A 53,761-nucleotide genomic window follows, 5' to 3' on the forward strand; every position below is an offset into this window, starting at 1 on the left:
ACACCACCCGCCCTTCCCAAAACGCCAGCACCCCCGCGTAATCAGTCACCCGCCACCTCCCCCTCAGCCGCCGCAGAATCGGTGGGCCGCGCCGTCCCGGCAGGATCGACAGGCGAAGCCGGGCCAGTGGGATCGATCGGCTCAGCCGGGCCGACCGGATCGACGGGTGGAGCCGGCGCTGCGGCGTCGGGGAGGGTGAGGGCGAACTCGGCTTCGTCGAACTCGTTGGTGCCGAGGTCGGTGAAGGCGGCTGAGCGGAGGGTGGCGAGGCCGGGCTCGTTGGCCGGGTCGACGGACGCGTGGATCTGGCGAGCACCCACGTCCGCGGCCAGCTGGACGACTTGGTCCAGCGTCTGGCGGCCGAGCCCTCGACCACGGTGCGCTGGACTCACGTAGTACGTGATCTCTGCTTCGGCATCGAGGACCTCCAGGTCGATGAACCCGATCGGGCCGCTCTCGTCGAACGTGATCCAGCCGTGCCGGCTCGGTGCCTGCAGCAACGGCGTCCAGCGCTCGACTGCATGACCGTAGAACCCGCCGAAGATCGCGCCGCCGACAGGATCCGCCGCCAGCCAGCGCTCGACCTGCCGCAGCCCGTCCTCGTCGATCGCCCGCACCCGCATCCAGCCACCTCCTCCGCGTGCCAGCACTCTGCCTGGGCCCACCGACAATTCGCAATCCCGTTCCACCGACGGACCCGGGTTTCGTGTTCGAGCGGTACTGAGCAATGCTGTTGGTATGAGCTGGGCTATCTACGCGATGCGAGGACCAGGCGGCGTCCGCCGTCTCGACGACATTCCGGACGGCTACGCACCACCATCGGTCGGTACCACGGAGTCGGTACTCGACCAGGTCCGCGAACTGGCGCCCGGCGTCGACGCGAGCAACCGCTCCTGGCTGGTGCTGAAGAGCGACGACTACGACGTCGAGATGTCGATCGGCAAGAGCGTCGAGGTCCGCGACATCACCTTCTACCTCAACGACGGCCCCCGCTCGATCCCGCTGGTGATGGAGATCGCCGCCAAGCTCGGCGTCACCGCCTACGACACCGAATCCGGCGACTTCCTCACCGAAGAATCCCGCCCACCCGTCCCACCGCCGCTGACCGAAGAAGAAATCAAAGCCAACAAGCCCAAATGGTGGAAATTCGGCCGCAGCTGACCGCACATCTGGCGTCTTTGAACACCAAACGGTGACCTCGGACATGAAATAACGTGTTCAAGGTCGCCGGGTGGTGTTCAAGGTCGCCGGGTGGTGGTGGGGGTGGCGATTTTGTTTATTCGGTGTTCTGGGTTGTTGAGGGCGTCGTGCCAGTAGTTGCCGGCGGCGTGGTCTTCGGGGGTGGCGCAGGTGGAGAGGGTGAGCATGGGGTGCGTGGGGGTGGCGCCTGGGTGGCCTGGGACGGGGGCGTTTTGCTGGGCTTTTTCGGCTGGTTTGCGGAAAGAGATGGTCATCGTCCGGGTGACCACGTAGTCGTAGGTGGTGCCGTCGGCGGTGACCAGGATGTGGGCGCCGGTTTTTAGTTCTGGTAGGCGCGCTAGAGGTTTGCCGTGGGCGGTTCGGTGGCCGGTGATGATGAAGTTGCCGATTTCGCCGGGGCCTACGCCGCCGGCCGGGCCGCGGGGCGAGGCGAAGAGGCCTCGGTCTTGGATGACGGTCCCGGGCTTGTCGTCGGCGGTACCGGTGTAGGGGATCACTCGCAAGGCCCGTACCCCGATGGATGGGATCGCGAGGGTCACGTTCGCGGCCGGCTTCACAGGAGGCGCCACGGGGGTAGTAGCAGTGGGCGAGGGCGTCGACGGCTTGGCTGAGGGCGTGGTCGGGCCCTCAGGGATCGAGCTTGATGGAGTGATGGTCGGCGGCGAGTTCGTAGTACGGGGTGGTGTGTCGGCGCAGCTGACGAGGGCGGCCGCGAGCAATGCTGCAGCCGCCCATCGCCCGATCATCGTCGGAACGTAACCCGCCGTACCGAAAGTCAGCCGAAAAGCCGGACGGCCTAGACCGGCGCCTTCTCCTTCAGCACCGCCATGAACGCGCGCATCCAACCAGGATGATCCGGCCACGCGCGACCGCTCACCACAGTGCCGTCGACGACCGCGTCACCATCGACCCACTCGCCACCCCCAGCCAATATGTCCGGTGCCAGCGCCGGGTACGCCGACGTCTTGCGTCCCTTCAACACCCCAGCCGCCGCGGCAACAAGCGGTCCATGACACAACTGCGCAACCGGCTTCGCCTCACCGTAGAAGTGCTGCACGATCCGCAGGCAGTCCTCGTTGTTGCGGATGTACTCCGGCGCCCGCCCACCCGGAATCACCAACGCCACATAGTCCGACGGATCGACATCCGCGAACGCCACGTCGGCCTGCCACGTATGCCCCAACTTCTCGGTATAGGTATCGAAGCCATCCACGAAGTCGTGCACCACGAACTGCAGCTTCTTCGCCTCCGGCGCCGCCAGATGGACCTCGTAGCCCTCCTCCTGCAACCGCTGATAAGGGTAGAAGACCTCCAGCGTCTCCGCCGCGTCTCCAGTGATGATCAGTACCTTGGCCATCGCCACACCACCTCCCCAGCCAGCCTCCGCCGGGCACCCGCGCTGGTCAAGACCCGACGATCAGGACCCGACGGTCAACGTCGCCGGCCCGAGCCGGAGCGTCCCCGATCCCAGCGGCTCACACCGCACCCCGCCATGCCCGCGCAATCCCTTGAAGGCCCCCGGCGCGACCGTCACATCCATCCACGCGCACGGATTGGCCGGCCGATGCGCCTGAAACTCCACCGCCCCCAGCCCACTGTCCAAGCTGAACGCCCGCCCAGGCACCCGCTCCCCGGCCTCCGTACGCCGAACCGCCAGCTGATCGATCGGGTACCCCCGGATGGCGATGTTCCGCCGAGTCAGCACCGGATCCGGCACCTCATCCAGCCCCAACTCGACCGCCAACGCGTCCAGCGCGGACGCATCGAAGACCGTCACCGCCGCGCGCCGATGCGCCGACTGGTTGAAGTACCGGTCCCCCACGATCCCCAGCCCGGCCCGCACCTCGATCTCACCCCGCGAAACCGGCTCCGGATCCACCCGCGCCCCATCCTCCGGCCGCCCCACATAGGCATGCACCGAAGACACCACCAGCCCGACAATCTCCACCGCGAAGGCATCAGCCACGCACCCAAGCTACTCAAAGGACGTACCGACCGACAGGACGTAGTCCCCCGCGAGCCCGCTCGCCACGCTCAGAGAGGCGGCGGGCAAGCGCTCCGAGGCGACTACGTCCTGTCGCTCCGTACGCCGACTCAGCCGAACTTGCAGCCGCTCTGCCACTGGTGCGAGTCGTGGTCGTTGTCGTCGAGTTGCGCGTCGTACCACTCGCCGGGCTCGACGCACATGTTGTAGCGCCCGTAGTTGACGTCGTAATACAGCCAGACGTGATCGAACCCGCCCGGAGTCCCGTTGTTGTACACGGTCTCGTCGTTGTCATGCATCCCGTCGTCGCCCCAGTTGCTGTCATTGCCGAACCACTGCGCGCGATGCCCCTGCGCGTTGTCGTCAGCCCAGGCGCAGAAATACCCCGACGGGCAGTCCCCCAGCGCCGCAGACGCCGGCACAACAGGCGCCGCGGTAGCAACCAGCGCCACCCCAACGAACGCAGCGGTCTTCCAGGTGAAAAGCATATGCCATTCCATTCTCTCAAAGGACAAATCAACGGTTGCCAAGAGCAACGTTCGCCCGCGGCACAGCATCCTGCTCGAGGCCGTTAAGCCCCACCAACTCACTCCAGCGCTCAGCAATCAGCGCAGCCCGATACCCCGGCTCGACCTCCCGCAGAGTCCGCACCAGCGATGTCGACTGAGCACACATCGCCTCGGCGACTGTCGCCGAGACCTCAGCAGCTCGTACTACGGGAGCCGCCAACCCTTCATTGCGCGCAGCAACGACTTCCCGCAACTCACCCGGATCGTCAGCGTCATACCCACGCCCCTTGACGCATCCCGCCCACTCAGCCATCGCGGCCAGGTACCGAGGATCCCGGCGAACCCTGTCCTGCACCAGCAACCCAAGATTGTCGGTCAGCCGCCGAGCCTTGAACCACCGTGCCAAGTCCCCATAAAGCGTCCGCCGCGCCGAAGCGATACACCCCGTGGAGCTGGCCGACAGCCGCCGCCCCGGCCCCAACTCAACCGACAACTGACGCCCCGAACCGACCAGCGCCAGCCGCCAAGCGTCCTGCTGTTCCCGAGACAGCCCGGCGAAGTACCGCCCGGCCGGATCCACCGCAGGCGCAACCGGCCCAGCGCCATAACCGTTGGCCCGCGCCCAGGCAACGTCATCCACAACGTACGGAAAGTCAGGTTGCCCGGATTCCGCAACCACCGGCTTCTCGAAGTACTTGAACCCCGCCGCAGCCATACAGTCGTGGATCAACCGCTCTTCAGCACTACGCAGCAAGACCCTCTCGGCAGCACTCACCGGCGGAGCAGCCGAGACGGTAGATGCCGAACCCGACGACCCGACCACCATCGACAACCCACAAGCCACCAACACCGCACCCCGCAGCATGACCTTCATCCCGCAGAACGTAGGCCACCCTCAACCCCACAAACGAACGCTTAGATGAGAACCGCCAATGACCCCGCACAACGGATCCGCCCCAGGAGGCGTTTCACAGGTATGACCTTCGATCTCTGGGTGCGGGACGAGCGCGGGCGGCTGCTCGCCTTCGCCACCGTGCTCTGCGGCGGCCGGCATCTGGCCGAAGACGTCGTCCAGGAGGTGCTGGTCCGCGTACACCGCAAGTGGGAATCGATCAGCGCCCTGGACCACCCGGACAGCTACATCCGCAAGATGGTCGTCAACGAGTTCCTGTCCTGGCGCCGCAAATGGGCCCGGATCGAGCCGAGCGGACTGATCGACGTGGTCGGTTCGGTCCCCGATCCGGCCGGTCTGATCGCCGAGCGGATGGAGCTGCTGACCGAGCTGTGCGCCCTGCCCAAGCGGCAGCGCGCGGTCGTCGTACTGCGTTATCTGGTGGGCCAGAGCGACGCCCAGATCGCCGAAACCCTCGGCTGCACCGAAGGCACCGTGCGCGGCTACTCGTCCCGCGCGCTGGCCACCCTCAAAATCCAGCTCACCGCGGAGGTGGCCGACCATGCGCACTGAAGATTCCCTTCGCGAAGCCCTCGAGTTCTTCGAAGCCCAGGCCGCCCAACTAGAACCAGAACCACCCCGTACGCCGGTACGCCGAGTCCGCCGCGCAGTCGTCCTGGCCGCCGTCGCAGCAACAGCCGCCGCCGCGGTCCTCGTCCCAGCCGCACTCCATCGCGACGCCCCACACCCACCGGTGACGGAGACCCCCAAGCCGCCAGTCACATGGACTCACCAGCAGACGAACGTGGAGCCGGCGAGCGGGATTACCCGGGTCTACTTCGGATCGGATCGGTCGACCTGCTGGGTGTCCGAGCGCCCCGGCAACTACGACCCGGTCGCGATCGGCGCGCTCCGGAAGAAGACCATGATCGACGGCCACCCGGCCGACCTGATCCAGGTCACCACCACCACCGGTTCAGGACAGAAGCCGCACCTCATGATGGTGTTGAGCTATCGACCCGGCAGGTGGACGCGGCTGGATTGTTCGCAGCCTCCCGATGACCTTGACCAGGCCGAACGGCAGATCCTGAGCTTCGCCGACAGCGTCGATACCGGGCCGCAGCAACTCCGGGCGCCGATCGACTTCGTGGAGCTGCCACCCGGTACCCGAGTCCGTTCGATCAGCGCCGGCGTCGGCTACATCCAGCTCGAAATCGCCAGAAATCCGAACGACATGATCACCGCCACGCTCAACTGGCCGCCGCAGGCACGTGTCTTCCCCGGCGACCAGCCGGTCCAGGTCAACGGACGTACCGGCTGGGTACGCGCTAGTGGAGTGTTGCGGATCCCGTTCGGAACCTACGATCTCGAAGTGCACGCCTCGATCCCCAGAGCCGACCAGACCGCCATCGCGCTGGCGATCGCCAAGGAGATCCGCACTGCCGACCCGAATGATCGATCGAGTTGGTTCCCGGCGGAGGTTGGGCTCAGCCCCAGGTGAGGGGGTCGAGTAGGAGGTAGAAGGCGAGGCGCTGGGCGTCGGGCTCAGGCAGGCCGTACGCCGCGAAGAATGCCGAAGCGTCGACCGACCACTCGTCGTGGAGCTGGGCGGGGACCAGGGACAGGTCGGTGTAGCGGTCGGCGACTCCGAGGCGGCCGACGTCGATCACCCCGGTCAGTTCCAGGGTCGAAGGGTCGAAGAGGAAGTTCGGGAGGCAGGCGTCGCCGTGGCAGACGACGAGGTCGCCGGCTGCCTTCGCGGCGATCTCGGGGGCTTCGGCCTGGATGCGGGCCAGCAACTCGGCGGGTGGGACCGCCTGGACGTCCTCCCGTAAGAAGTCCGGGTTCACCGCGCCGCGGCGTACGACGTCCTCCGCCTGCGCGATCACGTCCGGAAGCGGCCGCAGAAATGGACAGGACTCCACCGGCAGCGAGTGCACAGCCCGCAGAGCATCCGCGAAGCCAGCCACCAACTTCTCCGACCACGGCAGTTCAACCGCAGCAACCCCTGGCACAGCCGAGGTCAGCAACGCAGCACCCCGAGAACCGTCAGCACCCCGAGCGCCCCCGGAGCCGTCGGCACCGCCAGCGCCTTCGGACCACTCGATCCAGTCGAGCACTCGAGCGCCAGGCACCGACGTACCGGCGAGCCATTCCACTCGATCTCGCTCGGCGATCAGCTCATCGACCCCGGCAACTCCGCAGCACTTGGCGAAGACGTCGCCTCGGCGGAAGACCTCGGTTGCCGACTCTCCACCAGAGACCGGCTCCCATCCGTCCCCGGGCAACAAGGATGCGAACAGGCTCATCCGGCCATCCTCACACGCGCCGCAACCGGTTTCTGGTACTCCTGAACCCATGAGCTTCGAGCAGCTGTTCGCCGACGTCGCCCGGGTGATCGAGGGCGTCGGGGTGGTGATCATGACCGTCGGTCTGGTCTCCGTCCTGCTGCGCTACGCCTACGCGGCCGCCTCCGACCGCACCCGCACCGGCAGCTACGAACGCCTTCGGGTCAACATCGGCCGGGTGATTCTGCTTGGCCTGGAGATCCTGATCGTCGGCGACATCGTCCGGACGATCATCGTCGAAGCCTCGGTCCAGAGCGTGCTCGTGCTCGGCCTGATCGTGGTGATCCGTACCGTCCTCAGCTTCGCCCTGGAGGTCGAGATCAGCGGCCGCTGGCCCTGGCAACAGACCCCTCACACAACTCCTCCCCAGGCCGTTCAATCACCGGAGACCTTGGAGGAGAAATGAACAACCGGCACGCCATCGTCAGCACCCAGCTCGGCGACCTGACCCTCGTAGCCTCGGACGACGCAGTCACCGGCGTCTACTTCCCGCACCACTGGGTGAAGCCCGAGCGCGCCACCCTCGGCGACGAGGTCGACGCGACGACGGATCCCGTGCTCAACGAAGCAGCAACCCAACTGACCCAGTACCTGGCCGGCGACCGCGACGACTTCGACCTCAAGACAGAGCTCCGGGGCGGCGACGCCTTCCAGCAGAAGGTCTGGGCCCTGCTCGACGACATCCCGCGCGGCACGACCACGACGTACGGCGAACTGGCCGGGCGACTCGGCGACAAACAACTCGCCCAACTCGTCGGCAAGGCCGTCGGCAGCAACCCGCTCTCGATCATCGTCCCGTGCCACCGCGTCGTCGGGAAGGACGGCAAGCTGACCGGGTACGCCGGCGGCCTCAAGCGCAAGCAGTTCCTGCTCGACCTCGAAGAGCCCGCCCTCATCAAGGAGACGAGGCTGTTCTAGGCGGTCGATTCCCGCGGGATCAACTGCCACGGGAAGTCGTACACCTTGCCGTCCGCGCCCTCGCGGTCGGTGAGGCGGGCGACCATTATCCGGCACAGCGCGGCGTTGAACCCGACCGGCCCGACCGTCGACAGCGACGGATCGAGATGCTCGCCCTCCGGCGTGTTCCCGACCCCGATCACGGCCAGGTCCCCCGGTACGTCGATGCGCAACCGGTGCGCCGCCCGGATCGCCGCGATCGCCGCGAAGTCCGTCGTACAGTAGAGCGCCGTCGGCCGGTCGGGCCGGTTCAGCACCGACATCGCCGCCCGATAAGCCCCCTCCGGATGCGGCTCGTACGTCGCCACCAACTCGTCCAGCACCGGTACGCCGGCCGCCGCCATCGTCCGCAGATACGCGTCGTACCGAGGCCACCCGGCCAGCTTCGACGTCAGCGCCCCGATCCGCGTATGGCGCTCCAGCAGGTGCTCGACAGCCAGATGACACCGCGGCTCCGCCCCCGACCGGATGACGTCGAACCCCTGCGGCTCGAGCACCTCGCTGAAGACGACCATCTGCACGCCCTGCGCCGCGAACGCCTCGAGATCGGCCACCAGCGACGGGTCGTCCCGGACGTGATCGATGAAGATGACATCCGGCGTCCGATTCGCCAGTACCGTCCGCCAGTCGCCGTCCGCCACGATCAGCGCGGTCTTCCCGAGCGGCTGCACGGCGGCGCTGACATCCGCCGCCACCGCCTGCGCCCACGGATCGGCCAGCACGCTCAGCGAGAGCAGCACCAGATCCGACTTCCCGGTCCGGATCGCCCGGGCAGCGTCGTTGCGCCGGTACCCGAGCCGCGCGGCCGCCTCGCGCACCCGGTCCGCGGTGTTCTCCGAGATCGTCTGGCTGCGCGGGTGTCCCGAAAGCACGTACGACACCGTGGCGATCGAGACTCCCGCCGCGGCGGCAACGGTGCGCAGCGTCGGTTTGTCGGTCATCCCCGTGGCCATGAGAGCGATTCTCTCAGCCTTTGACCGCTCCGGTGATGACGCCCTTGTTGAAGTGCCGCTGCAGGAACGGGTAGACCATCGCGATCGGCACCAGCGCGACCACGACGACCGCCATCTGCAAGGACTGCGGCTGCGGCAACGGCGTCACCCCGAGCTGGTCGGCCGACAGCGACTTGCCCTGCAGAACGTAGGTCCGCAGGATCACCTGGACCGGCCATTTGGAGGTGTCGTTGATGTAGAGCAGCGCGTTGAAGAAGGCGTTCCAGAAGCCGACCGCGTAGAACAGCCCGACCACCGCGATCACCGCCTTCGACAGCGGCATCACGATCCGGCGCAGGATGGTGAAGTCGCTCGCGCCGTCGATCCGCGCGCTCTCCAGGATCTCGGCCGGCACGTTCATGAAGAACGTCCGCATCACCACGAAGTTGAACGCGCCCAGCGCGCCCGGCAGGATCAGCGACCAGAGGCTGTCGATCAGCCCGAGCTGCTTGACGATCAGGAACATCGGGATGATGCCCGGCGCGAACAGCAGCGTGAACAGCACCAGCAGCAACACCGGGCGGCCGAACAGTACCGGCCGCGACGTCGCGTAGGCGAGCGCGATCGTGGTGAACAGCGCGATCGCCGTACCGATCACCGTGACGAACACGCTGACCCCGATCGCCCGCGCCATCAGCCCGCCACTGAACAACGTGTCGTACGCCTTGAAGGTCGGATGCGACGGCCACAGCACGTAGCCGCCGGCCTCGATGATGTCCTGGTCGCTGGCCAGCGAGGTCGAGATCACCACCATGATCGGCACGATGATCGCGAGCGCGAAGCCGCCGAGCACGACCGCCTTGATGGTCTGGTACGCCGGACTCGGGCGCTCCTTCCAGATCGGCCGTCTCATCCGTCACTCCGCTTCTGGAAGATGCCCGGCTCGCCGAGCCGGTGCGCGATCGTGTTCGCACCCCACAGCAGCAGCGCGCCGATCACGCCCTTGGCCAGTCCGGCCGCCGCCCCGCTACTCCAGTCGCCGCCGACCACGCCGGCATAGTACGTGAAGGTGTCCAGCACTTCGGCAGCGCCCGGCCCGACGGAGTCGCGTTGCAGGATGAACTGCTCGAACCCGACGCTGAGGATGTCGCCGATGCGCAGGATCAGCAGCAGGACGATGACGGTGCGCATCGACGGCAGGGTGATGTGCCAGAGCCGGCGCCAGCGACCGGCTCCGTCCGCTGCGGCAGCCTCGTACAGGGAAACGTCGACCGCTGACAGTGCCGCGAGGAAGATGATCATCGCCCAGCCGGCGTCCTTCCAGATCAGCTGGCCGACGACGAGCAGCGGGAAAGTGTCCGGGTTCGTCATGAACGGGATCGGGTCGAACCCGGCCTGCCGGAGCAGGTTGTTGACGAACCCGGCGCCGCCGAGCGACTGCTGGAAGAGCGTGATGACGAGGACCCAGGACAGGAAGTGCGGGAGGTACGCGATCGTCTGGAACGCGCGCCGGATCCTGTTGCTGACCAGGGAATCCACGATCAGCGCCATCGCCAGCGGGACGGGGAAGAACAGCACCAGCTGTACGGCCGCCAGGATGAGCGTGTTGCGCAGCGCGTCCCAGAAGTCGGGGTTGTCGTACAGGTTGAGGAAGTTCTGGATGCCGTTCCACTCGCTGTGCATGATGCCGAGGTAGGGCTGGAAGTCCTGGAACGCGACCACGTTGCCGAGCACCGGCACGTAGAAGAACACCAGGAGGAACAGCACGCCCGGCACCATCAGCACCAGCATCTGCCAGTCCCGCCTCAGCCGGACCGCGAACGGTAGCTCCGGCTCTTTGCGCCGGAGCTGTCTGGACCGGCTCAAGACTGTGTCACCGGTACGCCGGCGGGCAGCACGGCTTCGAACTCACCACGCATCTTGTCGCCGCCGCCGCTCTTCCAGCGCTTCAGCGCCCCGTCGTACGCGTCCATCTTCTGCCGGCCGGTGACGATGTCGACGATGGTGTCGCGGAACGCCGCCGTCAGCTTGGTGCCGACCTTACTGCTGGTGTCGGAGTAGGTGCCGGCGGTCGGGTTGCGCATCGCGTACTTGAGCAGCTCCTGCTCGGTGCCGTGGATCTTCTTGGTGTCCTCGGGGAACGCCGGGTTGAAGATGACCGACTCCGGCGCGGTCATGATCTGCAGCGCGCTGACCAGGCCGGGGGCCTGCTGGTTGCCCGCCGCGTTGAGGACCGGGTTCTTCTTGGCGTCGAGGGTGTACTGCTGGCCCGCGGTACCGAAGTTCTTCTGCAGGTACTCCTTGGTGCCGAACGGCGCCGAGAGATAGTTGACCAGGGCAAGGAGTTCGCGGATGCGGCCCTCGTCGGCCTTCTTGAACGGGGTGAAGCCGACCGTGCCGTAGCCCATGTCGTAGATCGGCTTGGCCTTGCCGTCATGGCCGAACGGGATCATCGTGTCGACGAACAGCGTCGGGTCGGCCGCGCGGAAGTCGGCGGTCGCGCGCGGGCCGACGACGACCTGGGCGGCGATCTGGCCGTTGACCGTCTTCGGGGTCGCGTCGGCGAGGTTGAGGTCGGGGTAGAAGACCTTGGCTGCCCAGAGCTTCGCGGCGTACTCGACGGCGGCTTTGTAGTTGTCCGTCTCGTAGAGGTGGGTCAGCGAGCGGTCCTGGTTGACCCGCCAGCCGTTCGGGGCGCCGAACCATTCGCCGAACATGTGCAGCATGTTGACGATCGCCGGCTCCAGCGCGTAGTTCGTCCCCTTGGTGAGCTCCTTGCACTTGGCGAAGAACTCGTCGGCCGTCTTGCACTGCAGGCCGCCGACCTTCGCCCAGGTCTTCGGGTTGCCCATCATCACCTGGCCGAACGGGGTGGACGGGATCGGGGCGCCCCAGATCTTGCCGTTCACGACCGCGGTCCGCCAGGAGGCGGGCTTGAGCGCGGCGAGGTTCGGATACTCCAGTACGGCGTCGCCGGCGAGGTACTTCGTGAGGTCCTGGAACTTCGCCTCGAGCATCGGGCCGACGTTGGGGATGCCTTGGTTCGGGGGCAGCCACATGAGGTCGGGCAGGTCGTCGCCGGCCAGCAAGGTGGCGAACTTCTCCGGGTAGCCCGGGTCGGTACCGATGGTCAGCTTGAGGTCGCCGCCGAGCGCCTGGTTGAGGCCCTGCCAGAACGGGTTGCTGCCCATCGGAGGCGGCGGCGTCGCGAACGTCTCGGTCAGCGCCGTCACCGCCGACTTGAGCGGCTTCTGCTGGACGCTGGCGATCGCGTTCTCGGGGAACTGCAGGAACCCCGGCTCAAGCCCCGACTCCGCCCCCGGCAACTCCGGCCGCAGCCCATCGAACGCCTTGTACGTCGGCAGCGTCAGCTCACCGGACGCCTTCGCTCCGCCACCCGTCGACCCACCATCACCACACCCGGCAAGCGTCGGCCCGAGCACCACGACACCGACCGCCGCACTACCCAGCCCGAGAAACCGCCGCCGCCCGAAGTTGCTCTCCATGTCGCCGCCTCACCTCTGCCCGTTTATGATCTGTCTCTGCGCAAACCACTCACTAACGCTCACTTAAACGTTAACCGGGACCGTAAACCCGAGGCGCACCTCGCCGCAACCCCCAACTCACCAACAGCGCCAGTCACCCGCACTTTGTGCTCCGCCTGAGCAGCTCCTCAGCAGGAGAACGCTCGAGCGGAGCACAAAGTGGGCGGTTTTACGGGGTGGCAATCGGACGGCAACGCGGGAGGTGGGTGGGGGCGGGAGAGTGAGGGTATGGAGCAGCTTCGGGCGAAGGTCAGTGCTGGGACTGCGTGTGAAGTTTGTGGGCGGATGCCTCATCCGGCCCGGTTGCGGCTGACCTTGGCCAAGTTGGCGGCGATCTTTCCGCTCGAGTTGGCCCTTCACGCGGTGATCGTGGCGGTTCATCCGCCGTATCTGGTGGCGGTCAGCTTGTTGGCGATCACGACGACCGCGTTGGCTATCTGGGTGATCGAGCCGTCGACCATGCGGTTGTTGCGGACGTGGTTGCATGCGCCTGGGCATCGGGTGCGGAGGCGGACCGAGGCTGGGTTGGAGCAGGCGCCGTCGCTGTGGCGGATCAGGGTGACGGTTGATGATCGGGCTGGGGCGTTGGAGCAGCTGACCTTTGGGCTGGCTGAGTTGGGGGCCAACATTCTTGGGCTGCACGTTCACCCGGTGCTGGACGGCGTACGGGATGAGTTGGTGGTGTCCACACCCGATGGGGTCGGGCCGGATGAGCTGCTGGAGATCGTCCGGGCGGCGGGTGGGCGCGAGGTGCATGTGTGGCCGACGACGACGCTCGCGCTGGTCGACGGGCAGACGACGGCGTTGAGTTTGTCGGCGCAGGTTGTGGCGGATCCGGCTGAGCTGCCGCACGCGGTCGCCGAGCTGCTCGGCGCACAGCTGGTCACCGACCCGAAGGCATTCCAGGGCAAACCGCTGCCGGCCGACGGCACGATCCTCAAGATCCCGTCGCCCTGGAGCGGCCTGTACGTGTTCACCCGCCCGGGTGAGCCGTTCACCCCAGCGGAGTCCGCCCGGGCGCATCGGCTTGCTGAGGTTGCCGAGACGGCCAGGACGCTCAGTCGCGGTTGGTGACCTCGAAGGCGACCACCGCGGCGGCGACGGCGACGTTCAGGGACTCGACGCCGGCATGCAGGGGGATCTGGAGGTCCTCGTCGGTGGTGACCGTGATGCCGTTGGTTTCGCCGCCCAGGACGAAGACGGCTCGGTCAGCCAGCTCTGCCTTGAAGAGCGACTGCTTCGAGCGGGCCGACAGGCCGTAGATCCGGTAGCCGGCCTCAACAAGCAGGTTGACGGCGGCCTTGGCGGTGGCGACGTTGACGATCGGCGCCTGGAAGGCGATCCCGGCCGAGGCTTTGATGACGAGCGGCCCGACATGCGGCGTACCAGCCCGCGGCAGAATCACGCCATCGAACCCCGCGCCGGTCGCAGTCCGCAGGATCATCCCGACATTGCCAGGGTTGGTGACCCCGTCCAGCAAGAACACCTTCGTCGGCCGCTTGCCCCGAGCGCGCACGAAGTCGGCCAGCGGCGTCATCCGGGGCGCGTCGACATCCGCCACCACGCCCTGATCGTGCTTGCCGTTCCCCGCCAGCCACTTCACCCGGGACGCGGTCGCCCGCTCCACCGGCGTACCGGTCCGGGACGCGGCGCGCAGGATCTCGTCCAGCGATCCGCCACCGGCGTTGTCCGCGACCACCACCTTCGCCACCGACAACGCGGGATCGTTCAGCGCCTCGAGCACCGGCTTACGCCCGAAGATGGTGATCCACTTGTCCCGGGGAGAGAGCTTCTCCCGCGCCTCCTGATCCACCGTTGTACCGTACCGCCGCCTCACTACCCGTGCGGCGGCCGGTCGCCGCGGAGCAGCGCCAGGCCGGTCACGCTGACGATCAGGAACCAGCCGCCGACCACCCAGGTGAGCCCGGTCAGCCAGGCTGGGATGTCCTCGCCACCACCGGCGATGAAGCCCAGCAGCACGATCGAGGTCAGTAGGCCGAGCGCGGGTCCGGCATCTCGCCGCGCTCGGCTGAACCCGTACGCCGCCAGGCTCAGGCCGGTCAGCACGACGCCGACCCCGATGTAGAAGATCGTCGCGTACCCGTTCGGATCGCAGACCCCCGCACCGCAGTACGCCGCTCCCGAACGGTCAGCGACGATCGGCATCAGCACGGAGAACACCGCGACCACCACCGAGCTGATCCAGCTCAACCGCCAGACGAAGGTCCGCATGGCCGTCAGCCGAGGACCGGGCGCATGAAGCTGCGGTCGTACCGGATCACGCAGCCGGTCTCGTCGCGGAACTTGTCGGCCGCGATGAAGTCCGGATGGACGCCGAACAGGGTCCGGTACTGCTCGTAGGCGGCCAGGCTCGGAAAGCTGAACAACGCCATCGCCTTGTCACTCGCCCCCTCCGACGGCAGGAAGTACCCGTGATGCGTGCCGCCGTGCTCGTTCACCAGCGCGATCCATCGCCGGCCGAACTCCTCGAACGCCTCGAGCTTGGCCGGGTCGACGACATACTCCACGACACAGGTGATCATGGTGAGAAGCCTGCCACGGGTGGGGTCAGGCGTGTTTTGGCGCGCGCCAGATCAGCGTGTTGCGCAGGTCGGTGGACGGGCGTTCGACGCTGTTGTTGTGCTTCGGCCGGTCGGACCGGCCCCACGCGTCGTCACCGAGCCACGGCGGTACGCCGAACGGCAGATCGCGCGCCGGGATGCTCGCGTAGTCGGTCTCCAGGAACTTCGGCCCGTAGTTCGGTACGCCGGGATCGCCGTCCGGGTCAGGCGTGACGATCCCACGCAACTCGGTGACGGCCGCCCGCCAGCTGTCCAGCAGCACCTTCGGGCTCCGGCTGGACGGATGCGGCACCTCGAACACCGGCACGTCGGGCCTGTTCTCCCACAGCCGCACCGCCGTCTTCGCCTGTACTCCGAACGCCACGATCGCCTGGAGCTTCGGCCCGGTGATCAGCTCGAGCAGCTTGTTGCGCCACTGCAACTGATCGGGCTCGGACAGCAACGGGATCGCGTCCTGCGCATGCGACGGCAGCAGCGCGAACGCATACGCGTTGACGAGCGTGTAGCTCGACGTCAGCCCGACCTTGCTCAGGAAGCCCTGCACCCGCTGGCCCGCGTCGCCGACCAGCGTGCGACCCGCGATCCGCTCGGTCGGCCCGGGATCGGACGCAATACCGAGCAGCCGCCCCGTACGATTCAGCCGGCCGCGATAGAAAACCGGCCCCCAGTCGTACCAGAACAACTTCCGGTACTCCGCGTAGCTCGGTAACTGCGCGAAATGCCGGGCCACCGCCATCGGCGGACCACCATCGAATTCGACCATCATCGCCACCCCCATGGACGCCCAATAGCCTACGCTCATGAAGAGCATCTGAACGGGTGCGGACCGGGGGAGGTCGAGCCGATGTTTGTCCTCAAAGGCAAGGTCGCGACATTGCGGCCGGATGGTGCAGTGTTCAACCGTGGCGCTGTGTATGTCGGCGACGACGGACTGATTGCGGCGGTGACGCCTGGGGACGCGATTCCGGCGGGGTTCGAGAATGCGCCGCGGATTACGTCGGGCGGGGTGATCTATCCCGGGCTGATCGATCTCCACAATCACCTGATGTACAACAGCCTGCCGCTGTGGACCGAGCCGAAGCGCAAAATCCCGTGGACCTCGCACAACCAGTGGGGCGGCGCGGCGTCGTACAGCGGGACCATCAGCCAGCCGGCGCGGTTGCTCGGGGCGGCGGCCGGCCGGGCGCTTCTCCGGTACGCCGAAACGCGGGCGATCGTCGGTGGTACGACGTCCATCCAGGGCAACCCGCGGGGCGCCGTACCGCCGGACAACGACCTGATCCGCAACATCGACTCCGAGAAGCTCGGGACGCACGAGGACTTCATCCGGGTCAGCACACTCGTTGCCGACAGCCCCGAAGCACTCGAGTCCTATGTGGCGGCGGTCAAACTCGGCCGTGGCTTCATCGCGCATACTGCCGAGGGGACGGACCCCAAGCTCCGCAAGGAATTCCAGCTGCTCGACCAGGTCGGCGTCGTCAAACCGCAATTGGTCGCGATCCACGGCGCCGCGCTGACAGCCGACGATCTCGCGCAACTCCACGCCGGCAACTCAAGCCTGGTCTGGTCCCCGTTCTCCAACTACTGGCTGTACGGCGCAACCGCCGACGTCAAAACCGCCAAAGCCAAGGGTGTACGTCTTTGCCTAGGCTCCGACTGGGGCCCGTCCGGCACTCGCAACATCCTCTGGGAACTCAAAGTCGCCGACCTCTGGAACAAATCCCAGCCCACCCCCGTCTTCACCGACGAGGACCTGGTCCGCCTGGCGACCTCGAATCCCGGTGAAGCCCTCTCCGGCATCTGGCCGCACCCCCTGGGCCGCCTCGAGAAAGGCGCGCTGGCCGACCTGATCGTCACCACCCCCGGCACCGACGTCTACCGCAACCTGATCAACGCCACCGAAGCCAACCTCCGCCTGGTAGTAGTCGGCGGCCGCCCCCGCTACGGCGTACGCCCGCTGATGTCGGCCCTCACTTCTACTGCAACTCCTATAACCGTCGGCCGGCTAGCCCGCGCGATCGACTACGGCGACCAAGCAATAACTTGGAAGGGTGTCCTGGCCGACCTCGAGAAGGTCCGTAAGAACCCTGCTGTCGCAGCCCAACGCGCAGCCGACGCCTTCCACGCCCTAGCCACCGCAGGCATCTTCACCGCAGGCGAAACTGGGGCGTACACCCCAGGCGCGGGAGCGGGCGCGCTGGCAGGCGGCGTTGATGCGTTCGGGGTGGATGCATTTGGGGGCGTGGGTGGTGCTGGTGGTGCATTCGTGTTGTTGCCGGACATGCCGGCGCCTGAGCTTGACGTGGCGGACCGCATGCGGCGCGGCCCCGCCGCCGAGGCGCCGCAGGCGGTCGTCGTACCGCCGCCGGAGCCGTTGACCACCGGCCCCAGCTGGTTCGACGCCGTCGACGCCAACCCGTTCCACGGAGGCCTGCTGTCAGGCCTCCGCGACTACGCCTGAAAGCCGCCCCTCAGCGAACGGGCTTGGTCGCCTTGCCGTCCAGCCACAAGGTGTTCGACTCATCGCGGTGCACCCCGGTCGAGCCGACGTGTTTGTCGCCGATCGTCGCGCCGTTCTTGATCACGTACACCAGCGCCATCGCATGCCCCCGCCCCAACCCGTACTCCTCCTTCAACCAGTCACAAACTTCCCCCGCCTTGGTCGACGGCCCCTCGAACCCCCGCCCCCGAGCCAACTCCACCAACTCCCGCGGCGTCAGCCCGGTCTTCTCCTCGATCTTGTCCAAGTACGCCTGAAACGACATCCCATTCACCTCTCACCAGGGCAACCCCACCGGCCACCACACCCCAGCGTCGAACTACCTCCCCACAAATCGACACCGCTCCACAAACATTTCGCAGTGGAGGAAGGTCAGCTCCTGCGAGCCAACCGGATCACCTGGCTTGCGTAGTCGCCGGTGAGGGTGAGCAGTAGCCCGTGCGACATCAGCGCCGCGCCCGACAGTTCGACGCCGCCGTCGACCCGGTAGACGGCGTCAGACTCCAGACCGCGCAGCGACAACGGTCGCGGGAGGCTGTCGAACTGTTGGGCCTCTTGGTAGGCCAGTACGACGGCCTCACCGCGATCCGCCGACACGTACTGCACAGCTGACAACGAACGACCCGGCACCCCCAACCGGTACTGCGTCCCATGCTGTACCAGCGGCCGGATGGCCTTGTACTGCGCGACAAGCTCCCGCGCCAGCGTCAACTCATCCGAACTCCAGGCAGCCAGGTCGCCGCCGATCCCCAGCACGCCGGCCATCGCCACATGGAAGCGATACTCCAGCGGCACCGAAATGCGCTTGTTGATGAAGGACGGCTGATCCGTCACCCAGCAAGCCATCGTCCGCGCCGGATACACCTGGCTGAACCCGTGCTGAATAGACCGCCGGTCCAAAGCATCCGTGTTGTCCGACACCCAGAACTGATCCGACCGCGCCATCATCCCGAAGTCGACCCGCCCACCCCCACCCGAGCAAGCCTCGAAAGCGACCTCCGGATGCTTCTCCCGCAACACATCGAGAATCGCATAAACAGCGGTCACATGATCGAACCAAAGCCGCCCCACCGACTCGGGCGACGACGGCCAGCCGGCATCGGCGAACGGCCGGTTCATATCCCACTTCACGAACTGCAGATCATGCGCCGACAGCAACGAATCCAGCTCCTGCAGCACCCATTGCGCCACCTCCGGCCGCGCCAGGTTCAGCACCAACTGATTCCGCATCAACGCCGGCTCTCGCCCGTCGAACCGATACACCCACTCGGGATGCGCCCGATAAAGCTCCGAGTCCGGATTCACCATCTCCGGCTCCACCCACAACCCGAACCCCATCCCCAGCTCGTGCACCTCAGCGATCAACGGCTCCAAACCCCGAGGAAACCGCTCCCGCGAAACCCACCAATCCCCCAGCCCAGCCGCATCCGAGGACCGCCCCCCGAACCATCCGTCATCCAGCACGAACAACTCGCACCCCAGCGAGGCCGCCTGCCGAGCCAACCGAAGCTGCCCAGCCTCCTCCACCGCAAACCCGGTCGCTTCCCAAGAGTTGAACAACACCGGCCGATCCTCACCAGCCCGCGGCAACACCTGCCCCAACGCATACGCATGCCACATCCGGCTCACCCCGCCAAAGCCGGCCAAGCTGAACAACCCCGAACTAACCGGCGTCTCCAGTACCTCCCCCGCCGCCAACCGCCGCGGCCCAAACCCCTCATGCCCCCACCCGAACAAGACCTGCGCCGGCTCATCCAACTCACGCTGCGCCAGCAACCGCCAAGACCCACTCCAATGCAGCGCGGCGCTGTAAACCCCACCAAAGTCCTCAGTCGCCGACCCGTCATCAACAGCGAACCAAGGATTCGCGTGATGCGAAGTAGTCCCCCGCCGGCTCTCCAGCACGAACCGCCCATCGGCCAACTCGACCCGCCGGAGCAGGGTCTCCGCAGCCCACCGCCCGGTCAAATGCGAGAGCCGATGCCGCTCCCATTCCGGCATCACCCAAGCCGCCGAGTCGAACCGATGGACGTCCACCACCCCGGGCCCGTTGCGCAACGAGGCCCACCGATCAATCACGTCCGTGTCCTCATACACCCGGTAGTGCAAGCTCACTCTCACCTCGTACCGCCGTACGTCGAACAACAACTCCAGGTGGTGCTCGTCATGCACCACATGCCCCGCCAACCTCCACTCCGTACTCCGGACAGCCCCCGCAAACTCCAACGACAAGGCAGCCCGCCCGAACTGCAGCCGCCCCTCCAGCGGGTACTCCTCATGCCCGTTGGCCGCCGACCGAAAGCTCGGCCACTCACCGGCCAGCCGCGATGCCATCCCGCGAGCCAGCACGTCGACATCAGCCGACGAGATCCGAGGACCCCAATAGCAGTGCAGCGGAATGTCGTCGGCCCCGCAGTACGCCGCGTACGTAGTACCCGGCGTCTGCAGCACCAGCACCCCGTCGGTGAAGCTGACGCTCACTTGACCGCCCCCGCCGTGAGCCCTGCGACGAACTGCTTCTGCAGCGCCACGAAGAACAGCAGCACCGGCAACGAGGCCAGGAACGAGAACGCGTAGAGCGTGCCGAAGTTCGTCGAGTACTCCCCGACGGACCGGTAGACGCCGACTGTCACGGTGGTACCTGCTTCCGGGCCGAGGATGATCAGTGGACTGAGGAAGTCGTTCCAGACCCAGACGCCGAGGAAGATCAACACGCTGGCCGCGGCCGGCCGCAGCGTCGGGAAGACGACCTGCCAGAACAGCCGGAACCGGCTCGCGCCATCGATGCTCGCCGCCTCCTCCATCTCCACCGGTACGGTCCGGATGAAGCCGGCGAAGACGAACACGCCGAACGGCAGGTAGTACCCGACGTTGCTGCACACCACGCCCGCGACCGAATTCATCAGCCCGGCAAAACCGAGCACCTGCGTGATCGGCTGCAGGATCACGGCCGGCGGAATCATCAACCCTGACAGCAACATCAGCATCGCCGGCTTCGTCCACCGCGCCTTCGACCGGACGAGATAGTGCGCCAGCATCGCCGAGAGCAGCGTCAGCAACAGCACCGAGAACACGGTGATCTGGATGCTGTTGAGCAGCGCAGACCAGTACAGCCCGTCCTCACGCCCGAGTACCGCGCCCAGGTTCGCGCCCGTCGGCGGCAAGGGCAGGCCGAGCGGCGACGACTGGATCTCGCCGGCGGGCTTGAGCATCCCGGTGATGAGCCGGTAGACCGGGAAGAAGAACACGGCGGCCAGGACGATCGCGCCGACTGGCCGCAACACCTCGAGGCGATCCCTCACAGCTGCACCTCACGACGCTGCAGCAACCGCAGCACGATCCCGCTCAGCAGCACGATGATCGCCAGCATCACCGTCGCCTCGGCCGCGGCGAACCCGATCCGGTCGCCGCGGACGCCCTTCTCGATCACGTCGAAGGCGATCGACGCCGTCGTGTTGCGACCCGGGCCGCCGTTGGTCAGTACCAGGATGTGCTCGTAGACCTTGAAGCCGCTGATCAGCAGCATCACCGTGTTGATCGTCACCGCCGGCGCGATCATCGGCCACGTCACCGACCGGAACCGCCGCCACCAGCCGGCGCCGTCCACGGTCGCTGCTTCGTACAACTCCTTCGGTACTGCGTTCAGCCCGGCTAGGTAGACGACCACACAGAAGCCGAGCAACTGCCAGCACAGGATCCCGCCGATCGAGAACAGCGCCATCCCCGGATCCGCCAGCCACGGCCGGAGCAGGTTCTGCCACATGACGCTGACCACGATGCCGCTGAGGATGACCGGGGTGAAGAACACCGAGCGCAGCAGCCGGTAGAGCAGCGTGTCGCGGTTGAGCAGCAGCGCGAGCGCCAGACCGAGTACGTTCGGCACGATCACGACGATCGCGGTGACGACGAAGGTGTTCTTCAGCACCAGCCAGAACTGGTCGTCCTGCGCCAGCCGGTGGAACTGGTCGAGCCCGACGAAGTGAGTCGCCGGAGCGAACCGGTTCCGGTCGGTGAAGCCGAGGACGACGGTCCAGACGATCGGTACCAGCACCAGGCCGGCGTACAGGAGCAGCCCGGGCAGGGCGAAGCCGGAGAACTCGCGAGCACGCCGCAGCATGGTCAGCCTCTCACTTGAGTGCGGCGTATTCCTTGTCGAGCTTGGTGATCACCGTGTGGGCGTCCGACTTCCCGGTCAGCAGCTCGACGGCGAGTTGCTGGACCGGCACGGTCAGATCGGCCGGCAGCCCGTTGTCGCCCTGCTCGATCGAGAGCGCCGGAGTGACCGTCTGGTCCTTGACCGCCTGGTTGTAGATCGCCAGCGTCTGCTGGAACAGCGGTCCCATGTCGGCCGGCGGCTGGTACCCGGCGACCGTGTTGAAGGTGCCGTCGGCCTTGGTGAAGGCGTCCGACGTCTCCTTGTCCTTGGTCCACTCGAGCGCGAACTTCTTCGCCAGCTCGACGTTGTCCGCCTTCGCGCTGACACTCAGCCCGCCACCGGTCAGCGTCGGCACCACCGCCTTGCCGTCGTCGGACGGCCACGCGAACACCCCGACGGCGAACTTCGGCTTGTCGTTGTCGGCCGACGTCGCGAACCACGACCCCATCGGGTACATCGCCGCCGACCCGGCCCGGAAGGCCTTCTCGTGATCGGCGTACGACCGGCTGGTGCCCTTCGGATCCAGGTAGCCGAGCTCGGCCAGCTGCGCGACCTTGCCGGTCGCCTTCACGAACAGCGGATCGTCGAACGTCTTCGACCCGTCGGTGATCTCCTTCGAGAACCCCGGATCGCTCAGGTAGACATCGGTACCGACCGTACCGACCCAGGTGTACATGCTGGCGAAGGTGTCCTGCCCGCCACCGCCGACGGCGATCGGGGTGATACCGGCCGCCTTCAGCTTGGCGCAGGCCGTGAGGAGTTCGGTCCACGTCTTCGGCGGTGCGGTGATACCGGCCTTCGTGAAGTCGGCCTTGTTGTAGTAGAGCAGCGACTGCGGCTGCGCGTTCGTCGGCAGCTGGTAGACCTTGCCCTTGATCGCTCCCGACTCGGGGCTGGCGAAGTCCTTCAGCTCATCCTTGCTGAAGTCCGCCAGCTGGCCGCCCTCGGCGAAGCCCTGCGGGTTGACCGCGAGCATGATGTCCGGCAGCTGGCCCGAGCTGGCGAGCTGTTTGGCGTACGTCGTCCGGTCGATGTTCGGCGTGACGAGCTTCTTGATCTTGACGCCCGGGACCTTCTGGGAGACCCGGGCGATCGCGGAGTCCCACAGCGCGGCCGGCAGGTTCGGCGTCTCGAAGGTGAGCATGGTCAGCTCGACGTCGCCGCCCGCCGCGCTCTCCTTCGCCTTGCCGCCACTCGTACAACCGGCGAGCGCTACTGTCAGAAGGGTCGCCACGGCGACCGCCTTGTTCCACCGTGCTGCCATGAGCGGACCTCCGGGCCAGCAGATACAATAAGCAAGTCAGTTAGCAATATCGACGCCGTGAGCATAAGGACGAGATCTCGGATGAGTCAAGACACCAGAGCGGGCGGACGGCTGGGCGACTCGTCGTTGCTGCGCAGACTCAACCTCTCCGCGGCCCTGAGCGCCTTCGTGAACGCGCCCAGCCTGACCCTGCGCGAGCTCCGGGTGGTGGTCGGCGTCTCCCGCCCGACCGCCGAGGACCTGCTCGCCGAGTTGCTCACCGAGGGACGCGTCGAGGAGACGGCACCACCTCGGACGGCGACCGGCCGCAGCGCCGGCCGTCCTGCTCGGCACTTCAGGTTCCGGGCGGAGTCCGGCTATGTCAGCGGCATCGACATCGGGGCACACAAGGCGATGGCCGTCGTCACCGATCTACGCGGCAACACGTTGGCCAGCCGGCGGGTAGAGCTGGATCCCAACCTGCCCGCGACCGAGCGGCTGCAGGCTGCGATCGACACCACGAAGGCCTGCTGGGCCGATGCCGAGCTGGAGCCCACCGCGATCACCGGCATCGGCTGCGGCATCACCGGAACACTGAGGGCAGCCGAGGGCGTGTCCGACGTACGGGTCGGGCCGGTCGGATCGGGGCTGGCGCCGTACTCACTGCCTGGATTCACCGAGGTCGATGTCGCGAAGGCCTTGTCCGACGGGCTCGGCAAGCCCGTCGCGGTGGCCAACGACGTGAAGCTCGCCGCGCTGGCCGAGCACTGGAAGGGTGCGGCGCAGGAGCACCGGGACATCGTCTACATGTTCGCCGGACATCGCGCGGGCGCCGGCGTACTGATCGATGGGCAGGTCCATCAGGGCCGGCACGGCGCCGCCGGTGAAATAGGAGCCCTGCCGATGCTCGGCTGGGAGGCTGCGGTCGACCGGCTGCATGCCCGCGGAGCCGCGCTCGCTGCCGAAGCCGGAGCTTCCGCGGGCCGCGAAGGTGAGTTCGTGATCGCGTCAGCCGCCCTGCAGGATCCCGAGAGTCTGGCCGTGCTGATCGAGTTCGCCGAGGTACTGGCGCGCGGCGCGGCCGTCCTCGCACTGGCCGTCGACCCCGAGGTCGTCGTCCTGGGCGGCGGTATGTCCCGCGGCGGCGCGATCATCGCCGAGCCGTTCCGGCGCGAACTGGCCAAGCTGACCCTGGTCCCGCTCGAGGTGGTCACCTCGACGATGGGCGCCGACTCGGTCGCCCTCGGCGCGGCCCGGATGGCCCTCGACTCGGTCTTCACCGACCTGCTCACCGTCCCCGGCAGCTGACCGCAGAAATAGGCAGTCTATTTGTCATTATCAAGCCGACGAGGGCTGTGCGAGGCTTGGTCCTGCGAGTCACCGACGGAAGGATATTCAGGATGACGAACGACGCCGGGATCCGGCCCGAGGTCGCGCCCTCGGGGCCGGGCTGTGTCGAGTGCACCGACCGCGGCGGCTGGTGGTTCCACCTGCGCCGCTGCGCCGAGTGCGGGCACATCGGCTGCTGCGACAGCTCGCCCGAACAGCACGCCAGCGCGCATGCCGCGGAGACGGGCCACCCGATCATCCAGTCCTTCGAGCCGGGCGAGGACTGGTTCTGGAACTACACCACCGAGGAGATCGTCGAGGGCCCCGAGCTCGCGCCGCCGGTGAACCACCCGGTTGACCAACCGGCGCCCGGCCCGCAGGGCGCAGTACCGGCCGACTGGGTGCAGCACATCCACCAGTAGGGAATGTCCACCCCCTGATCCCTGTTGCGAAGATCATGAAGGTTCGAAGGTCTCTACGTTCACTCAAGTCGAAACCCGGCGCCCAGGTGGTCAAACGCGGCAAGAGGGTCTACGTCATCAACCGCAAGAGCCCGCATCTCAAGGCTCGCCAAGGCTGATCCACTCTTTGATCCCCGGCATCTGCCGGGGATCAATGGTGTGCCCACCCGCGAACCCCCGCACCTCGACGTCAGCGTCTTTCAGCCTGAGATTGCCGGCGAGAGTCTGGGTCTGTCCGGCCGTCGCCATCGGGTCGCGGTCGCCGTTGACGATCAGCACCCGCTTGCCCTTCAGACTGTGGTCCGACGGCCCGGTATCCGCGAAGGGCACCATCGCGCCCATCAGTACCGCACCAGCGAGCGACTCCGGATGGCGAAGGAGCAGGGCAGAGGCCATGTTGGCGCCGTTGGAGAAGCCGACAGCAAGCCAGGACCCCGCCGGTACGCCGTACTTCCCCTCCGACTCGGTCAGAAACTCGGCCAGCTCATCGGCCCGCGCCCGCAGGTCGTCCTCGTCGAAGACGCCCTCCTCGAAGCGCCGGAAGAAGCGCGGCATCCCGTGCTCCAGCACGGTCCCTCGCGGCGACAGCACCGGCGACGACGGCGACAGCTGAGCCCGCAACGGCAACAGTTGCTCCTCGTTGCCCCCGGTGGAGTGCAGGAGCAGTAACGGCGGCGTACCGGTGCCCGGCAGCCAGACGTGCGGCCGGTCACTCATCGATCGGAGGGGCCGGCAGCCGGAGCGCCGGCAGCGAGTTCTGGATCTGCTCGCGATTCGGCTCGAGCCAGGGCGGCAGCTTGAGGTGCTGCCCCAGCTCCAGCAGCGGCTCGTCCACGGTGAAGCCGGGCTGATCGGTGGCGATCTCCAGCAACACCCCGCCCGGCTCGCGGAAGTAGATCGACGTGAAGTACTGCCGATCGAGGATCTCCGTCACGTGGATCCCGGCCTCCAGCAGCTGCAGCCGCCACTGCGCCTGCGTCTCCTGATCCGGCGCCCGGAACGCGATGTGATGCACAGTCCCAGCCGCCTGGAACCCGCGAGACTCCTTGCTGGGCAGGACATCCACGGCAGTCCCCTGCTGGCCGCCACCCATCACCAGCCGCGTGCGGTCCGACGTGTTGTGCCCGTACTCCATCCCGAGCATCCCGGCCAGCATCTGCTCGGTCGGCTCCAGCTCGGCCTCGGTCATCGTCACCGAGTACAACCCTCGAACAGCACTGTCAGCCGGTACGGCGGCAGCCCCGTCCCACCCCGACCGCGTATCGCCGTCCGACGCGACCAGCTCGATCACCAACCCATCGGGGTCGCGGAACCGGAGTACCTCCTCGTCGGACCGCGTGACCGGGTCGTCCGCATCGACGCCGAGTTCCTTGAGCCGCTTCTGCCACCAGCCGAGCGCCTCCGGCGGAATGCTGAACGCCGTCGCGGTCGTCATCCCGGTGCCCTGCTGACCGGACTCGGCGCCGGGCCACGCGAAGAACGTGAGCAGCGTGGAGGGGTTGCCGGACTCGTCCCCGTAGTACAGGTGGTACCGGTCGGGGGCGTCGAAGTTGACGGTCTGCTTCACCAGCCGCAGGCCGAGCACCGACGTGTAGAAATCGACGTTGCGTTGCGGATCCTCCGCGATGGCGGTTACGTGGTGCAAACCATGCGGTGCGAGTGCGGCAGACATCAGCTCATTCCTCTCCGTCCCGGGTTAGCTTGACCATATGCCTGACTATCCCGCGTCGATCGCCGAAACGGACCACATCGAGCCGGTACCACGCCGGATCCGGGCAATGCTCGGCTCCCAGGTCGTACTGGACACCACCCGAGCCGTTTACCTCTGGGAATGGCCCAACTACCCGCAGTACTACATCCCGCTCGCCGACGTCGCTCCCGATGTCCTCGTCGACGAGGACCACCCACAGAAACTGAAGCGCGGTACTGCGAGACGCCACGCCCTCCAGGTCGGCGACATCCACCGCCCCGCCGCCGCCCGCGTCTACGGCGACGACGCGATGAGCGGGCTGACCGGCATGGTCCGCTTCGAGTGGGCATCCCTGGACGCGTGGTTCGAGGAGGACGAGCAGGTCTTCGTCCACCCCCGCAACCCGTACACCCGGGTCGACTCCCTGCGCTCGACCCGCCACGTACAGGTCTCGCTCGACGGCCTGGTGCTGGCCGACTCGTCGTCGACCGTGATGGTCTTCGAGACCGGCCTTCCGACCCGGTACTACTTCAATCGCACCGAGGTCGACTTCACCCACCTGGAATGGTCCGACACCGAAACCGCCTGCCCGTACAAAGGCAGGACCACCGGCTACTGGTCCGTCCGCTCCGGCGACACCCTCCACCCAGACCTCGCCTGGACCTACGACTTCCCCACCCTTGCCCTGCAACCCATCGCCGGCCTGATCGCCTTCTACAACGAGAAGGTCGACCTCGCGATCGACGGCGTCCCGATCGAGCGCGTCGTCACGCACTTCTCCTAGTTCACGGCGGCGAAGAAGTCCGCGGCCGGGATGGTGAAGTTGAGCAGAGCGCCCTCCCGGTGGGTGGCCGCGGTCGGCCAGCGGCGGCGGACCATCCTCAGCACCCTGTCGTTCACGGCGCTGACCATGACGACGAACTGAGCCGCGCCCGAGGCGATGGCATCGTGCGCGGCCGCGGTCAGCATCCGTACGCCGAGGCCGCGCCGCTGCTCCGGTTCCGCGACGATCAAGGCCAGCTCGGCCGTCGGGACGGTGGCGCCGTTGACCCATGCCCACATCGCGTGGCCGACCACCTCGCGGTCGCGTTCGGCGACCCAGGCCGCGCCGTTCGGGCAGACCAGTTGCTGCACCAGCGCCGGCCGCGGCGGCTTGCCGATCGCCGTCTGGAATCGCATGTACAGGCTGAAATCGGGCATGCCGTCGAGCATTCCCGACAGCGACTCCACGTCGGCGTCACCGGCTCGCCGGAGTACGAGCTGATCCGCCTCGACCACCTGAGTCTGATTCACGGATTCAGCTTCCATCGGGTTGGCTGAGTCTGTCAAGTAGACGTAGCCTGGGTTTCATGAGCACCCAGGCGGCGGTACCGGAGGCCATGCACTGGTCGACCGAGAACTGCACGATCTCCCGCACGATGGAGATCCTCGGCGAGAAGTGGACGTTCCACGTCCTGCGGGAGGTGTTCGTCGGGGTCCGCCGGTTCGAGGACATCCGCGCCCGCGCCAACATCCCCCGCCAGGTCCTCACCGACCGGCTGACCGCCCTGATCGACCGCGGCCTGCTCCGCCGCGAGGCCTACCGCATCCCCGGCCAGCGCGAACGGTACGAGTACCGCCTCACCCAGGCAGGCCTCGACCTCTACCCGGTGATGGTCGCCCTAGTCCAGTGGGGCGACCAGTACCTCCCCATGGATGCCGGCCCACCCCTGCTCCCCGAACACCGCGGCTGCGGCGAACGGGTGGAGGTAGTCCTCCGCTGCGAGGGCGGCCACACGCCAACTCCTCGCGAGGTCGCCTTCCGCCCAGGACCGGGCGCGACCCCACGAGAGGTCAGCTAACAGGAACGCGAGCCAACTCAGCAGTTGAGTCTCGGACGATCAAACGGGTCGCCAGCTCCACATGATGGGAGTCGACCTTTTCGCCCGCCGCCAACTGCAACGCAGTACGAAGCGCGACCGCGCCCATCTCGCGCAGCGGCTGCCGGACGGTCGTGAGCTGCGGCGAAGCGAGGCGGGCGACCTGCGTGTCGTCGAACCCGATCACGCTGAGGTCCTCAGGTACCCGCAGCCCACGAGCGCGCGCCGCCTCCATCACACCCAGCGCGGTCTCGTCGCTGCCCGCGAAGATCGCCGTCGGCGGCTCCGGCAGATCGAGCAGATCGGCCCCACCCGCCAGCCCGTCCTCGTACAGGAACTCGCGAAGCCACACATAGTCCTTCGGCACCGGGACCCCCGCCGCCTCCATCGCGCCCCGGAACCCGTTCAGCCGCGCCTGATTGCACCCCGAACTGGGCGGCCCACCCAGATAGGCGATCCGCCGATGCCCCAGCGACAACAGATGCTGCGTCGCCGCCATCCCACCCGCGAAGTTCGTCGAGCCCACACTCGTCACATCAGGCTGCGCGATGCTGATCGGATCGACGACCACCAAAGGCAGCCGAGCCCGCGACAACGCCGCCAGGTCCGCGTCGGTCAGCTCGCAGGTGATCCCGATCGCCGCCCGCCGCCCGGTCGCCGTCAACTCCCGGATCCAGGGAGCCGCCCGCCCGCTACTCCGGTTCGCGTGCGGATGCGACCCCACCACGACGTCCACATCAGCCGCCTGGCCGGCCTCGACGACCCCCTGGATCACCTCGACCGAGTAGCTGTTGAGAAACCCCTGGTAGAACAACTCGACGGTGATCCGCTCGACCTGCTCCGGCCGGCGCCCGATGTACTCGTGCTCGCGGAGCAGCTCCTGCACCCGGGCACGCGTCGACTCGGACACATCGCTGCGCCCGTTGAGCACCTTGGAGACCGTCGCGACCGACACTCCAGCAGTGGCGGCGACGGTGGCCAGCGTGACCCGACCGCTCAAGCGTTCCTCCTCACCACAACAGGGGTGACCATCGTACGATCGTGGCCCACCACGCGCGTCTCACCAACGACCCGCACGGCAGCGCGGCACGGCAGATCGGCCGACGAGGTCCCCACCAGTACTTCGAGCTCGCCCGCCTCGACTATGCGGCGCAGATCTGCCCCACTGTAAGCCGTCCGGTCCGCGTCCACCTCGAACGCCACCTCCACCACCTCGCCCGGATCCAGCGACACCCGCGCGAACCCGGTCAGCAACTTCAACGGCCGAGCCACCTGCGCCACCACGTCGTGCAGGTAGAGCTGCACCACTTCATCACCCCGCCGCTCGCCTGTGTTGCGCACCTTCACCGTCGCGACAAAGGAGCCGTCCGTGGCGATCTCTTCCGCGCTGAGCTCCAGCCCGGAGACCTCGAAGGTCGTGTACGACGAGCCGTACCCGAACGGATACAGCGGCACAGCCTCCAGCCCGCTGATGCCCGCGCTCTCCACACTCCCGAGCGCCGGCTGCAAGTACGTGCCCGGCTGCCCGCCCACGTGCCGCGGAATCTGCACCGGCAACTTCCCGCCAGGCACCACCCGCCCGCTCAGCACCCCGGCGATCGCGGCCCCACCTTCCTGCCCAGGAAAGAACGCCTGCACCAACCCAGCAGCTCGCCCTGCGATCTCACCCAACGCGTAAGGCCGTCCAGACACGACCACCACGACTACCGGCGTACCGGTCTCAAGCAAGGCATCGACCAGCTCAGCCTGTACGCCGGGCAGCCGCAAATCCTCCGCATCGCACCCTTCACCAGACGATCCCTGCCCGAAGAGCCCGGACAGATCCCCCACACAAGCAATCACCACGTCCGCCTCACGCGCAGCCTCGACCGCCGCGGCGAACCCGGACCGATCGTCCCCGAGCACAGCGCTCCCCTGCTCGTAGACGCATCCGGTGATCTCGTTGCTCAAGGCATCGAAAAGCGTCGGCACCGAGATCCCCATCCCGCGCTCCGGATAGCGCGGCAACACGTGATTCGGGAACGCGTAACACCCCATGAACGTCCGCGGATCACCCGCGCACGGCCCGACCACCGCGACCCGCCGCGGCGCAAGGCGATCCAGCGGCAGCGCCGTACCGGCGTCGAGCAGAACCACCGACCGCTCGGCGATCTCCAACGCCAGCGCGCGATTCTCGGCCGAGTCGAAATCACAAGAACCAACCGAGCCCTCCGGAGTCCACGAAGGATCGAGCAGTCCCAACTGCACCTTCTGCAGCAGGACTCGACGAGCAGCCCGATCGATCAGCTCCTCCGAGAGCTCCCCCGATTCGACGCGCTCGATCAGCCCCGCGCCGAACCCGATCGTGTCCGGCAACTCGACATCGGTGCCCGCGGCAAGCGCCAGCGCCCCGGCGTCCTCAGCCGTCGCCGCCACCCGATGCATGCTGGCCAGGAACGGCACCGCCCAGTAGTCCGACACCACGGTTCCCGCGAAACCCCACTCGTCGCGCAACACCTGCGTGAACAGCCACGAGTCGGCTCCAGCCGGCAGGCCGTCCAGATCGGCGTACGAGGTCATCACCGAGCCGGCCTCGGCCGAGGCGAGCGCCATTTCGAAGGTCGGCAGGATGACGTCGAGCAGCTCCCGCCGCCCGATCGACACCGGCCCATGGTTGCGCCCGGCCCGCGAGGCGGAGTACCCGGCGAAGTGTTTCAGCGTCGCGATCACCCCGGCGCTCTGCAGCCCGCGCACATACGCAGACCCCAACATCCCTACCAGATAAGGGTCTTCACCCAACGTCTCCTCGACCCGGCCCCACCGATAGTCGCGCACGACGTCGAGCACCGGCGACAACCCTTGATGCACGCCGGCCGCGGCCATGTCCCGCCCGATCGCCGCCGCCATCCGCTCGACCAGCTCTGGATCGAATGTCGCACCCCAAGCCAGCGCCGTCGGATAAACGGTCGCCCCATAAGTCGTGAACCCGGTCAAACACTCCTCATGCACCAACGCCGGTACGCCGAGCCGCGACCGGTCGAGCACCACGCGATGCTGGCGAAGCAGCTCCGCCTTGCCCTCGTAGACCGAGAGCGGAACGCTGCCCCAGACCCGGGTGAGGTGACCGAGGCCGTGCCGGCTCGCCTCCGCCAGCGGGACGGATCCACCCGCGGTGAAGACGTCCTGCATCGGCGCGACGTTGAGCTGCTCTTCGGCCGGCTTCTCGGTCTCGGCCATGTCGTTGCCGACCCAGCGACTACCGAGCTGACCGACCTTCTCCGCCAGCGTCATCGCCTGCAGCAACAACTCGGCCCGCTTCTCAGCCGGAAGACTGAGATCGCGCCACTCTCGGTTTTCGAAATGTTTCGACACTGCAGACCCGTTCATAACGCTTAATCTCACCCACAAATGCAGCGTATTCAAGGTCTTGACAGCAATACTCCCGAAATCTACGTTACGAAACATGACGACCTCACGGCGCAACTTCCTTCGCCTGACCGCCGGCAGCGCCGCGATAGCGGCCGGACTCTCGGCGTGCGGCACCTCCGGCCCCAAGAGCTCTGGCAGCTCCTCCGAAGCGGGCGCGACCGGTTCCGGCGCGACCTACTGGTTCCTCACCGGTCAGCCCCAGCAGGCGATCCGCGAGGCGCAGGTCAAGCGGTTCAACGACGCGAACCCGGACACCAAGATCAAGACCACCGAGTTCCAGAACGACGCGTTCAAGCAGAAGATCAAGACCGCCATCGGGGCCGGCCAGGGCCCGACGCTGATCTGGGGCTGGGGCGGCGGCGGTTTGAAGGCGTACGTCGAAGCGGGCCAGGTCGAGGACCTGACCGACTGGCTCAACAAGGACCAGGCCGCGCTGAAGGAGTCGATCTTCCCGTCCGCCTTCACCGCGGCGACCGTCAACGGCAAGATCTACGCGGTACCGGGCGAGACCGTGACGCCGATCGTGCTGTTCTACGACAAGCGCGCGTTCGAGCGGATCGGCGCCGAGCCGCCGAAGTCGTGGCAGGACATCATGTCGCTGGTGCCCAAGTTCAACGAGAAGGGCATCGCGCCGTTCTCGCTCGGCGGGCAGTCGCGCTGGACCAACATGATGTGGCTGGAGTTCCTGTTCGACCGGATCGGCGGCGCCGAGGTCTTCCAGAACATCTTCGACGGCAAGGCCGACGGCTGGTCCGACCCGTCCGCGCTGAAGGCGCTGGAGGAGATGCAGAACCTGATCAAGGCGAACGGCTTCATCAAGGGCTTCTCGTCCATCACCGCCGACTCCAACGCCGACCAGGCCCTGCTCTACACCGGCAAGGCCGCGATGATGCTGCACGGCGCCTGGACCTACGGCGGTATGAAGGCCTCCGGCAAGGACTTCGTCACCGGCGGCCACCTCGGCTACATGAACTTCCCGCCGTACGAGGGTGGCAAGGGCGACCCGAGCGACACCGTCGGCAACCCGGGTCAGTACATGTCGATCTCGTCCAAGGCGAGCCAGGCCGACAAGGACATCGCGAAGAAGTTCATCGCCAACAACACCCTCGACGACGCCACCGTGGACGCCTGGGTGAAGTCCGGCAGCATCCCGGTCGTGAAGAGCGCGAAGGACAAGCTCTCCTCGATCACGGACAAGAACGACTCCGAGTGGCTCAACTTCGTCTACGACACCGCGGCGAACGCGAAGAACTTCGCCCAGTCCTGGGACCAGGCGCTCAGCCCGGCCGCGGCCGAGACGCTGCTCGACAACATCGCCAAGCTCTTCCAGCTGTCGATCTCGCCGCAGCAGTTCGCGGACAGCATGAACGGGGTGATCGGCAAGTGACGGCTGCCGCTCCGACCGTCGCAAAGGTCGCCGGGCGGACGACCTCGCAGGCCGGCCGGAGCGGTTCGGTCGCGTGGATGGCCCTCCCCGCCCTCGCGATCTTCACGGTGTTCGGGGTCGTCCCACTGGTCGGGGTGCTGCTGCTCAGCTTCGCCCAGTGGGACGGTCTCGGCGCCATCCACACCGCCGGAATCTCCAACTGGCGTTCGGTTCTCAGCGATCCGGCGCTACCGCACTCGCTGTTCGTGACGTTCGAGATCATGATCCTGTCCTGGGCGGTGCAGACGCCGATGAGCCTGCTGCTCGGCGTCTTCCTGGCCGGCCGCCAGCGATACCGGGCCCTACTCGCGGTCCTGTACTTCGTCCCGCTACTGCTCAGCTCGGCCGCGATCGCCATCACCTACAAGGCGTTGCTCGACCCGAACTTCGGCCTCGGCGCCGGCCTGCACCTCGACTTCCTCGCCCAGGACTGGCTGGGCAAGTCCAACCTCGCGATCGGCGTGGTGATCTTCGTCGTCTCCTGGCAGTTCATCCCGTTCCACTCGCTGATCTACCAAGGCGGCGTCCGGCAGATCCCGACCACCATGTACGAGGCCGCCTCGATCGACGGCGCGGGCCGGGTCCGGCAGTTCTTCTCCATCACGCTGCCGCAGCTCAAGTACACGATCATCACCTCGTCGACCTTGATGGTGGTCGGTTCGCTGACCTTCTTCGACCTGATCTTCGTGCTCACCGCGGGCGGCCCTGGTGATGCCACCCGGGTGCTCGCGCTGGACATGTACAAGCGCGGCTTTCAGGCGAACCTGATGGGTCCGGCCAGCGTGATCGCGGTGCTGCTCGTGCTGATCGGCCTCGCGCTCGCCCTGCTGCTGCGCAGACTCGGCGGCAGCACGACGGCCAGCCAGCAGGAAGGTGCCTGAGATGCGGTTGATCCGGCGGAACTGGCTCGGCGGCGCGGCCGGCTGGCTGTGGCTGGTGATCGTGCTGATCCCGCTGTACTGGATCGTCGTCACCAGCTTCAAGGACCAGGCCGGCTTCTTCACCCAGAACCCGTTCGCGCTGCCGGCCGATCCGACCACCGAGAACTACAAGCTGGTGATCGAGTCCGACTTCCCGCGGTACTTCGTGAACAGCGTGATCGTCACGGCCGGCACGATCCTGCCCGCGGTCGCGATCGCCTTCATGGCGGCGTACGCGATCGTCCGGGGCGCCGGCAGCCGTTTCCTGGCCGGTGTCAACGGGCTGTTCCTGATGGGCCTGGCGATCCCGCTGCAGGCGACGATCATCCCGGTCTACCTGCTGATCATCAAGATGCATCTGTACGACAGCCTGCTGGCGATCATCCTGCCGTCGATCGCGTTCTCGATCCCGCTGTCCGTCCTGGTGCTGACGAACTTCATCCGCGACGTGCCCAAGGAGCTGTTCGAGTCGATGCGGGTCGACGGCGCGACCGAGTGGGGCATGCTCCGCACCCTCGCGCTGCCGCTGACCCGGCCCGCGCTCGTGACGGTCAGCATCTACAACGGCCTCGGCGTCTGGAACGGCTTCCTGCTGCCGCTGATCCTGACCCAGAGCCCGGAGAAGCGCACCCTTCCACTCGCTCTGTGGACCTTCCAGGGCCAGTACTCCGTGAACGTCCCGGCCGTCCTCGCCTCGGTCGTGCTGACCACTCTGCCGATCGTCATCCTGTACGCCCTCGGCCGCCGCCAGCTGCTCAGCGGCCTGACCGCCGGCTTCAGCAGGTAATTGCATCAGGCACCGATCCAAAAGAACCGCCACCCGATCCGGGTGGCGGTTCTTTTTTGTTTCGTGACCGATCGGAGCCAACATTTTCACCCCTGCCGGACATCTATAGGGGTAGAGCCACCCGTCATCGGCTCGAAACCACAGCAGACCTTTCCGGGGCAACGCCCGCCCTCAATACCGGTCTAGACCTGAATTGTCAAGGCCCGAGAGCGCGAGAAGTGAGGACGACATGTTGCCCGGACGGCAGCTCCATCTGCGACCCCTGCTTCGGCGGCAGTGGCTGCCGTTCCTGACGGCAGGGATCGTCGTGCTGGTGATCGCGCTGATGACGGTGATCATCTCGCCGCAGCGGTCCTTCACGCCGCGCGACGACGTGAAGGTCGGCACGAAGGCGATCCCGACCGCGACCCGGATCAGCACCCCGCCGAAGCCCGGCCAGGTGGCGCGGCCGCCTGCCGACAAGTACACCTGCCCGGGATTCAGCGGAGTCGAGACTCCCAACCCGTTGTCCGGGCTCTACCAGGACAAGTTCAAGTGGAGCGTCTATCCGGCGTACCAGGTGGGCAACGGCAAGGGCGACATCAACTGGCGTTCCAACCCGTACAACCAGCCCAGTTGGTACATGTGGCTGCACTCGCTGCGCTGGCTCGGCCAGGGCATCAAGGCCGCCGGCAAGGGCGACAAGGCGGCGATGGCGCGGGTGACGACGATCATCCACGACTGGGTGAACGACAACCCGTACGACTGGAAGGTCGATGTCGGCGCGCACGAAGCGACGATGCACCGTACCAACGTGCTGATCTGCACCCGGCAGGCCATCCTGTCCGGGCTCAAGGTGAAGACCTTGCCGGCGAGCTACGCCTGGCTGGACAAGGCTCTGCTGGACCATGCCCGGTTCATGGAGATCAACTTCGGCGGACCGGGTAACCACGGCACCGACGAGAGCATCGCGATGTTCGGGATCGGCTGCACGCTCAACCGCGAACCGTTGAAGGAGCTGGCCCAGCGCCGGCTGGCCCGGGCGATCACCGAGGCGATCGACGAGCAGGGGTCGACCAACGAGCAGTCAACGGGGTACGCGCAGTTCAACTACTCGCTCTGGGGGCGAGCAGCGAAGGCCCTGAAGGAATGCGGCGCCGATCCCGGGTCCAACATCAACACCCGTCGCGCGGCGCTCGCGAAGTGGCTCGTGATGGCCACCGACTCGCTCGGCAAGCTCCACCAGCTCGGTGACTCCGAGGTGATCGACGCGCTGAAGATGCCCGGTCACCGGCCGGCCGAGCGGGTCGGGATCTACGACGCCGGCTACATCTTCGGGCACACCGGGTGGGGCGAGAAGCGGCCGCTCGCGCTCGAATCGACCTACAGCTTGAGGTTCGGGCCGGCGCCGACGTTGCACGGGCACGACGACCACATGTCGCTGACCTACACCTCGCACGGGCGGCAGATCCTGATCGACGGCGGGCACTCCGGGTACCAGCGGGACAAGTGGCGCGATTGGGTGCACAGCCAGGCCGCGCACAACGTGCTGACCAGCCCCGGCATGGAAGGCCACCGGGTCGAGACCAAGCTCGTCCGGTCGGCGATCCAGCCGACGTCGGAGTTCTACGAGCTCGCCGACGAGCCTGCGCCGGGGATGACGCGCAACCGCACGGTCCTGGTCCTCAAGGACCCCGACGTGATCGTCACGCTGGACCGCGCGACCGCCGGGAACGACCAATCCTTCAAGACCCTGTGGCACCTGGCCGAAGGGCAGCAGGTCAAGGTCACTTCGCCGACCACCGCGGTCGCCCAGAAGCCGGGCGACAAGGTCAGGACCGTCCTGCTGCAGATCCCTTATAACGTTGACCTTCCGGGCGACGCGATCACCGTCGAGCAGGGCGAGGACGACCCGGTCCAGGGCTGGCACTTCCCGAAGGCGACGCAGAAGCTGCCCGCTCCGACGGTCGCCTTCCACCGCGACGGCCGGTCGGCGACGATCCTGTCGCTGATCGTCCCGGCCGGCTCGAAGGAGCAGGTCAGCTACACGACCCGCACGACGGGGTCGACGTACCTGATCGATCTGACCGTCGGCACGCTGCACACGACGATCGCAGTACAGGCCGACGGAACGTTGAGCCGGTTGAAGTGAACTTCCGGGGCGCGAGCGGCTTCTAATGTGACGAGGGCCACACGGGAGCTCTCGTGGAACCTGGGAGGGGATCCATCATGCGCACCAAGACCATCAGCCTGGCGGGGGCCGCAGTACTGACCTTCGCGCTCTGCTCCACCGTCACACCTGCCGACGCCGCCGCCACTTGCTCACTCAACCTCGGTTCGGTCACCACGGCCGGAGCCCAGACCGCCCGCACGATCACCGCCTCGACGCCCGTCTCCGTCGGCGCGGTGACCACCACGTCCGGTGTGTATCAGCCGGGCGCTGTCCAGCACATCAGCACCTTCCGGAACATCCCGACTGGGACCGGGGCCGCTAGGTCCGGTATGACGGTGCACGGAAACGCCTTGTACTCAACGGCGTACTCCACGCTCGCCAATGGTCAGGTCGACCCGGCGCATCCGGTGGCGGAGAGCCGGATCGGGGGCGGCTGGTCCGGGTTCCGCTGGATCGACGAATCGATCCACAACCCGGTGGACCCGCTCGAGCCCAGGCGGACCACGCTCTATGCCCAGGACACGAGCGGCTTCCTCAAGCGCTGGACACTGGACGAGACCGGCTGGCACGGTACCGGCGGCATCGGCGGTCTCAGCGCGGCCAAGTCGATGACGCTGATCGCCCGCGAGTTCAGCTACGACGTCTTCCTGCTCAACAACCGGGCGGGCCGGCTGATGACGGTGATGGTCTTCGGCACCTACCCGATGTCGACGTACGGCACCACCTTGCGCACCTCGACCTGGCAGGTCTTCGAGCAGTTGATCGCCGCACCGTGCGGGACCGGCACACTGATCCTCGGCATCGACCGCGACACCCGGTCGGCCACCCTCTACTCGATGGCCCACGTCAACGGCACCGCCACGGTGATCAGGAGCCTCGGCAAGGTCCCCGGCTCCTTCACCGACCCGCACTACTTCCGCTACACCCCGAGGAACGACACCCTACGAGGACAGTAGATCCTCGTCGGGCGTCGGCTGCGGGATCGACAGCGGACTGTCGTCGCCGGGACGGATGCCGATATCCGGGTTCTCCGTCCCGGGGTCGACCAGGTCCGGATTCTCGTTCGGGTCACTCCCCGGACCGACGGGGGTGATGGGCGGGATGGGGTCCGTGCTCATCGCAGTACCTCCTGATTGCAGTTGGTTGCCCCGGTACCCGCATACCGTCGGTACATGCCACAGGTACCGGGACTGGAAGAGTTGCAGCGGCGGCGGAGTGAGAAGTGGTTCGGGCACGGGGACGGGGTGATCGCGGCGACGGTCGCGGAGATGGACTTCGAGCTGGCCGAGCCGATCACCTCCGTACTGCGGGACGCGATCGCCCGCCACGACCTCGGCTACACCTCCGGAGCGCCGTCCTCACTCGGCACTGCGTTCGCCGGGTTCGCCCAGCGGCGACTGGACTGGACGGTCGACCCCGACCGGCTGACGCTCGTACCGGACGTGATGGTCGGCATCATCGAGCTCTGCCGGCTGATCGCTCCGGGCGGGTCGATCGGATTCGCCACCGCGACCTATCCGCCGTTCTTCCAGCAGCTCCCGGCGGCCGGCTTCTCGCTGGTCTCGATCCCGCTGCTCGCGGACGGCTCGTTCGACCTCGAAGCGCTCTCCACGCGGCTGCAGGACGGGTTGGACGTGCTGATCCTGCCGAACCCGCACAACCCCACCGGCCGGGTTCTCCCACGGTCGGAGCTTGCTCAGATCGCCGAGCTCTGCGCGCGGTACGGCGCCTGGGTGCTCGCCGACGAGATCCACGCTCCGCTGGTCCTGCCGGGCGCGAAACACCAACCCTGGCTCGAGGTCTCCGACGCGGCCCGGTCCTGCGGCATCTCGTTGACCTCGGCGTCGAAGGCCTTCAATCTGGCCGGCCTCAAGACCGCGTTCCTGGTGACCGCGTCGGACCGCGCGCAGGATCTCGTGAAGCGCCTCCCGTTCACCAACGACCAGGTCGGCATCCTCGGCGTACTCGCCGCCGAGGCCGCCTTCACCGACGGCGACGAGTGGCTCGACGACGTACTGCGCCAACTCGATCGCAACCGCGCGTTGATCAGCGACCGCCTCCCGGCAGGGATCACCTGGACGCCGCCCCAAGCCACTTATGTCGCCTGGCTCGACTGCGCCGGCGCCGGCCTCGGCGACGACCCGGCCGGCTTCTTCCTCGAGCACTCCAAGGTCGCCCTCAGCCCGGGGCGCAGCTACGACCCGGCCGCGACCGGCTTCGTCCGGCTGAACTTCGGGACCGGCGAGGAGCTGCTGACCGAGATGCTCAACCGCATGTCCGGCGCCATTCACTGAGGCTGTTGGCATAATTTTCGGCATGGAGTACTCCCCGGACGACGGAGCACGCGCGGCGGCGGACACGTTCGCGCGGCTCGCCGTCGAGTTGCATGATGCGCCTGGTGTCGAGGAGACGGTCGACGCCGTCGTCGAGTTCGCCCTGCAGGCGCTGAACCTCAGCCATGCCGGGGTGGTACTGGCAGGCCGGGGCGCTCCAGAGGTCGCCGCGGTCACCGATTCGATGGTCGCGGAGGTCTACAGCCTTCAGATAGACAGTGAGACCGGCCCGCTGATCAGCACCCTGCGGAACGGCACGCCGGTCCTGATCCGCGACACCCATACCGACGACCGCTGGCCGAAATGGGCCGAGAAGGTCGCCAAGCTGGGGGTCCGCAGCGTGCTCGACGTCCCGCTGTCCACCGGCGACTCGACCCGCGCGACCGTCGGCGTACTAGGCCTGTACTCCGCTCAGCCCGACGCCTTCACCGCCGACGACGAGGCGATCGCGCACATCCTCGCCCGGCACGCCTCCGTCGCCGTCGCCTCGGCCCGCCACGAGGAAACGATGGCGCAGGCCGTCGACGCCCGGAAACTGGTCGGCCAGGCCATGGGCATCCTGATGGAACGCTTCGACGTCGACGGCGACCGCGCCTTCGCCATCCTCAAGCGCTACTCCCAAGACACCAACACCAAACTCCGCGACGTCGCCCAGCAACTCATCGACACCCGCTCGAGCCGTGCCAGCTCGGCACGGCCGTTCGCGCACTCGACCGACTCGTCGGTGATCCGCGCGACGTCTTCCCACGGCAGGTACCAGACCTCGCCCAGCCTGCTGTGCACGATCGCCCGCAGCAACGCCGGTCCGACGTGCCGCTCGTATCCGAACAGCTGCGTGACCCGCCGCTCGACGACGATCAGGCCGTCCACCCTCAGCGCGGCCTGACTACCACCCGCGGGAAGCGGCCCGTCCTGAACCAGCCGGACATCGGCCACCCCGCCGATCCGCTCGCCATGGCGGTCGACCACGCTCCGGCCGAGTAATTCATTCAGGCGCATTGCCGGCTCCAGGGATCTTGTCGATGACATGGCGCTCGACCCAGTCGTCGCCACGCGTGAGGTCCAACTCGCCGCGCACGATCCTGACCGCGGTACCGACCTCCATCACCTCGACCGCGGGAATCCGCACCCGCCCCGAGATCAACGCCGACACGACCGGCGGGCCGGCCTCGAGATCCAGCTCGACATCGTCGACCTTGCCCAGCAGCTCCCCGGTCGCCTGGTCGATCAGCTGCCGATCCAGTAGGTGCAACTGCGCATGCAACACCTTGCCCGCCATGGGTCACCGCCCCGCCTTCGTGACGATCATCAGCGGAATCGCCGCGATCGATGCCACCAGCAACAAGCCGAGATAGATCAGCCCGAGGAAGTTCCGCACCCGGCCGTTGACCTCGTCGCGCATGTAGTCGGGATCGTTGGCGATGATCAGGATCGGCAGATAGGTCAGCGGCAGCGCCATCGCCGCGAACACCACGGAGTACTCCGTGACGAGGACCGGATCCACCATCGTCATCAGGGTCAGGATCGCCAGCAGCAAGCAGATGATCATCACCAGATGGAAACGCGACGCCTGCCGCGGCCGGACGAACTTGCCCCACTGCCAGCCGAAGTACTGCGCGATCGTGTATCCACACGACAGCGACGTCTCCAGCGCTGCCCCGAAGGTCGCCGCGAACACCCCGATCAGCACGATCGCCAGCCCGAGCTTGCCGAAGGCAACGGCTACCGGCAGGGTCACCTGGCCGAGCGTCTCCACGTGGATCCCGACCGGCAGATACAGCACCGCCGCGCACCCGGCGATCGCCAGCGACAGCAGCCCGCCGAGCGGGAAGCCGATGAAGACGTTCGACCGCTCGGTGGCCAGATCGCGCTTGGTCCATTTCTCCTCCACGCCACCGGAGGAGAAGAAGAACACCTCGTACGGCGTCATCGCCGCGCCGAACAGTGCGATCGCGTAGTACGCGTAGGTCGCCCAGGTCTCGTGGCCGATCGGGTGCGGATTCGTCGCCTGGTGGACGAGCCGGCCCCAGTCCGGGCCGAGCTTCCACAGCGCGACGGCGAAGACGATCAGTAGCAGCCCCATCAGCCCGAACACCGTCTCCAGCTTGGAGAACTTCACCCGCCAGATGACCAGCCAGACCGCGAACGCGGCGAGTGGCACCCAGAGCAGGTAGTTGACCCCGCTCGCCAGCTCGAAGGCCAGCGCGACGCCGCCGATCTCCGCGATCAGGGTCAGCAGGGTGACAAGGAACGACGCGACGAGCGTGACCAGCCCGGTACGCCGGCCGAGCCGTTCCCGGATCAGGTCGAACACCGGACGGCCGGACACCGCGACGACCCGGCCGGACATGTCGGCGTACAGGCAGATGCCGATCACGCCGAGGACCACGACCCAGCTGAGCCGCATCCCGAACCGCGCCCCGACCAGCGCGTTGGTGACCAGGTCACCGATGTCGACGAAGCCGCCGATCGCGGTCAGGATGCCGAGCGTGACGGCGAAGACCTTCTTCACTTCGCCGTCTCCCCCAGCTTGCGCAACCCCTCGGTGGTGCCGGCCAGCTCCTTCACCAGCTCGGCCACGCCGTCGACATCACCGTTGTCGAGTGCGATCCGCAGATCGGTGACGTTGCCCGCGGCATCGTCCAGCGTCTTGGACACCTCGTCATAGGTCTTGCGGGAGGCCCGGGTCGTGGGCTGCTGCTGGTCGAAAGTGCTGCTGGCCTTTCCCAGCGCCTCCTCGGCCTCGCTGACCAACTGGCCGGCCGGTTGCGACCAGAGCTTGTGATCGAGGAACGACTGACCGGCCAGCTCCGCGGTACCGGCCGCCGACGCCGCCTCGCGGGCCGCCCGGGCGCCTTCCGAGCGCAGCTGCCGGTCCGGGTCGCCACAACCGACCGCGAACGCGATGACCAGGCAACCAATCCCGAACCACCCGATGACTCGCCGCATGCGCAATCAGTACCCACCGGTATGCGTGCAGATGAATGCGGCGGGGCACCGGGGAGGTACCGACGAGACCTTGGAGGCGTGACGTGAAGATCGGGTACTTCCTGTCCAGCGAGGAGTACACCCCGGCGCAGTTGATCGAACAGGCGCGGCTGGCCGAGGAGTCCGGCTTCGACGGCCTGTGGATCAGTGACCATTTCCATCCGTGGAACGACGAGCAGGGGCAGAGCGCGTTCGTGTGGTCGACGATCGGCGCGGTCTCACAGGTGTGCGAGCTGCCGGTGACGACGGCGGTCACCTGCCCGACCGTACGGATCCATCCCGCGGTCATCGCCCAGGCGGCGGCGACCAGCGCGGTACTGCTGAACGGACGCTTCCGGCTCGGCATCGGTACCGGCGAGGCGCTCAACGAGCACATCTTCGGCGACGCCTGGCCGACCGTCGACGTACGGCTGGAGATGCTCGAGGAGGCTGTCGAGATCATCCGGCGGCTGTGGACCGAGGACGGCTTCGTCAATCATCACGGGAAGCACTACACGGTCGACACCGCGCGGATCTACACCCGGCCGGACTCACCCCTGCCGATCTACATGTCCGGGTTCGGGCCCGAGGCGACCGATGTCGCGGCGCGGATCGCCGATGGGTACATCACGACCAGTCCGGACAAGGAGTTGCTGGAGCGGTACCGCGCCAACGGCGGCGGGGACAAGCCGGCCCAGGCGGGCTTCAAGGTGAGCTATGCGCCGACGGTGGACGAGGGCGTCGAGCAGGCGCATCGGATCTGGCGGAATTCCGGGGTGCCGGGTGAGCTGGCCCAGGTCCTGCCGTCGCCGCGGCATTTCGAGCAGGCCAGCGAACTCGTCACCAAGGAGCAGACGGCCAAGTCGGTGGCGGCCGGGCCGAAGGCGGACGACCACCTCGAGGCGTTCAAGCCGTATGTCGAGGCCGGCTTCGACGAGATCTACGTGGCGAACATGGGCCCGCACTCCATCGACATGATGAAGCTGTACCGCGACGAGGTCCTGCCCGAGCTGCGCCGCTCAGGAAAGTAGCCCGGCCGCCTTGCGGAGGTCGTCGACGAAGAGGGCGAAGTCGCGGCGGTACTCCTCGGAACGTACGACAGCGGACGGGTGGACCGTCGCCATCGCGGCGGTCCCGTCCGCCAACTCGACCGCCTCACCCCGCCGCTCGGTCACCTTGAATCCGCTGCCCAGCAACGCCCGGGCGGCAACCGCACCGAGCACGACCACCAGCTCCGGCTTGACGATCTGCAACTCGCGCGTCAGCCAGGGCGCGCAGGCCGTGATGTGCCCGGCGGCGGGTGTCTTGTGGATCCGCCGCTTTCCTTTGCGCTCGAACCGGAAATGCTTCACCGCATTGGTGAGATAGACGGCGTCCCGCTCGATCCCGGCCGCCGCCAGCGCCTTGTCGAGCAACCGCCCGGCCGGCCCGACGAACACCTGGCCTTCCTTGTCCTCGACGTCGCCCGGCTGCTCGCCGACGAGCATCATCCGGGCCTTCGCGGGCCCGTCGCCAGGGACGACCTGCTCCGCGTCCTCCCACAGATCGCAGCCGCGGCAGTCCTTCAGCCCAGCAGCCAGCTTGGGCAGCCCGCCGCGCGCAGGCACCCACTCCTCCGCTCCGGCGAACCTCTCCACGGGTCTGCTCCTATCGACGCTTCCTGATCAGCGTATGCGTCCCGTCGCACAGCGGCTTCAAGGCCGACTTCCCGCAGCGGCACAACGCGATGGTGCCGCGGCCGGGGTCGATCAGCTCGCCGTTCTCGTCGCGGAGCTCGAAGTTGCCCCTGACAATCAACGGTCCGTCCTCGTACGCCTGGATCTCGGCGGTATCAAAGTTATGCACGGGGTACCGGTACCCAGCGTCACACCGAAGGAGAACCCCTGATGCGCCTACCCCCACCCCGCGGACCGCTCAGCAACTGGCTGATCGTCGGTTTGCGTGACCGCTCGATCACTGCGGCCCCGCCGATCGGCGAGGACGGCCGGCCCTGGGCGGACGAGGATCTGCAACTGGCGCTGTGGTGCTGCTACGAACTCCACTACCGGGGTTTCGACGAGGTCGATCCGGAAGCGGAGTGGAACCCGCACGTACTCGGCTTCCGCGCCAAGCTCGAGCATTGCTGGTCCGGCTGGCTGCAGGCCACGTACTGGCGCCCAGTCGACGGCAAGCCTTCGCAGCTGTTGCGGGAGTTGATCGACAACGACGACGGCCCGTCGCTGGCCGGATATCTCCAGCGCCACGCCGGGCTCGAGGAGTTCCGGGAGTTCGTCCTGAACCGGTCGATCTACCAACTCAAGGAGGCCGACCCGCACAGCTTCGGCATCCCCCGCCTCGACGGCCCCGCAAAGGCCGCCCTGGTGGAGATCCAGGCCGACGAGTACGGCGGCGGCCGCCCCGACCGGATGCACGCCGAACTCTTCCGTACGACGATGCGCTGGCTGGACCTCGACGACACCTACGGCCGCTACGTCCCCGACGTACCAGCCGTCACCCTCGCCCTGTCGAACCTCATGTCCTACTTCGCCCTCCACCGTCGCTGGACCGGTGCGCTGCTCGGCCACCTGGCCGCCCTGGAGATGACCTCAACCCTCCCCAACCGCCGGTACGCCGCAGGCGCAACCCGCCTGGGCGCCGACTCTGCTGCCGCCCGTTACTTCACCGAGCACATCGAGGCCGACGCGGTCCACGAACAGATCGCCGCCCACGACCTGTGCGACAGCTACGCCTCGGACCACCCCGACGCCATCCCCGACATCCTCTTCGGCGCCACCTGCTGCCTGGCCCTCGACAACCTCTTCGCCCACCAACTCCTGGACCGCTGGCAGGCCGCTCCTTCGAAGGTGGCGAGCTGACATGTTCGACGGTTTCCAACTCGACCGGGTCACCGTCGGCGAAGTAACCCTCCGGGTCCGCCATGGTGGGTCGGGACCCGCGGTGGTCTTACTCCACGGGCATCCGCGGACGCACACCACGTGGTACCAGGTCGCTCCTGCCCTGGCCTCTGATTTCACCGTGGTCTGCCCCGATCTGCGCGGCTACGGCCAGTCGGACAAGCCGGCCGCGGACGACGCGCATACGCAGTACTCGAAGAGGGCGATGGCGGGTGACGTCGTACAGCTGATGACTTCACTCGGCCACGACCGCTTCGCCGTCGTCGGGCACGATCGCGGTTCGTACGTCGCGTACCGGACCGCGCTCGACCACCCCGACCGGGTCAGCAAGCTGGTCGTGATGGACGGCGTACCGGTGGTCGAGGCGCTGGAGCGGTGTACGGACAAGTTCGCCGCGATGTGGTGGCACTGGTGGTTCTTCGCCCAGACCGCCAAGCCGGCCGAGCGGGTCATCTGCGCCGATCCAGAGACCTGGTACAACGCCTGGACGTCGAACGGCCCCGACGTACTCGGCCCCGAGAACCACGCCGACTTCCTCGCCGCCATCCGCAACCCGGCCACCGTGCACGCGATGGTCGAGGACTATCGCGCCGGCCTCGGCATCGATCGCCAGGCCGACGAGAAGGACCGCGCGGACGGCCGCCAGATCACCTGCCCCACGATGATGCTCTGGTCAGAACGCGACGACATGGAAGAGATCTACGGCAACCCGCTCGACGTCTGGCGCCCGTGGTGTCCGCAGATCGTCGGCCACGGTATCGACTCGACCCACCACATCGCAGAAAACGCGCCCCTAGAGCTGGTCCGGAGCCTCCGAGGCTTCCTGCGCTAACGGCTTCCTGCGCCAGCGGCCTCCTGGGCTAGCGGCCTCCTACGGCCTTCTCCAGCTGGGCCTTCGTCATCTTCGAGCGGCCTTTGATGTTCTTGTGTTTGGCCTCGTTGTAGAGCTGTTCCTTGGTACGTCCCTGAGACCCGCTGTGCGACCGCAGCCCACCGCGCCGGCTCGACGAGATGTCGTCGGTCGACGTGCGGCTCTTCTGCTTCGCCTCGCCGGAGCGGGCACGCTCCTTGTTGACCGTGCGCGCGGCGATCTCCTCGGCGGTGTCCTCACTGCGACCACGCTTCTTCAGCCCGGCCTTGATGTGCTCGTACTGCCGCTCACGCTTCTTGCTCGACCCTGCTGGCATGGTGGTTCTCCTCTCATTTTGCAGCCCCGGTACCCAGCAACCGAGCCACCGAACGCTCCAGCTGTGTCCGCACCACAGCCCGGTTGAGGTTGTCCGACCCGGCCAGGCTGATCGCCCGGGCGATGGTCCGCCCTTCCTCGTACTGCGCGATCACCCGCGGATCGACGTACGACACCCGGGCCACCGCCGGGGTATTGCCCAGATGCCCCGAGACCTCGCTGAGCATCTGCTTGACCGCAGCCGTCTTGGCCTTCTTGGTGTCGGGCGGTTCGGCCTGCGCCAGCGCGACAGCCGCATGGACGGTCGCCGTCCAGGTCCGCAGATCCTTGACCGTGTAGTCGTCGCCGACCAGCTCCTGGAAGCGCCCGTTGATCTGGTCGGCATCGAGATCGTGCCAGCCGTCGCGGTCCCGATAAACCAGCAGGTGCGGGCTCTCGTGCCGGCTGCGCCTGAGCGCGGTGACCGCCGTGACCAGCTTGGCGTCCTCGAGCTCCAGCGTCCGCCGGATCCCGCCCTTGGCCGTGAAGTCGAAGACCAGCAGCCCTTTGCGGACTCGGACGTCGTCGCGCAGGAGGGTCGCCGCACCACGGCTGCCGTACTCCTCGGCGTACTGGGTGTTGCCCGTCCGGAACACCCCATGGTCGAGCATCCGCAGCGCCACCGCGAGCACGCGCTGCTGTGTGAGCCCCTGCGAACACAGATCGCGGTCGACCGCTCGGCGGAATGCGGGGAGGCGGCGCGCCAGGCGGCGTACCCGCTCGTACTTGTCCGCGTCCTGCGCCGTCCGCCACTCGTCGTGGTACAGGTACTGCCGCCGGCCGGCCTCGTCGTTGCCGACGGCCTGGATGTGCCCGTTGGGGTGCGGGCTGATCCAGACGTCCTGCCAGGCAGGCGGGATCGCGAGCGCTTTGATCCGCTCGATCGCCTCGGCATCGCGGATCACGTTGCCCTCGGCATCGAGATAACTGAACCCGGTACCACGCTTGCGCCGCGTGAATCCGGGCCGGTCGACGTTGACTCTTCTCAGCCGCACGCCGTCCTGTACCCAGGACTATTCGAGCTCCGCCGCGACGTTGGCGCCGGCCAGCAACTTCGCGACCGCCGGATTGGGCGTCGCCACCACGAGCTTGCGCCCCTTTGCGCGGAACCGCGCCTGCGCGTCCCTCAGGATCTGCGCCAGCAACTCGGCCCCGTTGACCGGAATATCGAGCCGGAGCCGCAAGGCCCCTGCCCGCCATTCGGACGCCTCGACCAGCAACCGGCGCAACGCCATCGCGACCGGAACGTCCATCATCCCGGCCACGGCAACCACCGCGCCCCCGCCATCGACCAGGGACAAGTCGATCCGGGCCGCCCGGTCTCCACTCATACGCCTCCCCCAGGGCCGTGCCATCAACCCACCCTCCCCGCTGCCCCCTTCATCGTCAACTGAAGGCGCGGCGGTACGCGCTGGGCGTAGTCCGCACCACCCTGTGGATAACTCCAGGATCCCTAGTCCCGCGAAAGGTGCGTTTCGTTCCTCTTCTATCCAGAAGGCCGACCGCCATGGCAGGGTCTCTCCATGACAAAAGTGAGCAACGCTCATGTTGTCGTCACCGGCGGCTCCAGCGGGATCGGCCTGGCGACGGCCCGGCTGCTGGCTTCCCGCGGTGCCTCGGTCTCCCTGATCGCCCGCGGCGCTGACCGCCTGGAGTCGGCTGCGGCGTCATTGCGCTCATCCGGCGCGATAGTCCGTACTGCGGCCGTCGACGTCTCGGACCAGGCCGCCCTGACCGCGGCTCTCGCCGGCTTCGTCGCTGAGGCGGGCCCGTGTGATGTGCTGATCACCGCCGCTGGGCTGGCCCGCCCCGGCCCTTTCCTCGACCTGTCCGATGAGGTGTTCCGGCAGATGATCGAGGTCGACTACTTCGGCACGCTCTACGCCATTCGCGCGGTGGCGCCGTCGATGGTCTCGCGTCGGACCGGCTCGATCGTGGCGATCAGCTCCAGTACGGCGCTACTCGGGTTCTACGGCTATTCGGCGTACGCGCCGGCGAAGTTCGCAGTACGGGGCCTGATGGAGGTCGTCCGCAGCGAACTGAAGCCCGCCGGCGTCCACGTCGCCTGCGTCTTCCCGCCCGACGTCGACACACCGCAACTGGCCGAGGAAAACCTCTACAAACCCGCCGAGACCGCCGCCATCTCCGGCACGATCAAACCCATCACCGCCGACAAGGTCGCCACCGACATCGTCCGCGCGATCGACCGCCGTCGCTTCGCCGTCTATTCCGATCCCGGCATAGCCACCCTGTCCGGCCTGGGCCCGCTCTTCGCCCCGCTCGTCCGCCGCTTCATCGACCGCCGCGTGCGCGCTACTCTGCGGTAATCATTGGGAGGGAAACACTGATGGTGGAGCTCAAACTGCGCAGCCGCTGGGGAGCAATCGTCGCCTTCGCCCTGGTAGGCGCGGCCACCCAACTCGTCTGGCTCAACTTCGCCGGCGTCACCACGGGCGCCGCCGACCGCTACAACGTCTCCGAAAACGCCATCGGCTGGCTAGCCCAAGTCTTCCCACTCTTGTACGTAGTGCTGGCAATCCCCGCCGGCCTCATCCTCGACAAATGGTTCCGCAGCGGCCTGATCGCCGGCGCCGTCCTAACCGCCCTCGGTGCCCTACTAAGACTCGGCGACACCTACAACTGGCTCCTCGCGGGCCAACTCCTAGCCTCCATCGCCCAGCCGCTGGTCCTGAACGCGGTCACCGGCATCACCGGCCGCTACCTCTCCGAAAAAGACCGCCCCACCGGCATAGCCGCGGGAACCGCCAGCATCTTCGCCGGCATGGTCATAGCCTTCGCCCTCTCAGCCATCCTGGCCGACAGCAACGACCTCCCCACCATGCTCTGGCTGACAGCAGCCTTCTCGGTCGCTGCCGCCGCCTACCTGATCCTCGCCCTCCGCAAACCCGGCGAACACAAACCAGAGCACCACCGCCCAGACCGGAACGCCCTGAAAATAGCCTGGTCCGATCCCCTGATCCGGCGCCTCTGCCTCCTCGCAATCTTCCCCTTCGGCGTCTTCGTAGCCATGACCACCTTCACCCAGGCTCTACTGGAACCCGCCGGCGTAACCGCCGGCACCGCCTCCACAATCCTCCTGATCAACGTGGTAGCCGGAGTAATCGGCAGCGCCGTAGTCCCAGTCCTGGTCGTCCGCCACCACGCCGAAGCAGCCCTCCTAGTAGCCAGCCTCTCCATAACCGCCCTAGCCTGCGCCGCCCTGGCCCTATGGCCCGGCGCCGCCCTGGCCTTCATAGCCATCACCCTGATCGGCTTCCTACTACTCCCCGCCCTACCCATCGTCCTAGAACTGGTAGAACGCCGAACCGGCGAAGCCGAAGGCACTGGCGCCGGCCTGATCTGGATGGCCGGCAACCTAGGCGGCCTGATCGTCGCCACCATCGTCGGCCTACTGGTAGACCACCCCCTAGCCGCCTTCCTGGTAATGGCCGCCGTAGCCCTAACCGCAATCCCAGGCGCCCAATCCCTCCGCCGCCCCATAGCCACCCTCAACACCCCAACCCCCATCACCCCACCCACCACCCCAATCGCCCCACCCACCTAACCAATCCCCCACCCGCACCACCCCCACCCCACCATCCACTACGATGGCCACGCACTCCCATGCACCCGCCGACGTGGCGCAACTGGCAGCGCACCGCTCTTGTAAAGCGGTGGTTAGGGGTTCGAGTCCCCTCGTCGGCTCTCTGACCAGCAGTTATTCCCTTCGGGGCATGCCCTTAGGGGTTCAGCTCATCCTTTACTCATCCTTTTGCGCTCTGACGCTCGACATCTTTCATCAGATGTCGGGACCTGCCAGCGTCTGTCGATCTTGCTCGTGGATGGAGCGCATCGCGTCATCGAGGTGCTTCGCGGCCTCCGGATTGCGGGCCTTGCGCCCGATGTAGTCATCCATCGTCGTCGACACGCGCGAGTGCCCGAGTTGGTCCGCGATCTGCCGCGGCGTCTGGCCGGCATCCTCGAGAATAGTCGCTGTGGTCTTGCGGAACTTGTGCGAAGTGACCCACGACAACTCGTCTGCCACGGTGCGTATCCCGGCCAACTCGGTCATCTCCAACAACGCCAACCGAGCGGCGCGCGGTACGCGATAGGCATCTGCAAGAGCGATCGTGTCCTCGACCTCCAAGCGCACCCGACCGGTCTCAACCAGACTTACCCGCGTCTTCGGCCACCCGAGCTTCGCTACTGCCTGAGTCTGAGTCAGATTCGCCGCTCTCCTATGTTTTCGCAGCTGAGCACCCAACTCTCGCCGCCGCTGACTACCAAGAGGCCGCCGTGCGTCGCGAAGCGCTTTGCTCACGTTGTGCGGATCGCGGAATCCTCCCTTTGAGTCAGGAAAGAGTGGCGCGTCGAGCGACGTCCCTGGCTTCCAGCGATCATTCAGCATCTCAACCGCCCACTCCGGCAACCTCAGAATCCGTTCACCGGCCGCCGACTTCACCCGCCGTCGGATGAGACCTTGTCCCTTGATCCTCTGGATCTGATGGCTGCAGTCGACCTCACCGGTCTGCCGGTCCAGATCGCGCCACGACACAGCAAGGCACTCACCGATCCGCTCGCCCGTTGCGATCATGAACTTGCTGAAGTCGATCAGATCCGCCTTCACCGCCCGTTCGTCCTGCCGCAGCAGATCAAACCAATCGTCTCGCTCGTTCTGCTCCAACGCGCGAGTCGGCTTGCGTCGCGAATTCGCCAAGGACGCGATCTCACGAACCGGATTCAACTTCAGCGCTCCATGCCTGACCGCCAGAGCGAACGTACCGGCCAGGATGCTCTTGCAGGTCTTGGCCGATGCCGCACCGACCTCGTCTTTGATCTCAACGATCACCCGATTCACTCGAGGAGTCGTCGCTTCCTCAAGCGACAGCTCGCCGATCCGCGGCAAGATGTTCTTGTTCGTTTGATACCGATAGGTATCCAGCGTGGCCGGCGAATTGATACCCCCATCCACCAAGGCCTGCTGATCCTTCATGAAGAGCTCGACAGCCTTCGAGACCCGATCAGACGACTTGAGCTCGCCAGACTGTGCCAGCCGCTCACGCTTGATCAACTTCTCACGCAGGCTGTTCGACGCCGCAGACTTGGTCTTGCCCCGCGCCGCCACAGGCCTGCTCACACCATCAAGATCCCGAAACTTCGCCCGGGCCTCGAACAAGTTGGCCACCCCAGCAGCGCTGTAGCCGACTGGAAATGTCCAGATTTCTCCCCAAGTCCCCACCGGCAACCGCTTCCTCGGCATACAACCTCCCGACTCGATCTCCCGAGTCGTTCAACGCCTGACCTAGGCCCACCTCGCGCAAGCCTTCCACGCGCAGACCGGACCGCGCCTAACCGTTGACTGGTGAGACAGGAAATGAGGAGAACGTATGGCAGAAGTCGAGGGACTCTGGGACGTTGAGCAGGTTGCCGCGTACCTAAAGGTGCCAGTAGCAACCTTGTACCAGTGGCGAACGAAGAACTACGGCCCACCCGGGCAGCGAGTAGGGCGCCACCTCCGCTACAGCCCGCAGGACGTCATCGATTGGTTCGCCAACCTAGATCAGCATTTAACCAACCGGTGAGGACCGCGTGGCGATCCTCTGATGGCGGGTCAGCCCAAACCCGGATCGAACGAGGGGCCAGGTTCTCACGCCATCCCTGACTCCCGCGAGCAGTCTGTCGAGCCTCCGGACAATGCGGCCACTGCATAACCGTTGGTCCATGACGCTTCATCTTGGCCCCTGAGCTTGGTGCAGGCCGCGCGCGAACGTAGCGCGGCCGACACCATCTTGACAGAAGACGTGACGATGGGTGGACATCGGTGTGAAGTGCCCGGTCAGCGCGGCCCGAACCCTGAATCTCGTGAGCCACGTTTCGCTTCGGTCCTAGGCGACAGGCTTCCCGAGCCGGCCTTCCTCCGCCGATTCCCACACCTCTTCGCCGCTTGCGCTGCATTCTGGGCAGACCGCTCACCAGGAGGTTAGATGGCGAGGCGACCGTTTACCGCTGGCACCTTGGTGGATGATCTGCTCCCACCATGTGCATAGCGGCACCCGTGAGCTGCCAGCCAAATTCGCGCCCAACGGTCGGGACGCCGTCCCTTCCAAGCGCCCCAGGCCAAGGCCACGTACCGAGATCTCGACGGTTGCACTCGGCGTGTAGGTGCTTGGGAAACAGCGCTCCTGAGAGGAGAAAATCTCAGAACTCAGCTCCGCGCTCGGCCAAAGTTGACATTTCGGGACTGCGGTAAAACTCCGCCGACGACGCAGGCTCCGCCTCAGCCCGGTCAGTGGCTGGCGGGATGGGGGTCTACCCAGCGTCGTCCTCGACTGAAGCGCCATGATGAGCGCGCGTTCTCCGCATGCCCGCAAAGGGCTGCCTGCAGCCGACCTGGCCCGGCCGCCAACCCACTGGCCCGCAGGCGGCCGCGGATCTCGATGTCGCAGCCTCCATATGCGCACTCTCCAATCGAGGCGGCCGTGAATGCGAGCCGAAAGGCATAACTCAGCTGCACATCAGCGGCATGGAGGATCCTTGGCACGCAAGGTTCGCGGTTAGCAGCCTTAATAACGACACGAATGATGCAGGACCTCCTGCCAGATCCGATTGGCGACGATGCACTCTCCTGACTTGACGGATCCGGATACCTATTCGGCTGGCGTTCCCCACGACGTTTTCCGCTGGCTGCGCGAGAACGATCCGGTATCCCACCGCGGGGCTGGTCATTGGGCCGTGACACGCTACGATCACGTGTCCACCGTGCTACGCGAACCTGCGATCTTCTCATCCTGGCTCGGCGGCGTTTTGCCAGATGATTTACCGGTCGAGTTCCTCGCCAAACTGCGCGAGAACATGCTGAATCGAGATCCGCCAGAACACACTGCGATGCGTCGCTTGGTAACCCACGCGTTCAGCCCCCAGAGACTAGCCAGACTCGATAGTAAAATGGCAGTTCACGCGCGAATTCTCGTCGAGCGTGTCCGCGATCGAGGGCATTGTGATTTCGCTACGGAGATCGCCGGACAAATGCCGCTCTTCGTGATCTGCGAAATCTTGGGCGTGCCGCTGTCAGACCGCGAAATGCTTTACTCACGCACCGCTCGCATGTTCGGGAGCGAATTCTCGGATCGCGCTGACGCACAGCGCGACGCCATCGCGGCGGCCGAGGAGCTGCGCGACTATGCCACTGAACTGAGGCAGGCGAAGCGAGCGAGACCCGCCGATGACCTCGTCAGTGATCTTCTGCACGCCGATCTTGACGGCCGAAGACTCGAACACAGCGAGTTCCAGGCCTTCTTCATGTTGCTGTTCAATGCCGGCGCAGACACCACACGCAGCCTGCTTTGTTTCGGACTCGACCTGCTCCTCGACCGTCCGGACGTGCTCGATCGTGCGCGTAGCAAACCGTGCATGCTCCCCAGAGTGATCGAGGAGATCCTACGCTTCGAGCCGCCGGTGATTC

General features: G+C 66.8%; 61 protein-coding genes, 1 tRNA gene and 1 pseudogene (2 of these 63 only partly in view). 27 read left to right on the top strand and 36 right to left on the bottom strand.

The genetic code is table 11. The features are described from left to right. Window positions 1–49 carry the start of an NUDIX hydrolase gene (locus ABD768_RS34510; RefSeq protein WP_344847816.1) on the bottom strand. Its footprint begins 452 nt before the window's first position, so 49 of the gene's 501 nt are visible here — the first part of the coding sequence; it begins with the start codon at window positions 47–49; the stop codon falls past the left edge of the window. Continuing rightward, window positions 42–623 carry a GNAT family N-acetyltransferase gene (locus tag ABD768_RS34515; protein ID WP_344847818.1) on the bottom strand — a complete coding sequence of 194 codons (582 nt, stop codon included), beginning with the start codon at window positions 621–623 and terminating at the stop codon, window positions 42–44. The genes ABD768_RS34510 and ABD768_RS34515 overlap by 8 nt, the downstream gene beginning before the upstream one ends. Before the next feature lie 115 nt (window positions 624–738). Here ABD768_RS34515 and ABD768_RS34520 point away from each other — a divergent pair, with 115 nt between their 5' ends. Next, complete coding sequence (locus ABD768_RS34520; protein ID WP_343969354.1) at window positions 739–1,161, top strand: hypothetical protein; 423 nt, start codon at window positions 739–741, stop codon at window positions 1,159–1,161. 77 nt (window positions 1,162–1,238) lie between these two features. Here ABD768_RS34520 and ABD768_RS34525 read toward each other — a convergent pair whose 3' ends face one another. From ABD768_RS34525 to ABD768_RS34545, 5 genes are all read right to left on the bottom strand, one after another. Beyond that, complete coding sequence (locus ABD768_RS34525) at window positions 1,239–1,946, bottom strand: class E sortase (protein ID WP_344847821.1); 708 nt, start codon at window positions 1,944–1,946, stop codon at window positions 1,239–1,241. Between the two features lie 50 nt (window positions 1,947–1,996). Then, entirely contained in the window at window positions 1,997–2,557 is a 561-nt protein-coding gene (locus tag ABD768_RS34530; protein ID WP_343969359.1) for a DJ-1/PfpI family protein, read from the bottom strand. A gap of 60 nt (window positions 2,558–2,617) precedes the next feature. Next, a complete protein-coding gene (locus tag ABD768_RS34535; RefSeq protein WP_344847823.1) occupies window positions 2,618–3,166 on the bottom strand; it encodes a molybdenum cofactor biosysynthesis protein in 549 nt (182 codons plus the stop codon). Window positions 3,167–3,294: 128 nt separating this feature from the next. Next, window positions 3,295–3,672, bottom strand: a complete 378-nt coding sequence (locus ABD768_RS34540) for a peptidase inhibitor family I36 protein (protein ID WP_344847825.1) — start codon at window positions 3,670–3,672, stop codon at window positions 3,295–3,297. Between the two features lie 28 nt (window positions 3,673–3,700). Beyond that, window positions 3,701–4,567, bottom strand: coding sequence for a hypothetical protein (locus ABD768_RS34545; RefSeq protein WP_344847827.1), 867 nt, complete (start codon window positions 4,565–4,567; stop codon window positions 3,701–3,703). A gap of 102 nt (window positions 4,568–4,669) precedes the next feature. On the opposite strand from ABD768_RS34545, the gene ABD768_RS34550 reads away from it, so the two are divergent. Together ABD768_RS34550 and ABD768_RS34555 are read left to right on the top strand one after the other, a co-directional pair. Next, complete coding sequence (locus ABD768_RS34550; RefSeq protein ID WP_343969371.1) at window positions 4,670–5,158, top strand: SigE family RNA polymerase sigma factor; 489 nt, start codon at window positions 4,670–4,672, stop codon at window positions 5,156–5,158. Then, window positions 5,148–6,086: a hypothetical protein gene (locus tag ABD768_RS34555; RefSeq protein ID WP_344847830.1), complete on the top strand. Its 939-nt coding sequence runs from the start codon at window positions 5,148–5,150 to the stop codon at window positions 6,084–6,086. The genes ABD768_RS34550 and ABD768_RS34555 overlap by 11 nt, the downstream gene beginning before the upstream one ends. On the opposite strand, the gene ABD768_RS34560 is transcribed toward ABD768_RS34555, so the two are convergent. Beyond that, the gene (locus ABD768_RS34560) at window positions 6,073–6,894 is read right to left on the bottom strand and encodes a phosphotransferase (protein ID WP_344847832.1); all 822 of its coding nucleotides are present in this window, start codon (window positions 6,892–6,894) and stop codon (window positions 6,073–6,075) included. The genes ABD768_RS34555 and ABD768_RS34560 overlap by 14 nt on opposite strands. Window positions 6,895–6,943: 49 nt before the next feature. Here ABD768_RS34560 and ABD768_RS34565 point away from each other — a divergent pair, with 49 nt between their 5' ends. Continuing rightward, window positions 6,944–7,339, top strand: coding sequence for a DUF1622 domain-containing protein (locus tag ABD768_RS34565; RefSeq protein WP_343969380.1), 396 nt, complete (start codon window positions 6,944–6,946; stop codon window positions 7,337–7,339). Further along, window positions 7,336–7,851: a methylated-DNA--[protein]-cysteine S-methyltransferase gene (locus ABD768_RS34570; protein ID WP_344847836.1), complete on the top strand. Its 516-nt coding sequence runs from the start codon at window positions 7,336–7,338 to the stop codon at window positions 7,849–7,851. The genes ABD768_RS34565 and ABD768_RS34570 overlap by 4 nt, the downstream gene beginning before the upstream one ends. Here the strand turns inward: ABD768_RS34570 and ABD768_RS34575 are convergent. From ABD768_RS34575 to ABD768_RS34590, 4 genes are read right to left on the bottom strand one after another with little or no spacing between them, the layout of a single operon-like run. Continuing rightward, entirely contained in the window at window positions 7,848–8,843 is a 996-nt protein-coding gene (locus ABD768_RS34575) for a LacI family DNA-binding transcriptional regulator (RefSeq protein WP_343969386.1), read from the bottom strand. The two genes, ABD768_RS34570 and ABD768_RS34575, sit on opposite strands and share 4 nt — an antisense overlap. A 13-nt stretch (window positions 8,844–8,856) precedes the next feature. Beyond that, window positions 8,857–9,735, bottom strand: a complete 879-nt coding sequence (locus tag ABD768_RS34580; protein ID WP_343969389.1) for a carbohydrate ABC transporter permease — start codon at window positions 9,733–9,735, stop codon at window positions 8,857–8,859. After that, entirely contained in the window at window positions 9,732–10,688 is a 957-nt protein-coding gene (locus tag ABD768_RS34585) for an ABC transporter permease (RefSeq protein WP_343969392.1), read from the bottom strand. The genes ABD768_RS34580 and ABD768_RS34585 overlap by 4 nt, the downstream gene beginning before the upstream one ends. Continuing rightward, entirely contained in the window at window positions 10,685–12,328 is a 1,644-nt protein-coding gene (locus tag ABD768_RS34590) for a type 2 periplasmic-binding domain-containing protein (RefSeq protein WP_344847840.1), read from the bottom strand. Before ABD768_RS34590 ends, ABD768_RS34585 begins: the two co-directional genes overlap by 4 nt. Window positions 12,329–12,595: 267 nt before the next feature. Between ABD768_RS34590 and ABD768_RS34595 the strand changes: the two genes are divergently transcribed. Beyond that, window positions 12,596–13,441, top strand: coding sequence for an ACT domain-containing protein (locus tag ABD768_RS34595; protein ID WP_344847842.1), 846 nt, complete (start codon window positions 12,596–12,598; stop codon window positions 13,439–13,441). On the opposite strand, the gene ABD768_RS34600 is transcribed toward ABD768_RS34595, so the two are convergent. Genes ABD768_RS34600 through ABD768_RS34615 form a run of 4 tightly spaced genes read right to left on the bottom strand, consistent with a single transcriptional unit; the run spans window position 13,425 to window position 15,751 of the window. Beyond that, entirely contained in the window at window positions 13,425–14,180 is a 756-nt protein-coding gene (locus ABD768_RS34600; RefSeq protein ID WP_344847844.1) for a TrmH family RNA methyltransferase, read from the bottom strand. The two genes, ABD768_RS34595 and ABD768_RS34600, sit on opposite strands and share 17 nt — an antisense overlap. A gap of 23 nt (window positions 14,181–14,203) precedes the next feature. Continuing rightward, on the bottom strand, window positions 14,204–14,599 hold the full coding sequence (locus ABD768_RS34605) for a hypothetical protein (RefSeq protein ID WP_343969404.1): 396 nt from the start codon (window positions 14,597–14,599) through the stop codon (window positions 14,204–14,206). Between the two features lie 5 nt (window positions 14,600–14,604). Beyond that, a complete protein-coding gene (locus ABD768_RS34610) occupies window positions 14,605–14,910 on the bottom strand; it encodes an NIPSNAP family protein (RefSeq protein WP_344847847.1) in 306 nt (101 codons plus the stop codon). A 25-nt stretch (window positions 14,911–14,935) separates the two neighbouring features. Next, a complete protein-coding gene (locus ABD768_RS34615; RefSeq protein WP_344847849.1) occupies window positions 14,936–15,751 on the bottom strand; it encodes a uracil-DNA glycosylase family protein in 816 nt (271 codons plus the stop codon). 42 nt (window positions 15,752–15,793) lie between these two features. Here ABD768_RS34615 and ABD768_RS34620 point away from each other — a divergent pair, with 42 nt between their 5' ends. Next, window positions 15,794–17,410 carry an amidohydrolase family protein gene (locus ABD768_RS34620; RefSeq protein ID WP_344847851.1) on the top strand — a complete coding sequence of 539 codons (1,617 nt, stop codon included), beginning with the start codon at window positions 15,794–15,796 and terminating at the stop codon, window positions 17,408–17,410. A 10-nt stretch (window positions 17,411–17,420) separates the two neighbouring features. Here the strand turns inward: ABD768_RS34620 and ABD768_RS34625 are convergent, their stop codons facing one another. The 5 genes from ABD768_RS34625 to ABD768_RS34645 all read right to left on the bottom strand — a co-directional run bounded on the left by ABD768_RS34625 (window position 17,421) and on the right by ABD768_RS34645 (window position 22,869). Next, window positions 17,421–17,714, bottom strand: a complete 294-nt coding sequence (locus tag ABD768_RS34625) for a DUF4287 domain-containing protein (RefSeq protein ID WP_344847853.1) — start codon at window positions 17,712–17,714, stop codon at window positions 17,421–17,423. Between the two features lie 107 nt (window positions 17,715–17,821). Continuing rightward, entirely contained in the window at window positions 17,822–19,930 is a 2,109-nt protein-coding gene (locus ABD768_RS34630; protein ID WP_344847855.1) for an alpha-galactosidase, read from the bottom strand. Beyond that, on the bottom strand, window positions 19,927–20,751 hold the full coding sequence (locus tag ABD768_RS34635; RefSeq protein WP_343969419.1) for a carbohydrate ABC transporter permease: 825 nt from the start codon (window positions 20,749–20,751) through the stop codon (window positions 19,927–19,929). Before ABD768_RS34635 ends, ABD768_RS34630 begins: the two co-directional genes overlap by 4 nt. Beyond that, on the bottom strand, window positions 20,748–21,566 hold the full coding sequence (locus ABD768_RS34640) for a carbohydrate ABC transporter permease (RefSeq protein WP_343969421.1): 819 nt from the start codon (window positions 21,564–21,566) through the stop codon (window positions 20,748–20,750). Before ABD768_RS34640 ends, ABD768_RS34635 begins: the two co-directional genes overlap by 4 nt. Window positions 21,567–21,576: 10 nt before the next feature. Further along, window positions 21,577–22,869: an ABC transporter substrate-binding protein gene (locus tag ABD768_RS34645; RefSeq protein WP_344847857.1), complete on the bottom strand. Its 1,293-nt coding sequence runs from the start codon at window positions 22,867–22,869 to the stop codon at window positions 21,577–21,579. 81 nt (window positions 22,870–22,950) lie between these two features. Between ABD768_RS34645 and ABD768_RS34650 the strand changes: the two genes are divergently transcribed. From ABD768_RS34650 to ABD768_RS34660, 3 genes are all read left to right on the top strand, one after another. Continuing rightward, complete coding sequence (locus ABD768_RS34650) at window positions 22,951–24,156, top strand: ROK family protein (protein WP_344847858.1); 1,206 nt, start codon at window positions 22,951–22,953, stop codon at window positions 24,154–24,156. 92 nt (window positions 24,157–24,248) lie between these two features. After that, the gene (locus tag ABD768_RS34655; protein WP_344847860.1) at window positions 24,249–24,599 is read left to right on the top strand and encodes a UBP-type zinc finger domain-containing protein; all 351 of its coding nucleotides are present in this window, start codon (window positions 24,249–24,251) and stop codon (window positions 24,597–24,599) included. Between the two features lie 35 nt (window positions 24,600–24,634). After that, a complete protein-coding gene (locus tag ABD768_RS34660) occupies window positions 24,635–24,757 on the top strand; it encodes a ribosomal protein bL36 (RefSeq protein WP_343969433.1) in 123 nt (40 codons plus the stop codon). On the opposite strand, the gene ABD768_RS34665 is transcribed toward ABD768_RS34660, so the two are convergent. Further along, window positions 24,738–25,355 (bottom strand): alpha/beta hydrolase, encoded by a 618-nt coding sequence (locus tag ABD768_RS34665; protein WP_344847862.1) that lies wholly within the window; start codon window positions 25,353–25,355, stop codon window positions 24,738–24,740. The two genes, ABD768_RS34660 and ABD768_RS34665, sit on opposite strands and share 20 nt — an antisense overlap. Then, window positions 25,348–26,310, bottom strand: a complete 963-nt coding sequence (locus ABD768_RS34670) for a ring-cleaving dioxygenase (protein ID WP_344847863.1) — start codon at window positions 26,308–26,310, stop codon at window positions 25,348–25,350. Before ABD768_RS34670 ends, ABD768_RS34665 begins: the two co-directional genes overlap by 8 nt. Window positions 26,311–26,347: 37 nt before the next feature. Between ABD768_RS34670 and ABD768_RS34675 the strand changes: the two genes are divergently transcribed. Continuing rightward, a complete protein-coding gene (locus ABD768_RS34675; RefSeq protein WP_344847865.1) occupies window positions 26,348–27,112 on the top strand; it encodes a DUF427 domain-containing protein in 765 nt (254 codons plus the stop codon). On the opposite strand, the gene ABD768_RS34680 is transcribed toward ABD768_RS34675, so the two are convergent. Beyond that, entirely contained in the window at window positions 27,109–27,621 is a 513-nt protein-coding gene (locus tag ABD768_RS34680) for a GNAT family N-acetyltransferase (protein ID WP_344847866.1), read from the bottom strand. The two genes, ABD768_RS34675 and ABD768_RS34680, sit on opposite strands and share 4 nt — an antisense overlap. A 56-nt stretch (window positions 27,622–27,677) precedes the next feature. On the opposite strand from ABD768_RS34680, the gene ABD768_RS34685 reads away from it, so the two are divergent. Then, on the top strand, window positions 27,678–28,169 hold the full coding sequence (locus tag ABD768_RS34685; protein ID WP_344847867.1) for a winged helix-turn-helix transcriptional regulator: 492 nt from the start codon (window positions 27,678–27,680) through the stop codon (window positions 28,167–28,169). Here ABD768_RS34685 and ABD768_RS34690 read toward each other — a convergent pair. Together ABD768_RS34690 and ABD768_RS34695 are read right to left on the bottom strand one after the other, a co-directional pair. Further along, the gene (locus ABD768_RS34690) at window positions 28,162–29,187 is read right to left on the bottom strand and encodes a LacI family DNA-binding transcriptional regulator (protein ID WP_344847869.1); all 1,026 of its coding nucleotides are present in this window, start codon (window positions 29,185–29,187) and stop codon (window positions 28,162–28,164) included. The genes ABD768_RS34685 and ABD768_RS34690 overlap by 8 nt on opposite strands. Continuing rightward, a complete protein-coding gene (locus ABD768_RS34695) occupies window positions 29,184–31,553 on the bottom strand; it encodes a glycoside hydrolase family 3 N-terminal domain-containing protein (protein ID WP_344847870.1) in 2,370 nt (789 codons plus the stop codon). The genes ABD768_RS34690 and ABD768_RS34695 overlap by 4 nt, the downstream gene beginning before the upstream one ends. A gap of 76 nt (window positions 31,554–31,629) precedes the next feature. Here ABD768_RS34695 and ABD768_RS34700 point away from each other — a divergent pair, with 76 nt between their 5' ends. The 5 genes from ABD768_RS34700 (at window position 31,630) to ABD768_RS34720 (ending at window position 37,836) form a co-directional block, all read left to right on the top strand. Beyond that, window positions 31,630–32,982: an extracellular solute-binding protein gene (locus ABD768_RS34700; protein WP_344847872.1), complete on the top strand. Its 1,353-nt coding sequence runs from the start codon at window positions 31,630–31,632 to the stop codon at window positions 32,980–32,982. Further along, on the top strand, window positions 32,979–33,902 hold the full coding sequence (locus ABD768_RS34705; RefSeq protein ID WP_344847873.1) for a carbohydrate ABC transporter permease: 924 nt from the start codon (window positions 32,979–32,981) through the stop codon (window positions 33,900–33,902). Before ABD768_RS34700 ends, ABD768_RS34705 begins: the two co-directional genes overlap by 4 nt. A 1-nt stretch (window position 33,903) precedes the next feature. Beyond that, window positions 33,904–34,728, top strand: coding sequence for a carbohydrate ABC transporter permease (locus ABD768_RS34710; protein ID WP_343969463.1), 825 nt, complete (start codon window positions 33,904–33,906; stop codon window positions 34,726–34,728). Between the two features lie 229 nt (window positions 34,729–34,957). Continuing rightward, the gene (locus ABD768_RS34715; protein ID WP_344847875.1) at window positions 34,958–36,859 is read left to right on the top strand and encodes a heparinase II/III domain-containing protein; all 1,902 of its coding nucleotides are present in this window, start codon (window positions 34,958–34,960) and stop codon (window positions 36,857–36,859) included. Between the two features lie 77 nt (window positions 36,860–36,936). Then, the gene (locus ABD768_RS34720) at window positions 36,937–37,836 is read left to right on the top strand and encodes a hypothetical protein (protein ID WP_343969469.1); all 900 of its coding nucleotides are present in this window, start codon (window positions 36,937–36,939) and stop codon (window positions 37,834–37,836) included. On the opposite strand, the gene ABD768_RS34725 is transcribed toward ABD768_RS34720, so the two are convergent. Further along, complete coding sequence (locus ABD768_RS34725) at window positions 37,822–37,998, bottom strand: hypothetical protein (RefSeq protein ID WP_343969472.1); 177 nt, start codon at window positions 37,996–37,998, stop codon at window positions 37,822–37,824. The genes ABD768_RS34720 and ABD768_RS34725 overlap by 15 nt on opposite strands. A gap of 54 nt (window positions 37,999–38,052) precedes the next feature. Here ABD768_RS34725 and ABD768_RS34730 point away from each other — a divergent pair, with 54 nt between their 5' ends. Together ABD768_RS34730 and ABD768_RS34735 are read left to right on the top strand one after the other, a co-directional pair. Beyond that, on the top strand, window positions 38,053–39,174 hold the full coding sequence (locus tag ABD768_RS34730; RefSeq protein WP_344847877.1) for a MalY/PatB family protein: 1,122 nt from the start codon (window positions 38,053–38,055) through the stop codon (window positions 39,172–39,174). A 22-nt stretch (window positions 39,175–39,196) separates the two neighbouring features. Continuing rightward, window positions 39,197–39,886: pseudogene (locus ABD768_RS34735) on the top strand (GAF and ANTAR domain-containing protein); the annotation flags it as partial. A gap of 312 nt (window positions 39,887–40,198) precedes the next feature. On the opposite strand, the gene ABD768_RS34740 reads toward ABD768_RS34735, so the two are convergent. The 3 genes from ABD768_RS34740 to ABD768_RS34750 are packed head-to-tail and all read right to left on the bottom strand — an operon-like array spanning window position 40,199 to window position 42,162. Next, complete coding sequence (locus ABD768_RS34740; RefSeq protein ID WP_344847878.1) at window positions 40,199–40,492, bottom strand: hypothetical protein; 294 nt, start codon at window positions 40,490–40,492, stop codon at window positions 40,199–40,201. A gap of 3 nt (window positions 40,493–40,495) precedes the next feature. After that, window positions 40,496–41,725 carry an NRAMP family divalent metal transporter gene (locus tag ABD768_RS34745; protein ID WP_344847880.1) on the bottom strand — a complete coding sequence of 410 codons (1,230 nt, stop codon included), beginning with the start codon at window positions 41,723–41,725 and terminating at the stop codon, window positions 40,496–40,498. Beyond that, entirely contained in the window at window positions 41,722–42,162 is a 441-nt protein-coding gene (locus tag ABD768_RS34750; protein WP_344847881.1) for a hypothetical protein, read from the bottom strand. Before ABD768_RS34750 ends, ABD768_RS34745 begins: the two co-directional genes overlap by 4 nt. Before the next feature lie 83 nt (window positions 42,163–42,245). Here ABD768_RS34750 and ABD768_RS34755 point away from each other — a divergent pair, with 83 nt between their 5' ends. Continuing rightward, window positions 42,246–43,211: a TIGR03557 family F420-dependent LLM class oxidoreductase gene (locus ABD768_RS34755; protein WP_343969493.1), complete on the top strand. Its 966-nt coding sequence runs from the start codon at window positions 42,246–42,248 to the stop codon at window positions 43,209–43,211. Here ABD768_RS34755 and ABD768_RS34760 read toward each other — a convergent pair. Together ABD768_RS34760 and ABD768_RS34765 are read right to left on the bottom strand one after the other, a co-directional pair. Further along, a complete protein-coding gene (locus ABD768_RS34760; RefSeq protein WP_344847883.1) occupies window positions 43,200–43,817 on the bottom strand; it encodes a UdgX family uracil-DNA binding protein in 618 nt (205 codons plus the stop codon). The two genes, ABD768_RS34755 and ABD768_RS34760, sit on opposite strands and share 12 nt — an antisense overlap. A gap of 10 nt (window positions 43,818–43,827) precedes the next feature. Continuing rightward, window positions 43,828–44,025 (bottom strand): CDGSH iron-sulfur domain-containing protein, encoded by a 198-nt coding sequence (locus ABD768_RS34765; RefSeq protein ID WP_343969499.1) that lies wholly within the window; start codon window positions 44,023–44,025, stop codon window positions 43,828–43,830. Window positions 44,026–44,066: 41 nt separating this feature from the next. Here ABD768_RS34765 and ABD768_RS34770 point away from each other — a divergent pair, with 41 nt between their 5' ends. Together ABD768_RS34770 and ABD768_RS34775 are read left to right on the top strand one after the other, a co-directional pair. Continuing rightward, window positions 44,067–45,035 carry an iron-containing redox enzyme family protein gene (locus ABD768_RS34770; RefSeq protein WP_344847885.1) on the top strand — a complete coding sequence of 323 codons (969 nt, stop codon included), beginning with the start codon at window positions 44,067–44,069 and terminating at the stop codon, window positions 45,033–45,035. Window position 45,036: 1 nt separating this feature from the next. Further along, window positions 45,037–45,906 carry an alpha/beta fold hydrolase gene (locus tag ABD768_RS34775; RefSeq protein WP_344847886.1) on the top strand — a complete coding sequence of 290 codons (870 nt, stop codon included), beginning with the start codon at window positions 45,037–45,039 and terminating at the stop codon, window positions 45,904–45,906. 28 nt (window positions 45,907–45,934) lie between these two features. On the opposite strand, the gene ABD768_RS34780 is transcribed toward ABD768_RS34775, so the two are convergent. From ABD768_RS34780 to ABD768_RS34790, 3 genes are read right to left on the bottom strand one after another with little or no spacing between them, the layout of a single operon-like run. Then, window positions 45,935–46,261 carry a plasmid stabilization protein gene (locus ABD768_RS34780; RefSeq protein WP_343969508.1) on the bottom strand — a complete coding sequence of 109 codons (327 nt, stop codon included), beginning with the start codon at window positions 46,259–46,261 and terminating at the stop codon, window positions 45,935–45,937. A 13-nt stretch (window positions 46,262–46,274) separates the two neighbouring features. Continuing rightward, window positions 46,275–47,294 carry a DNA topoisomerase IB gene (locus ABD768_RS34785; protein ID WP_344847888.1) on the bottom strand — a complete coding sequence of 340 codons (1,020 nt, stop codon included), beginning with the start codon at window positions 47,292–47,294 and terminating at the stop codon, window positions 46,275–46,277. Between the two features lie 18 nt (window positions 47,295–47,312). Then, window positions 47,313–47,630, bottom strand: a complete 318-nt coding sequence (locus tag ABD768_RS34790) for a hypothetical protein (RefSeq protein WP_344847889.1) — start codon at window positions 47,628–47,630, stop codon at window positions 47,313–47,315. Between the two features lie 192 nt (window positions 47,631–47,822). Here ABD768_RS34790 and ABD768_RS34795 point away from each other — a divergent pair, with 192 nt between their 5' ends. The 3 genes from ABD768_RS34795 to ABD768_RS34805 all read left to right on the top strand — a co-directional run bounded on the left by ABD768_RS34795 (window position 47,823) and on the right by ABD768_RS34805 (window position 50,004). Then, window positions 47,823–48,626, top strand: a complete 804-nt coding sequence (locus tag ABD768_RS34795; RefSeq protein ID WP_344847891.1) for an SDR family oxidoreductase — start codon at window positions 47,823–47,825, stop codon at window positions 48,624–48,626. A 20-nt stretch (window positions 48,627–48,646) separates the two neighbouring features. Continuing rightward, entirely contained in the window at window positions 48,647–49,864 is a 1,218-nt protein-coding gene (locus ABD768_RS34800) for an MFS transporter (protein ID WP_344847893.1), read from the top strand. Window positions 49,865–49,931: 67 nt separating this feature from the next. Beyond that, window positions 49,932–50,004 (top strand) — tRNA-Thr (locus ABD768_RS34805). A gap of 94 nt (window positions 50,005–50,098) precedes the next feature. On the opposite strand, the gene ABD768_RS34810 is transcribed toward ABD768_RS34805, so the two are convergent. Next, complete coding sequence (locus tag ABD768_RS34810) at window positions 50,099–51,559, bottom strand: helix-turn-helix domain-containing protein (protein WP_344847894.1); 1,461 nt, start codon at window positions 51,557–51,559, stop codon at window positions 50,099–50,101. A gap of 127 nt (window positions 51,560–51,686) precedes the next feature. Between ABD768_RS34810 and ABD768_RS34815 the strand changes: the two genes are divergently transcribed. Both ABD768_RS34815 and ABD768_RS34820 read left to right on the top strand, forming a co-directional pair. Continuing rightward, window positions 51,687–51,881: a helix-turn-helix domain-containing protein gene (locus ABD768_RS34815; protein ID WP_344847896.1), complete on the top strand. Its 195-nt coding sequence runs from the start codon at window positions 51,687–51,689 to the stop codon at window positions 51,879–51,881. A 1,048-nt stretch (window positions 51,882–52,929) separates the two neighbouring features. Beyond that, window positions 52,930–53,761: the 5' portion of a cytochrome P450 gene (locus tag ABD768_RS34820; RefSeq protein ID WP_344847898.1), read on the top strand. 347 nt of this gene lie beyond the right edge of the window; only the first 832 of its 1,179 coding nucleotides appear in the window; the start codon lies at window positions 52,930–52,932; its stop codon lies beyond the right edge, outside the window.

This window comes from Kribbella ginsengisoli, from assembly GCF_039537185.1.
Lineage (GTDB): Bacteria > Actinomycetota > Actinomycetes > Propionibacteriales > Kribbellaceae > Kribbella > Kribbella koreensis.

What these genes read in the sequence shown, in the direction of transcription:
- ABD768_RS34670 (WP_344847863.1), bottom strand. Translation starts at nt 26,310, where the DNA reads ATGTCTGCCGCACTCGCACCGCATGGTTTGCACCACGTAACCGCCATC.
- ABD768_RS34625 (WP_344847853.1), bottom strand. Translation starts at nt 17,714, where the DNA reads ATGTCGTTTCAGGCGTACTTGGACAAGATCGAGGAGAAGACCGGGCTG.
- ABD768_RS34525 (WP_344847821.1), bottom strand. Translation starts at nt 1,946, where the DNA reads ATGATCGGGCGATGGGCGGCTGCAGCATTGCTCGCGGCCGCCCTCGTC.
- ABD768_RS34715 (WP_344847875.1), top strand. Translation starts at nt 34,958, where the DNA reads ATGTTGCCCGGACGGCAGCTCCATCTGCGACCCCTGCTTCGGCGGCAG.
- ABD768_RS34540 (WP_344847825.1), bottom strand. Translation starts at nt 3,672, where the DNA reads ATGCTTTTCACCTGGAAGACCGCTGCGTTCGTTGGGGTGGCGCTGGTT.
- ABD768_RS34530 (WP_343969359.1), bottom strand. Translation starts at nt 2,557, where the DNA reads ATGGCCAAGGTACTGATCATCACTGGAGACGCGGCGGAGACGCTGGAG.
- ABD768_RS34660 (WP_343969433.1), top strand. Translation starts at nt 24,635, where the DNA reads ATGAAGGTTCGAAGGTCTCTACGTTCACTCAAGTCGAAACCCGGCGCC.
- ABD768_RS34645 (WP_344847857.1), bottom strand. Translation starts at nt 22,869, where the DNA reads ATGGCAGCACGGTGGAACAAGGCGGTCGCCGTGGCGACCCTTCTGACA.
- ABD768_RS34700 (WP_344847872.1), top strand. Translation starts at nt 31,630, where the DNA reads ATGACGACCTCACGGCGCAACTTCCTTCGCCTGACCGCCGGCAGCGCC.
- ABD768_RS34815 (WP_344847896.1), top strand. Translation starts at nt 51,687, where the DNA reads ATGGCAGAAGTCGAGGGACTCTGGGACGTTGAGCAGGTTGCCGCGTAC.
- ABD768_RS34570 (WP_344847836.1), top strand. Translation starts at nt 7,336, where the DNA reads ATGAACAACCGGCACGCCATCGTCAGCACCCAGCTCGGCGACCTGACC.
- ABD768_RS34560 (WP_344847832.1), bottom strand. Translation starts at nt 6,894, where the DNA reads ATGAGCCTGTTCGCATCCTTGTTGCCCGGGGACGGATGGGAGCCGGTC.
- ABD768_RS34750 (WP_344847881.1), bottom strand. Translation starts at nt 42,162, where the DNA reads ATGCGGCGAGTCATCGGGTGGTTCGGGATTGGTTGCCTGGTCATCGCG.
- ABD768_RS34520 (WP_343969354.1), top strand. Translation starts at nt 739, where the DNA reads ATGAGCTGGGCTATCTACGCGATGCGAGGACCAGGCGGCGTCCGCCGT.
- ABD768_RS34580 (WP_343969389.1), bottom strand. Translation starts at nt 9,735, where the DNA reads ATGAGACGGCCGATCTGGAAGGAGCGCCCGAGTCCGGCGTACCAGACC.
- ABD768_RS34730 (WP_344847877.1), top strand. Translation starts at nt 38,053, where the DNA reads ATGCCACAGGTACCGGGACTGGAAGAGTTGCAGCGGCGGCGGAGTGAG.
- ABD768_RS34590 (WP_344847840.1), bottom strand. Translation starts at nt 12,328, where the DNA reads ATGGAGAGCAACTTCGGGCGGCGGCGGTTTCTCGGGCTGGGTAGTGCG.
- ABD768_RS34800 (WP_344847893.1), top strand. Translation starts at nt 48,647, where the DNA reads ATGGTGGAGCTCAAACTGCGCAGCCGCTGGGGAGCAATCGTCGCCTTC.
- ABD768_RS34740 (WP_344847878.1), bottom strand. Translation starts at nt 40,492, where the DNA reads ATGGCGGGCAAGGTGTTGCATGCGCAGTTGCACCTACTGGATCGGCAG.
- ABD768_RS34675 (WP_344847865.1), top strand. Translation starts at nt 26,348, where the DNA reads ATGCCTGACTATCCCGCGTCGATCGCCGAAACGGACCACATCGAGCCG.
- ABD768_RS34515 (WP_344847818.1), bottom strand. Translation starts at nt 623, where the DNA reads ATGCGGGTGCGGGCGATCGACGAGGACGGGCTGCGGCAGGTCGAGCGC.
- ABD768_RS34655 (WP_344847860.1), top strand. Translation starts at nt 24,249, where the DNA reads ATGACGAACGACGCCGGGATCCGGCCCGAGGTCGCGCCCTCGGGGCCG.
- ABD768_RS34550 (WP_343969371.1), top strand. Translation starts at nt 4,670, where the DNA reads ATGACCTTCGATCTCTGGGTGCGGGACGAGCGCGGGCGGCTGCTCGCC.
- ABD768_RS34575 (WP_343969386.1), bottom strand. Translation starts at nt 8,843, where the DNA reads ATGGCCACGGGGATGACCGACAAACCGACGCTGCGCACCGTTGCCGCC.
- ABD768_RS34710 (WP_343969463.1), top strand. Translation starts at nt 33,904, where the DNA reads ATGCGGTTGATCCGGCGGAACTGGCTCGGCGGCGCGGCCGGCTGGCTG.
- ABD768_RS34640 (WP_343969421.1), bottom strand. Translation starts at nt 21,566, where the DNA reads ATGCTGCGGCGTGCTCGCGAGTTCTCCGGCTTCGCCCTGCCCGGGCTG.
- ABD768_RS34780 (WP_343969508.1), bottom strand. Translation starts at nt 46,261, where the DNA reads ATGCCAGCAGGGTCGAGCAAGAAGCGTGAGCGGCAGTACGAGCACATC.
- ABD768_RS34665 (WP_344847862.1), bottom strand. Translation starts at nt 25,355, where the DNA reads ATGAGTGACCGGCCGCACGTCTGGCTGCCGGGCACCGGTACGCCGCCG.
- ABD768_RS34650 (WP_344847858.1), top strand. Translation starts at nt 22,951, where the DNA reads ATGAGTCAAGACACCAGAGCGGGCGGACGGCTGGGCGACTCGTCGTTG.
- ABD768_RS34605 (WP_343969404.1), bottom strand. Translation starts at nt 14,599, where the DNA reads ATGCGGACCTTCGTCTGGCGGTTGAGCTGGATCAGCTCGGTGGTGGTC.
- ABD768_RS34810 (WP_344847894.1), bottom strand. Translation starts at nt 51,559, where the DNA reads ATGCCGAGGAAGCGGTTGCCGGTGGGGACTTGGGGAGAAATCTGGACA.
- ABD768_RS34555 (WP_344847830.1), top strand. Translation starts at nt 5,148, where the DNA reads ATGCGCACTGAAGATTCCCTTCGCGAAGCCCTCGAGTTCTTCGAAGCC.
- ABD768_RS34610 (WP_344847847.1), bottom strand. Translation starts at nt 14,910, where the DNA reads ATGATCACCTGTGTCGTGGAGTATGTCGTCGACCCGGCCAAGCTCGAG.
- ABD768_RS34565 (WP_343969380.1), top strand. Translation starts at nt 6,944, where the DNA reads ATGAGCTTCGAGCAGCTGTTCGCCGACGTCGCCCGGGTGATCGAGGGC.
- ABD768_RS34695 (WP_344847870.1), bottom strand. Translation starts at nt 31,553, where the DNA reads ATGAACGGGTCTGCAGTGTCGAAACATTTCGAAAACCGAGAGTGGCGC.
- ABD768_RS34620 (WP_344847851.1), top strand. Translation starts at nt 15,794, where the DNA reads ATGTTTGTCCTCAAAGGCAAGGTCGCGACATTGCGGCCGGATGGTGCA.
- ABD768_RS34725 (WP_343969472.1), bottom strand. Translation starts at nt 37,998, where the DNA reads ATGAGCACGGACCCCATCCCGCCCATCACCCCCGTCGGTCCGGGGAGT.
- ABD768_RS34595 (WP_344847842.1), top strand. Translation starts at nt 12,596, where the DNA reads ATGGAGCAGCTTCGGGCGAAGGTCAGTGCTGGGACTGCGTGTGAAGTT.
- ABD768_RS34770 (WP_344847885.1), top strand. Translation starts at nt 44,067, where the DNA reads ATGCGCCTACCCCCACCCCGCGGACCGCTCAGCAACTGGCTGATCGTC.
- ABD768_RS34790 (WP_344847889.1), bottom strand. Translation starts at nt 47,630, where the DNA reads ATGAGTGGAGACCGGGCGGCCCGGATCGACTTGTCCCTGGTCGATGGC.
- ABD768_RS34795 (WP_344847891.1), top strand. Translation starts at nt 47,823, where the DNA reads ATGACAAAAGTGAGCAACGCTCATGTTGTCGTCACCGGCGGCTCCAGC.
- ABD768_RS34720 (WP_343969469.1), top strand. Translation starts at nt 36,937, where the DNA reads ATGCGCACCAAGACCATCAGCCTGGCGGGGGCCGCAGTACTGACCTTC.
- ABD768_RS34775 (WP_344847886.1), top strand. Translation starts at nt 45,037, where the DNA reads ATGTTCGACGGTTTCCAACTCGACCGGGTCACCGTCGGCGAAGTAACC.
- ABD768_RS34615 (WP_344847849.1), bottom strand. Translation starts at nt 15,751, where the DNA reads ATGAGCGTAGGCTATTGGGCGTCCATGGGGGTGGCGATGATGGTCGAA.
- ABD768_RS34545 (WP_344847827.1), bottom strand. Translation starts at nt 4,567, where the DNA reads ATGAAGGTCATGCTGCGGGGTGCGGTGTTGGTGGCTTGTGGGTTGTCG.
- ABD768_RS34685 (WP_344847867.1), top strand. Translation starts at nt 27,678, where the DNA reads ATGAGCACCCAGGCGGCGGTACCGGAGGCCATGCACTGGTCGACCGAG.